This is a genomic window from Desulfosalsimonas propionicica, from assembly GCF_013761005.1.
GTDB lineage: Bacteria > Desulfobacterota > Desulfobacteria > Desulfobacterales > Desulfosalsimonadaceae > Desulfosalsimonas > Desulfosalsimonas propionicica.
Genome location: NZ_JACDUS010000001.1, coordinates 1 through 55,739, shown reverse-complemented (window position 1 = coordinate 55,739; position 55,739 = coordinate 1). Strand labels below are relative to the sequence as shown.

58 protein-coding genes and 1 pseudogene (1 of these 59 running past the window's edge) are annotated in these 55,739 nt (G+C 54.8%); 27 read left to right on the top strand and 32 right to left on the bottom strand.

The genetic code is table 11. From position 1 onward, the window contains the following. On the bottom strand, window positions 1-210 hold the beginning of the coding sequence (gene infC, locus HNR65_RS00290) for a translation initiation factor IF-3 (protein WP_332308989.1). 285 nt of this gene lie to the left of the window's left edge; the window shows 210 of its 495 coding nt (coding positions 1-210); its start codon is at window positions 208-210; the stop codon falls past the left edge of the window. Between the two features lie 251 nt (window positions 211-461). On the opposite strand from infC, the gene HNR65_RS00285 reads away from it, so the two are divergent. From HNR65_RS00285 to HNR65_RS00275, 3 genes are all read left to right on the top strand, one after another. Continuing rightward, complete coding sequence (locus HNR65_RS00285) at window positions 462-1,247, top strand: YkgJ family cysteine cluster protein (protein ID WP_181549452.1); 786 nt, start codon at window positions 462-464, stop codon at window positions 1,245-1,247. Beyond that, the gene (locus tag HNR65_RS00280; protein WP_181549451.1) at window positions 1,238-2,053 is read left to right on the top strand and encodes an SDR family NAD(P)-dependent oxidoreductase; all 816 of its coding nucleotides are present in this window, start codon (window positions 1,238-1,240) and stop codon (window positions 2,051-2,053) included. Before HNR65_RS00285 ends, HNR65_RS00280 begins: the two co-directional genes overlap by 10 nt. 79 nt (window positions 2,054-2,132) lie before the next feature. Next, window positions 2,133-2,939 carry a YkgJ family cysteine cluster protein gene (locus HNR65_RS00275; protein WP_181549450.1) on the top strand — a complete coding sequence of 269 codons (807 nt, stop codon included), beginning with the start codon at window positions 2,133-2,135 and terminating at the stop codon, window positions 2,937-2,939. A gap of 91 nt (window positions 2,940-3,030) precedes the next feature. Here HNR65_RS00275 and dapA read toward each other — a convergent pair whose 3' ends face one another. After that, window positions 3,031-4,065, bottom strand: coding sequence for a 4-hydroxy-tetrahydrodipicolinate synthase (gene dapA / locus HNR65_RS00270; protein ID WP_181549449.1), 1,035 nt, complete (start codon window positions 4,063-4,065; stop codon window positions 3,031-3,033). A gap of 357 nt (window positions 4,066-4,422) precedes the next feature. Between dapA and HNR65_RS00265 the strand changes: the two genes are divergently transcribed. The 5 genes from HNR65_RS00265 (at window position 4,423) to HNR65_RS00250 (ending at window position 9,634) form a co-directional block, all read left to right on the top strand. Further along, entirely contained in the window at window positions 4,423-5,049 is a 627-nt protein-coding gene (locus tag HNR65_RS00265; protein WP_181549448.1) for a tetratricopeptide repeat protein, read from the top strand. 174 nt (window positions 5,050-5,223) lie between these two features. After that, entirely contained in the window at window positions 5,224-6,543 is a 1,320-nt protein-coding gene (gene dsrA / locus HNR65_RS00260) for a dissimilatory-type sulfite reductase subunit alpha (protein ID WP_181549447.1), read from the top strand. Window positions 6,544-6,558: 15 nt separating this feature from the next. After that, complete coding sequence (gene dsrB, locus HNR65_RS00255) at window positions 6,559-7,704, top strand: dissimilatory-type sulfite reductase subunit beta (protein WP_220128231.1); 1,146 nt, start codon at window positions 6,559-6,561, stop codon at window positions 7,702-7,704. Between the two features lie 120 nt (window positions 7,705-7,824). Then, window positions 7,825-8,070: a dissimilatory sulfite reductase D family protein gene (locus HNR65_RS17775; RefSeq protein WP_220128229.1), complete on the top strand. Its 246-nt coding sequence runs from the start codon at window positions 7,825-7,827 to the stop codon at window positions 8,068-8,070. A gap of 100 nt (window positions 8,071-8,170) precedes the next feature. Next, window positions 8,171-9,634, top strand: a complete 1,464-nt coding sequence (locus HNR65_RS00250) for a cobyrinic acid a,c-diamide synthase CobB (RefSeq protein ID WP_181549446.1) — start codon at window positions 8,171-8,173, stop codon at window positions 9,632-9,634. 97 nt (window positions 9,635-9,731) lie between these two features. On the opposite strand, the gene HNR65_RS00245 is transcribed toward HNR65_RS00250, so the two are convergent. The 5 genes from HNR65_RS00245 to pyrR form a co-directional block, all read right to left on the bottom strand. Next, a complete protein-coding gene (locus HNR65_RS00245; protein WP_181549445.1) occupies window positions 9,732-10,184 on the bottom strand; it encodes a cytochrome c3 family protein in 453 nt (150 codons plus the stop codon). A 154-nt stretch (window positions 10,185-10,338) separates the two neighbouring features. Beyond that, window positions 10,339-11,121, bottom strand: a complete 783-nt coding sequence (gene tatC, locus HNR65_RS00240) for a twin-arginine translocase subunit TatC (RefSeq protein ID WP_181549444.1) — start codon at window positions 11,119-11,121, stop codon at window positions 10,339-10,341. Next, entirely contained in the window at window positions 11,114-11,518 is a 405-nt protein-coding gene (locus HNR65_RS18085) for a twin-arginine translocase TatA/TatE family subunit (protein ID WP_181549443.1), read from the bottom strand. The genes tatC and HNR65_RS18085 overlap by 8 nt, the downstream gene beginning before the upstream one ends. A 50-nt stretch (window positions 11,519-11,568) precedes the next feature. Then, window positions 11,569-12,072 (bottom strand): MogA/MoaB family molybdenum cofactor biosynthesis protein, encoded by a 504-nt coding sequence (locus HNR65_RS00230; RefSeq protein ID WP_181549442.1) that lies wholly within the window; start codon window positions 12,070-12,072, stop codon window positions 11,569-11,571. Window positions 12,073-12,112: 40 nt separating this feature from the next. Beyond that, entirely contained in the window at window positions 12,113-12,652 is a 540-nt protein-coding gene (gene pyrR, locus HNR65_RS00225) for a bifunctional pyr operon transcriptional regulator/uracil phosphoribosyltransferase PyrR (RefSeq protein ID WP_181549441.1), read from the bottom strand. 152 nt (window positions 12,653-12,804) lie between these two features. Between pyrR and mobA the strand changes: the two genes are divergently transcribed. The 5 genes from mobA to mltA are packed head-to-tail and all read left to right on the top strand — an operon-like array spanning window position 12,805 to window position 16,834. Next, the gene (gene mobA, locus HNR65_RS00220; protein ID WP_181549440.1) at window positions 12,805-13,419 is read left to right on the top strand and encodes a molybdenum cofactor guanylyltransferase; all 615 of its coding nucleotides are present in this window, start codon (window positions 12,805-12,807) and stop codon (window positions 13,417-13,419) included. A 4-nt stretch (window positions 13,420-13,423) separates the two neighbouring features. Further along, complete coding sequence (locus HNR65_RS00215) at window positions 13,424-13,783, top strand: molybdenum cofactor biosynthesis protein MoaE (protein WP_181549439.1); 360 nt, start codon at window positions 13,424-13,426, stop codon at window positions 13,781-13,783. A gap of 22 nt (window positions 13,784-13,805) precedes the next feature. Further along, entirely contained in the window at window positions 13,806-14,309 is a 504-nt protein-coding gene (gene moaC / locus HNR65_RS00210) for a cyclic pyranopterin monophosphate synthase MoaC (protein WP_181549438.1), read from the top strand. A gap of 19 nt (window positions 14,310-14,328) precedes the next feature. After that, the gene (locus HNR65_RS00205; protein ID WP_181549437.1) at window positions 14,329-15,627 is read left to right on the top strand and encodes a DNA recombination protein RmuC; all 1,299 of its coding nucleotides are present in this window, start codon (window positions 14,329-14,331) and stop codon (window positions 15,625-15,627) included. After that, complete coding sequence (gene mltA / locus HNR65_RS00200; protein ID WP_181549436.1) at window positions 15,611-16,834, top strand: murein transglycosylase A; 1,224 nt, start codon at window positions 15,611-15,613, stop codon at window positions 16,832-16,834. Before HNR65_RS00205 ends, mltA begins: the two co-directional genes overlap by 17 nt. 8 nt (window positions 16,835-16,842) lie before the next feature. Here the strand turns inward: mltA and HNR65_RS00195 are convergent, their stop codons facing one another. After that, window positions 16,843-18,009, bottom strand: coding sequence for an MFS transporter (locus tag HNR65_RS00195; RefSeq protein WP_232364594.1), 1,167 nt, complete (start codon window positions 18,007-18,009; stop codon window positions 16,843-16,845). After that, window positions 18,006-19,172, bottom strand: coding sequence for an AI-2E family transporter (locus HNR65_RS00190; protein WP_232364593.1), 1,167 nt, complete (start codon window positions 19,170-19,172; stop codon window positions 18,006-18,008). Before HNR65_RS00190 ends, HNR65_RS00195 begins: the two co-directional genes overlap by 4 nt. Before the next feature lie 123 nt (window positions 19,173-19,295). Between HNR65_RS00190 and HNR65_RS00185 the strand changes: the two genes are divergently transcribed. The 4 genes from HNR65_RS00185 (at window position 19,296) to polA (ending at window position 23,382) form a co-directional block, all read left to right on the top strand. Next, a complete protein-coding gene (locus tag HNR65_RS00185) occupies window positions 19,296-19,526 on the top strand; it encodes a hypothetical protein (protein WP_181549435.1) in 231 nt (76 codons plus the stop codon). Window positions 19,527-19,643: 117 nt separating this feature from the next. Further along, window positions 19,644-20,036: a hypothetical protein gene (locus HNR65_RS00180; protein ID WP_181549434.1), complete on the top strand. Its 393-nt coding sequence runs from the start codon at window positions 19,644-19,646 to the stop codon at window positions 20,034-20,036. Window positions 20,037-20,045: 9 nt separating this feature from the next. Next, complete coding sequence (locus tag HNR65_RS00175) at window positions 20,046-20,672, top strand: HAD family hydrolase (protein ID WP_181549433.1); 627 nt, start codon at window positions 20,046-20,048, stop codon at window positions 20,670-20,672. Window positions 20,673-20,700: 28 nt separating this feature from the next. After that, window positions 20,701-23,382, top strand: coding sequence for a DNA polymerase I (gene polA, locus HNR65_RS00170; RefSeq protein WP_181549432.1), 2,682 nt, complete (start codon window positions 20,701-20,703; stop codon window positions 23,380-23,382). 54 nt (window positions 23,383-23,436) lie between these two features. Here the strand turns inward: polA and HNR65_RS00165 are convergent, their stop codons facing one another. Further along, complete coding sequence (locus HNR65_RS00165) at window positions 23,437-23,613, bottom strand: hypothetical protein (protein ID WP_181549431.1); 177 nt, start codon at window positions 23,611-23,613, stop codon at window positions 23,437-23,439. Between the two features lie 221 nt (window positions 23,614-23,834). On the opposite strand from HNR65_RS00165, the gene map reads away from it, so the two are divergent. From map to HNR65_RS00150, 3 genes are all read left to right on the top strand, one after another. Beyond that, window positions 23,835-24,719 carry a type I methionyl aminopeptidase gene (map, locus tag HNR65_RS00160; protein WP_181549430.1) on the top strand — a complete coding sequence of 295 codons (885 nt, stop codon included), beginning with the start codon at window positions 23,835-23,837 and terminating at the stop codon, window positions 24,717-24,719. 74 nt (window positions 24,720-24,793) lie between these two features. Next, window positions 24,794-25,744 (top strand): amidohydrolase family protein, encoded by a 951-nt coding sequence (locus HNR65_RS00155; RefSeq protein WP_181549429.1) that lies wholly within the window; start codon window positions 24,794-24,796, stop codon window positions 25,742-25,744. After that, window positions 25,728-26,504, top strand: a complete 777-nt coding sequence (locus HNR65_RS00150) for a YkgJ family cysteine cluster protein (protein ID WP_181549428.1) — start codon at window positions 25,728-25,730, stop codon at window positions 26,502-26,504. The genes HNR65_RS00155 and HNR65_RS00150 overlap by 17 nt, the downstream gene beginning before the upstream one ends. A gap of 14 nt (window positions 26,505-26,518) precedes the next feature. Here the strand turns inward: HNR65_RS00150 and HNR65_RS00145 are convergent, their stop codons facing one another. Beyond that, window positions 26,519-28,540, bottom strand: coding sequence for an ATP-binding protein (locus HNR65_RS00145; protein ID WP_181549427.1), 2,022 nt, complete (start codon window positions 28,538-28,540; stop codon window positions 26,519-26,521). A gap of 203 nt (window positions 28,541-28,743) precedes the next feature. After that, a complete protein-coding gene (locus HNR65_RS00140; RefSeq protein ID WP_232364592.1) occupies window positions 28,744-29,508 on the bottom strand; it encodes a pseudouridine synthase in 765 nt (254 codons plus the stop codon). 60 nt (window positions 29,509-29,568) lie between these two features. On the opposite strand from HNR65_RS00140, the gene galE reads away from it, so the two are divergent. Both galE and HNR65_RS00130 read left to right on the top strand, forming a co-directional pair. Continuing rightward, window positions 29,569-30,582, top strand: a complete 1,014-nt coding sequence (galE, locus tag HNR65_RS00135) for a UDP-glucose 4-epimerase GalE (protein WP_181549426.1) — start codon at window positions 29,569-29,571, stop codon at window positions 30,580-30,582. A gap of 117 nt (window positions 30,583-30,699) precedes the next feature. Next, window positions 30,700-31,440, top strand: a complete 741-nt coding sequence (locus tag HNR65_RS00130; protein ID WP_181549425.1) for an SDR family oxidoreductase — start codon at window positions 30,700-30,702, stop codon at window positions 31,438-31,440. A gap of 672 nt (window positions 31,441-32,112) precedes the next feature. Here the strand turns inward: HNR65_RS00130 and nqrF are convergent. The 16 genes from nqrF to HNR65_RS00050 form a co-directional block, all read right to left on the bottom strand. Next, on the bottom strand, window positions 32,113-33,330 hold the full coding sequence (gene nqrF / locus HNR65_RS00125) for an NADH:ubiquinone reductase (Na(+)-transporting) subunit F (RefSeq protein ID WP_181549424.1): 1,218 nt from the start codon (window positions 33,328-33,330) through the stop codon (window positions 32,113-32,115). 12 nt (window positions 33,331-33,342) lie between these two features. Beyond that, window positions 33,343-33,951, bottom strand: coding sequence for an NADH:ubiquinone reductase (Na(+)-transporting) subunit E (nqrE, locus tag HNR65_RS00120; protein ID WP_181549423.1), 609 nt, complete (start codon window positions 33,949-33,951; stop codon window positions 33,343-33,345). 11 nt (window positions 33,952-33,962) lie between these two features. Further along, the gene (locus HNR65_RS00115; RefSeq protein WP_181549422.1) at window positions 33,963-34,586 is read right to left on the bottom strand and encodes an NADH:ubiquinone reductase (Na(+)-transporting) subunit D; all 624 of its coding nucleotides are present in this window, start codon (window positions 34,584-34,586) and stop codon (window positions 33,963-33,965) included. Continuing rightward, a complete protein-coding gene (gene nqrC, locus HNR65_RS00110; RefSeq protein ID WP_181549421.1) occupies window positions 34,583-35,326 on the bottom strand; it encodes an NADH:ubiquinone reductase (Na(+)-transporting) subunit C in 744 nt (247 codons plus the stop codon). The genes HNR65_RS00115 and nqrC overlap by 4 nt, the downstream gene beginning before the upstream one ends. After that, window positions 35,319-36,515 carry an NADH:ubiquinone reductase (Na(+)-transporting) subunit B gene (locus HNR65_RS00105; protein WP_181549420.1) on the bottom strand — a complete coding sequence of 399 codons (1,197 nt, stop codon included), beginning with the start codon at window positions 36,513-36,515 and terminating at the stop codon, window positions 35,319-35,321. The genes nqrC and HNR65_RS00105 overlap by 8 nt, the downstream gene beginning before the upstream one ends. Before the next feature lie 3 nt (window positions 36,516-36,518). After that, window positions 36,519-37,859, bottom strand: a complete 1,341-nt coding sequence (locus tag HNR65_RS00100; RefSeq protein WP_181549419.1) for a 4Fe-4S dicluster domain-containing protein — start codon at window positions 37,857-37,859, stop codon at window positions 36,519-36,521. 153 nt (window positions 37,860-38,012) lie between these two features. Continuing rightward, window positions 38,013-39,638 (bottom strand): L-aspartate oxidase, encoded by a 1,626-nt coding sequence (gene nadB, locus HNR65_RS00095; RefSeq protein ID WP_181549418.1) that lies wholly within the window; start codon window positions 39,636-39,638, stop codon window positions 38,013-38,015. A gap of 16 nt (window positions 39,639-39,654) precedes the next feature. Next, entirely contained in the window at window positions 39,655-40,314 is a 660-nt protein-coding gene (locus HNR65_RS00090) for a TIGR04211 family SH3 domain-containing protein (RefSeq protein ID WP_181549417.1), read from the bottom strand. 225 nt (window positions 40,315-40,539) lie between these two features. Further along, window positions 40,540-42,726 carry an SF1B family DNA helicase RecD2 gene (gene recD2 / locus HNR65_RS00085; RefSeq protein WP_181549416.1) on the bottom strand — a complete coding sequence of 729 codons (2,187 nt, stop codon included), beginning with the start codon at window positions 42,724-42,726 and terminating at the stop codon, window positions 40,540-40,542. Between the two features lie 9 nt (window positions 42,727-42,735). Further along, complete coding sequence (locus tag HNR65_RS00080; RefSeq protein ID WP_181549415.1) at window positions 42,736-43,491, bottom strand: septal ring lytic transglycosylase RlpA family protein; 756 nt, start codon at window positions 43,489-43,491, stop codon at window positions 42,736-42,738. 36 nt (window positions 43,492-43,527) lie between these two features. Further along, on the bottom strand, window positions 43,528-45,879 hold the full coding sequence (gene lon / locus HNR65_RS00075; protein ID WP_181549414.1) for an endopeptidase La: 2,352 nt from the start codon (window positions 45,877-45,879) through the stop codon (window positions 43,528-43,530). A 48-nt stretch (window positions 45,880-45,927) separates the two neighbouring features. Next, on the bottom strand, window positions 45,928-46,371 hold the full coding sequence (locus tag HNR65_RS00070; protein WP_181549413.1) for an Hsp20/alpha crystallin family protein: 444 nt from the start codon (window positions 46,369-46,371) through the stop codon (window positions 45,928-45,930). A 305-nt stretch (window positions 46,372-46,676) separates the two neighbouring features. Beyond that, window positions 46,677-47,549, bottom strand: coding sequence for a MipA/OmpV family protein (locus HNR65_RS00065; protein WP_181549412.1), 873 nt, complete (start codon window positions 47,547-47,549; stop codon window positions 46,677-46,679). Beyond that, a complete protein-coding gene (locus HNR65_RS00060) occupies window positions 47,546-48,883 on the bottom strand; it encodes a BPG-independent phosphoglycerate mutase family protein (protein ID WP_181549411.1) in 1,338 nt (445 codons plus the stop codon). The genes HNR65_RS00065 and HNR65_RS00060 overlap by 4 nt, the downstream gene beginning before the upstream one ends. 37 nt (window positions 48,884-48,920) lie before the next feature. Beyond that, on the bottom strand, window positions 48,921-49,766 hold the full coding sequence (locus HNR65_RS00055; protein ID WP_181549410.1) for a sugar phosphate isomerase/epimerase family protein: 846 nt from the start codon (window positions 49,764-49,766) through the stop codon (window positions 48,921-48,923). Beyond that, entirely contained in the window at window positions 49,748-50,617 is an 870-nt protein-coding gene (locus HNR65_RS00050; RefSeq protein ID WP_181549409.1) for a hypothetical protein, read from the bottom strand. The genes HNR65_RS00055 and HNR65_RS00050 overlap by 19 nt, the downstream gene beginning before the upstream one ends. 393 nt (window positions 50,618-51,010) lie before the next feature. Between HNR65_RS00050 and HNR65_RS00045 the strand changes: the two are divergent. Beyond that, window positions 51,011-51,442: pseudogene (locus HNR65_RS00045) on the top strand (thiamine pyrophosphate-dependent enzyme); the annotation flags it as partial. A gap of 96 nt (window positions 51,443-51,538) precedes the next feature. Here the strand turns inward: HNR65_RS00045 and HNR65_RS00040 are convergent. Then, entirely contained in the window at window positions 51,539-51,742 is a 204-nt protein-coding gene (locus HNR65_RS00040) for a hypothetical protein (protein WP_181549407.1), read from the bottom strand. A gap of 296 nt (window positions 51,743-52,038) precedes the next feature. Here HNR65_RS00040 and HNR65_RS00035 point away from each other — a divergent pair, with 296 nt between their 5' ends. Next, window positions 52,039-52,227, top strand: coding sequence for a hypothetical protein (locus HNR65_RS00035; protein ID WP_181549406.1), 189 nt, complete (start codon window positions 52,039-52,041; stop codon window positions 52,225-52,227). A gap of 217 nt (window positions 52,228-52,444) precedes the next feature. On the opposite strand, the gene HNR65_RS00030 is transcribed toward HNR65_RS00035, so the two are convergent. Continuing rightward, window positions 52,445-52,789: a thioredoxin family protein gene (locus HNR65_RS00030; protein WP_181549405.1), complete on the bottom strand. Its 345-nt coding sequence runs from the start codon at window positions 52,787-52,789 to the stop codon at window positions 52,445-52,447. A 113-nt stretch (window positions 52,790-52,902) separates the two neighbouring features. On the opposite strand from HNR65_RS00030, the gene HNR65_RS00025 reads away from it, so the two are divergent. Both HNR65_RS00025 and HNR65_RS00020 read left to right on the top strand, forming a co-directional pair. After that, entirely contained in the window at window positions 52,903-53,136 is a 234-nt protein-coding gene (locus tag HNR65_RS00025) for a hypothetical protein (RefSeq protein ID WP_181549404.1), read from the top strand. 140 nt (window positions 53,137-53,276) lie between these two features. Continuing rightward, on the top strand, window positions 53,277-53,507 hold the full coding sequence (locus tag HNR65_RS00020) for a hypothetical protein (protein ID WP_181549403.1): 231 nt from the start codon (window positions 53,277-53,279) through the stop codon (window positions 53,505-53,507). Window positions 53,508-53,515: 8 nt separating this feature from the next. Here the strand turns inward: HNR65_RS00020 and HNR65_RS00015 are convergent, their stop codons facing one another. Together HNR65_RS00015 and HNR65_RS00010 are read right to left on the bottom strand one after the other, a co-directional pair. Continuing rightward, entirely contained in the window at window positions 53,516-53,881 is a 366-nt protein-coding gene (locus HNR65_RS00015) for a translation initiation factor Sui1 (RefSeq protein WP_181549402.1), read from the bottom strand. 28 nt (window positions 53,882-53,909) lie between these two features. After that, window positions 53,910-54,146 carry a hypothetical protein gene (locus tag HNR65_RS00010; RefSeq protein WP_181549401.1) on the bottom strand — a complete coding sequence of 79 codons (237 nt, stop codon included), beginning with the start codon at window positions 54,144-54,146 and terminating at the stop codon, window positions 53,910-53,912. On the opposite strand from HNR65_RS00010, the gene HNR65_RS00005 reads away from it, so the two are divergent. Then, window positions 54,145-55,272 carry a sensor histidine kinase gene (locus tag HNR65_RS00005; protein ID WP_181549400.1) on the top strand — a complete coding sequence of 376 codons (1,128 nt, stop codon included), beginning with the start codon at window positions 54,145-54,147 and terminating at the stop codon, window positions 55,270-55,272. The genes HNR65_RS00010 and HNR65_RS00005 overlap by 2 nt on opposite strands. Window positions 55,273-55,739: the final 467 nt, after the last annotated feature.

The following is a 55,739-nucleotide window of genomic DNA, read 5'->3' as shown; positions in this document are numbered from 1 at the left end:
CTGCTGTTTTTTGTCCTGCTGGTACCGGAAACGCCCGTAATCCATGATTTTGCAAACCGGCGGGTTTGCATTCGGGGAAATTTCCACCAGGTCAAGCCCGGCATTTTCCGCAGTGGAAAGCGCGGTGGAGATGGGCAGCACTCCGAGCTGGTTGCCTTCTGCATCGATTAACCGCACATCTCTGGCTTTGATTTCGCTGTTGATGTTCACCCGTTTGTCGTTGGTCTTTGCCTTGGCTATTTGGCACCTCCCTGAAAAATATACCTGTTTGTCCCTTGTTTCTGCCGGCGGTCCGGAGGCCCCGGCCTGTGTATTTTGAGCAAAAATGTATAACACACTGATTTCAAGATGCAAGGAAAAATAGTTACAGGACCGGGTTTTTTATCAAAAATCCATTGATCCTGCAGGCGAAAATGCATATGGTTGGGGCGTTTATTTCAGCAAAAAGAAAGGCCGGTTTTATGGAAGAGTCAAACACGATCCGCCCCGTAGATATCGACGCAGCCTTTGATTTTATGTGCGGTCCCCATGTTGCGTGTTTCAATGCCTGCTGCCGGGATCTCAACCAGTTTTTGACGCCCTATGATGTGCTGCGCCTGGCCCGGCACCTGGAAATGTCCACGGGTGAATTTCTTCGGGCCTATACGATCTCTCACGACGGCCCGGAGACCGGGCTTCCCGTGGTGGGGCTCAAACCGGCCGCCGGTGATGAGAAAAAATGCCCTTTTGTGACAGACCAGGGCTGCCGGGTATATGAAAACCGCCCCGGCTCATGCCGGATGTACCCGCTGGCCAGAATGCTCCGGCGATCCAGGCAGACCGGGCAGCTTGCCGAAAGTTATGTGCTGATTTGCGAGCCGCACTGCCGGGGTTTTGATCAGGGCCATCCGGTTACCGTTCGGCAATGGATCCGTGATCAGGGGCTGGTGCCTTACAATCAGGGAAATGATGCCATGATCGGGGTGATTGCCGTAAAGCAGCAGCATTTTCCGGGGCCGGTGAAAGGAGAGCTGGGAGAAAAGCTTTTCATGAGTCTCTATGACCTGGATGCCTTCAGACATGCGCTTTACGGTCCGGTTGGCGCTGACTGCCGCCGTATCGGGATACCCTCAGAGGCGATAGACGGGCAGGACGATGACCAGTTGCTGGAATTTGCTCTTCAATACGCCGGGCAAATTCTGTGTCATGCCCAGGGGTATAGCGCCGGCGCCGATTCGGATTCCGGGGGTGAAATGCCATGGACTTAGATGGTAAAACCGCCCTGGTGCTCGGCGGCATCAAGGGCATTGGCAAGGCCGCGGGCCTGGCTTTGGCCCGGCACGGGGTGCGGCTGGGACTGACCTGGTATGACTGGGAGGAATCCCTGGATTCCATGCAGCGCGACTTTGCCGCCATTGGCACGCCCCATCTTATCCAACGGGTAAACCTGCTGGAGACTTCGGCCATTGCCCCGTTTGTTCACCGGGTGGCTGAACATTTCGGCGGCATTGACATTTTGATCAACAATATTGAACGCGGCGGATGGCCGGTGGTCCATGGCCCTTATACACAGCAGCAGTGGGATCTGGAGATGGCCACCACTTTGCGGGCCAAACAGTGGGTCTTTGAGGCCGCCCTGCCGCACCTGAAAAACAGCGGCAACGGCTGCGTGATCAATTTCTCCTCCATTGCCGGCCTGGTGGGCCGTAGCGGACCGGCCAGCCACCTTTTCAACGAGGGCTATTCAGCGGCCAACCGGGGCGTTTCCCTGCTCACTGAAACCTGGGCCCGGCTGGGTGCCCCCGAAGTCCGCGTCAATGAGCTGATGCTGGGCATTTTTCAAACCCGCCACGCCCAGGGGACCCGGGGGTGGGGGCTGCTTTCGGAAAAACAGCACCAGGCCATAATTGACCATACCCTGCTGGGCCGGACCGGCCGCACCGATGACGTGGTCCGTGCGGTGTTGTTTTTATTAAAGGATGCGCCGTATATGACCGGTTCGGTGATCCGGCTGGACGGCGGCTATGTTCTGGGCGGCGAGCACGTGGCCCCCATGCCCGAGGGTGTGGTATAGCAAGTCGGGTTTTGACAAGATGAAGCGTACTGCCTGTTAAAAAGTTTAAAAATATTTTATTAAAACAAGGAGTGCAATAATGGAGACCGAAGAACAAGCCGGGATTCCGCCGGTAAAACTAACCGCCAACAGCCGGTTTCACTTCCGGTGCCACCCGGAGATTTCCTGTTTTACCAAGTGCTGCCGGGGGATTAACATCATGCTGACCCCCTATGATATCGTGCGGTTGAAAAATCGCCTGGAGTTGAGCTCAGAGGACTTTCTGGCCATTTACACCACTCCGCAGCTTCTGGAAAAAACGGATTTGCCGGTTGTGACCCTGCGCATGCTCGATGATCAGCCCGGAGAACCGGTTTGCCCCTTTGTCCGGGAGGACCAGGGATGCATTGTCTACGAGGACCGGCCCACCACCTGCCGCTATTATCCTCTGGGCGTGGCTTCCCTGAGCCATAAGGATGAAGCCGACGAGGGTTTTTATTTTTTTATTAACGAGCCCCACTGCAGGGGCTTTGAAGAGGATGCGGAGTGGACTGTTGACCAGTGGCGAAGTGATCAGGGCGTGGATGTTTATGACCGCATCAATGCCCCGTGGACTGAACTCATCGTCCGGAAGCGCTCCATACCCGCCAATATCCGTCTGACCCAGAAAACCAAGAACATGTTTTTCACGGCCAGTTATGACATCGACCGGTTCCGGCGCTTTGTCTTTGAAAGCTCGTTTTTGGATGTCTACGAAGTGGATCCGCAAACCGTTGAAAAAATCCGGTCTGATGAACTGGAGCTGTTAAATTTCAGTTTCAGGTGGCTCAAATGGGTGCTGTTTCAGGAGGGTGAGGAGTTTGCCATCAATCAGCAAGCCGCCGAGGCCCGCGGAAAACGCAGCTGAATCAGACAATCAGTTTGAAACCCCAAACCCCGGACATGCAGGGGCGGATCCATGGGTCCGCCCCTGGAGAAAAAAGGGATGTACATCAAATTTAATAGGTCTCGTAGGTCAATTCCGCCAGAATGCCCGGATCATTTAGCCGCTGGTCGATGTCCACCCCGAAAAACTCGGCCGCAGGCCGGAGGATATGGGGATTTTCCGTGTGTACCCGGCGAGCTGCTGCCAGCACCCTGTCCATCCCGGCCCGGGTCATTTTTCCCAGGGGCCGGCGGCAGGGACCTGCGGGCATCCCCAGGATTTGCATCAGGGTCTTGACCGGGACCGGATTGCGTGACCGGCAGACCACCTCGCCGTGGGGCGTTTTTTCCGTGGTTTTCACCGAAACCAGGTCAAACAGGGGTTTTAAGGCATCAAACTGGATTTTCGCCGCTTCAGTGTCCCCGGCGAGAAGGGAGCTGATCATTTCCGTTACCGGGCCCGGGGCAATATTGGACATCACCGAGATCGCCCCGTCGCCGGCGATGGTTTTATCTGCCATCATGTCATGGGTGATGCCGTCATCGCCGGAGAGAATCAGATAGGTGTCCCCGCAGCACTGCCGGGTCCGGCGCATGTTCTCCAGGCTGCCGGTGGCCTCCTTGACGCAGCTGACATTGGGATGCTCCTTATAAAGGATGGCAAGGTCTTCTGCAAACATCTGGGCGCCGGTACGGCCCGGTATGATGTAGGGGATTATGGTGGTGTCCGGGTAGGCCGCGGCCACCGGCGCGACGTATTCCCGCCGGATTTCCAGCGAGCTGGGACCGTTGTAATAAGGGTCCACAAGGAGTACGGCCTCGCACCCGGATTTTACTGCGTGCTTCGTGGCTTCCAGGGTTTCGGCGGTGTTGTTGCTGCCGGTTCCGGCAATGCAGATACAGCGGTCCCGGGTTTTGGCGGCAATGCGTTCAATTACGCTGATGTGTTCATTCCAGTTCAGGGTAGGGCTCTCACCGGTGGTGCCCACTGCCAGAAGTCCGGTAATGCCGTTTGCCAGTTGAAAGGAAACCAGTTTTTCCAGCCCCGCCTCATCAATTTCATTGTTTTTAAACGGCGTGATCAGGGCGGTATAACATCCAGGCTGCATAAATCCTCCTCTTGTGGCACATCTGAACCGATTCCCATTGCCGGGCAAATCCGAGGGCGGGCTTTGTGGTGCGCCGGATTGCCGCTGCGTTCACCGGACGATGTGATATTTATAATTTATAGGTAGTTATTGTTTAACATGATTTTTATTATTATGAATTTGGCAATCCCCTGTCAAATAAAAAATCGGTATTGGAGGCCAAAGCAAAGGGCCGGGGATTTTTCTTGACAATCTGTGCCGGCTTTCTTTAAGTTTCAACAGACAACGTTTATCTAGGGTTCCAGCTGTAAGAAAGCATGTAACGCACTGAGTTGTCAGAATCAGAAGCGTTCAAATACAAATTCAGAGGGGAGTTTTATGACGACCGAAAAAACAGTGGATCAATATATCGAGGAACAGCGTTTTGCCATCATGTCGAATCCGGAATGCAGCAACAGCCACTACAATCTGGCCACTGCCCTGCTGGGGCTGCGCAAATTCGACGAGGCCGAAGAAGAATTCAAGGAGGCCATCCGGTGCAGTCCCAATTTTGCCGAAGCCTACGTGCAGTTGGGCGGTATTTGCCTGCAGCGCGGTGATATTGACGGATGTCTGGCCTACAATCAACAAAGTGTGAAAGTCCGGGCCGCGTTTGCCGAAGGGTGGGGCAATATCGGTTTTGTGCAGATGCAGAAGGGCAAAATTGACGAGGCCATTTCCGCACTGGAAAAGGCCATCAAGTATAATTCCAATTTTATCCAGGCCTATGCCACCCTGGCCAATGCCTATCTTTTTGACGGCCAGGTGGACAAAAGCATTGCCGCAGGGCAAAAAGCCATAGAAATTGATGAAACGTTTGCCGTGGCCCACAACAACCTGGCCATTGCGTATCTGGAAAAAGGAGATACGGAAAAAGCCGCCCATCATTGCCACCGGGCGCAACAGCTTGGTTATGAGGTCGCTCCGGAGATTGTCCGGGAGATTGAAACCGCACGCGCCGTGTAGAGACAAATCCAAAGCAGCGCCCTTTTTTATTGACAATGCGGGCTGAATCATTTTATAAAAGAACCTTTTGTATTCCATAGTTGTTGATACGGACGGATGATGTAAGAAAGCAGTAAAAGGGTCTTATATCTGGATAGACACGTGGCTTAATTTTAATGAAAGGGAGGTATGACAATGGCAAAACATGAAACCCCCTTGCTCGATCAGCTGGAGAGCGGACCATGGCCGAGTTTTGTATCGGACATGAAGCAGGAAGCTGAGTCAAGGGCAAAGAATGCAAACAACATTAACTATCAGATCCCTGTGGATGTCGTCGAAGACCTGCTGGGCGTGCTTGAACTTTCCTACAAGGACGGGGAAACCCATTGGAAGCACGGCGGAATCGTGGGTGTTTTCGGCTATGGCGGCGGTGTTATCGGCCGTTATTGCGACCAGCCGGAAAAGTTTCCGGGCGTGGCGCATTTCCACACCCTTCGGGTCAACCAGCCCTCGGGCAAGTTCTACACCACTGAATACCTCAAGCAGCTCTGTGATCTGTGGGAGATGAGAGGTTCCGGCATCACCAACATGCACGGTTCCACAGGCGACATCATTTTCCTGGGAACCACCACCAAGCAGCTCGAGGAAATCTTTTTTGAGCTGACCCATAATCTCAACCAGGACCTGGGCGGTTCCGGCTCCAACCTGAGAACCCCGGCAGACTGCATCGGCGCAGCCCGCTGCGAATATGCCTGCTATGACACCCAGGATCTGTGCAACCACCTGACCCAGGAATACCAGGATGAGCTGCATCGGCCGGCCTTCCCCTATAAGTTCAAGTTCAAGTTCGACGGCTGCCCCAACTGCTGCGTGGCCTCCATCGCCCGGGCGGACATGTCCTTTATCGGTACCTGGAAAGACGATATCCGCATTGACCAGGAAGCCGTTAAGGCCTATGTGGCAGGCGAGCTCAAGCCCAATGCCGGCGCTCATGCCGGCCGTGACTGGGGCAAGTTCGATATCCAGAAGGAAGTCATTGACCTGTGCCCGACCAAATGCATGTGGTATGAAAACGGCAAGCTGGAGATCGACAACAAGGAATGCACCCGGTGCATGCACTGCATCAACGTTATGCCCCGCGCCCTGCGTCCCGGCAAGCAGACCGGCTGTTCCATCCTGGTCGGCGCCAAGGCACCAATCCTTGACGGCGCCCAGATGGGTTCCCTGCTGGTGCCCTTTGTGGAAGTCAACAAGGACAACGACTACCAGGAAATCAAGGATGTCATCGAAGCCATCTGGGACTGGTGGATGGAAGAGGGCAAGAATCGCGAGCGCCTCGGCGAGCTCATGAAGCGCCAGGGCTTCCAGAAATTGCTTGAAGTCACGGGCATTGACCCGGTTCCGCAGCATGTACAGGAACCGCGGCACAATCCGTACATCTTCTGGAAGGAAGAAGAAGTCGAGGGCGGCTGGGAACGCGACATCAATGAATTCCGCAAACATCACCTGCGATAACAAAGGGGGTTGAGCATGGCTTTTATATCTTCAGGATACGATCCCGAAAATCCGATGAAGGATCGGATTACCGATATCGGTCCGCGAAATTACGAGGAGTTTTATCCGCCGGTCATCAAAAACAACAAGGGCAAGTGGCTGTACCATGAAGTTTTGCAGCCCGGTGTGCTTGTGCATGTTTCCGAAACCGGCGACGAGGTATACACGGTTCGCGTGGGCGGTGCCCGCCTTATGAGTATTTCTCTTGTCCGGGAAATCTGCGAAATTGCCGACAAGCACTGCGGCGGTTATGTGCGCTGGACCACCCGTAACAACGTTGAGTTCATGGTTGACAGCAAGGACAAGGTCCAGCCGTTGATCGATGACCTGCAGGGCAGAAAGTTTGCCGGCGGTTCCTACAAGTTTCCCGTAGGCGGCACAGGCGCAGGTATTACCAACATTATCCACACCCAGGGCTGGATTCACTGCCACACACCGGCAACAGATGCATCGGGTCCGGTCAAGTCGGTCATGGACGAGGTCTTCGAGGACTTCCAGAACATGCGGCTGCCCGCCCATCTTCGGATTTCTCTGGCCTGCTGCCTGAACATGTGCGGCGCGGTCCATTGCTCGGATATCGCCATCCTGGGCTATCACCGCAAGCCGCCCATGGTTGACCATGAATATCTGGACAAAATGTGTGAAATTCCTCTGGCAATCGCCTCGTGCCCCACTGCCGCCATTAAGCCAAAGAAGGTGGAAGTCGGCGGAAAGACTGTCAACAGTGTCGAGGTCAACCAGAGCCGCTGCATGTTCTGCGGCAACTGTTACACCATGTGCCCTTGTCTGCCCCTGGCCGACAAGGAAGGCGACGGCATCGTGCTGATGGTCGGCGGCAAGGTGTCCAACCGGATTTCCGCGCCCAAGTTCTCCAAGGTGGCTGTGGCGTTTATTCCCAATGAACCGCCCCGCTGGCCTAAAACCGCGGAAACCATCAAAAAGATCGTTGAAACCTACGCAGCAGACGCCAACAAATACGAGCGCCTGGGCGAGTGGGCCGAGCGGATCGGCTGGGAACGGTTTTTTGAGAAAACCGGGCTGGAATTCACCCATCATCTCATTGATGACTTCCGTGATCCGGCTTACTACACCTGGCGCCAGACTTCGCAGTTTAAGTTTTAATAAAAACAGGATACCCAGCTGCTGGAAAAGGCGGTGAGGCTACAAAGGTGTTGCTGCGCATCAGCCAATGCGGATGCGCAGCAACCCGGCATTTCATTCAACCAATGAGGAAACAGACCAATGGCACTGGACTACGAAGAATGCAAGCAAAAGGTCCTTGATGGCATCGAGAAAAAATCCAAATCCAAGTCCAAGTTTTATTTCAGCGACCTGGCCAAGATGATGGACGCCAAGCCCCGTGAAGCCAAAAAGATTGTCACCCAGATGGTGGAAGAAGGCATTTTGGTGTTCTGGTCAAGCGGCAGCACTTCCATGTATGGTCTCAAAGGCGCGGGCAAGCAGTCCGCCGCTGAGCATGAAGAGTAAATCCATGGCAATACGCGGCATTGGGCAGGCCGCACTTGAAATTCGCTATGATTTTTTGAGCAAGCCTGATGGTTCCTGCCGGTGGGCTGGATAGCATTTGATGGAGCCGGCACAAAAGATTTCCCGGGTTCTGATTGCCGCCCTTCGGGGCGGCTCAGGCAAGACCGTTGTTTCAATCGGTTTGATTTCGGCCCTTGCCCGGCAGGGCTACATTGTTGCCCCCTTTAAAAAGGGCCCGGATTATATTGATGCAGGCTGGCTGGCTCTGGCCGCCGGCCGGACCTGCCACAACCTGGATCCCTTCCTTTTTTCTGATGTCTGTGTCAAAGCATCCTTTTCCAGGCATTCCGCTGATGCCGATCTTTCCGTAATCGAAGGCAATCGGGGTCTTTACGACGGCCTGGATGCCCAGGGGACCACCTCTACGGCTTCTTTGGCCAAGCTTTTGAATACACCTGTGATTCTGTGTGTTGACTGCACCAAGACCACCCGCACCATGGCCGCTATTATCCTGGGCTGCCTCCATTTTGATCCCATGGTCAATATCTGTGGCGTGATTTTAAACCGCGTGGCAGGGGCCCGTCATGAACGGATTTTACGCAGCAGTATTGAATCTCGCTGCAATGTTCCCGTATTTGGGGCTATTCCCAAGCTCCCCGGCCAGGATTTTCCCGAAAGGCACATGGGGCTGATACCCACCCCGGAGCACGCCCTTGCAGCAGGGGCGGTGGAGGCGGTGGCAAATGCAGTTTCATCCAATGTGGATCTGGATCGTGTTGTTGAGACCGCCCGCAAGGCTGCGGAAAACCCTTTTGCATCCGAAAGCGGCAGCAATGCCAGGCAGCAGGCCCGCGCCCCCATTTCCCTTTCCGCAGGGGACCAAGGGGAAACAGATGCGTTGTGTGATAAGAATCATGTGCGCATCGGTGTGATCCGTGATTCGGCTTTCCAGTTTTATTATCCGGAAAACCTGGCGGCCCTTGATGCCTTGGGGGCGGAAATCGTTAATTTAAGTCCGCTTTCGGATTCGGGTCTGCACGATGTCCATGGTCTTTATATTGGCGGGGGATTTCCGGAAACCCATGCCTTTCAGCTGGCTCAAAACATTGCTTTCCGCAATGCGGTCAAGGCTGCGGCGGATTGTGGACTGCCCATCTATGCCGAATGCGGCGGACTTATGTATCTTGGACAATCTCTTGTTCTGGAGGGCGAAACCTATCCCATGACTGGTGTTTTTCCCCTTGTTTTCGGGTTTTCCTCCGGGCGACCCCAGGGACACGGTTACACCATTGCGGATGTGGACGGACCGAATTTGTATTTTCCCGAAGGCACGCGAATCCGGGGTCATGAATTTCATTACTCCCGGGTTTTGGAATTTACGGGCAGGGAATCGGACATGGTGTTTTGCATGGAAAAAGGCCGGGGGATTGTCAACAAAAGAGACGGGTTATGTTATAAAAACGTGCTTGCCACCTACACCCATATTCACTGTCTGGGCATGCCGGGCTGGGCGCCTGCTTTTATAAAGGCTGCCAGAAACTATCAGCATCAGGCGCAAAAATAAGGAAGCAAAAAGCCCCGTAAAGCAACATTCTTTGCTTTACGAGGCTTTTTTTTTACTGGCTTGTTTCAAAAAACCGCTTTTATACCGCTTGCTTTTGCTATTCCCTTGCGTGGCATTCGTTGCATGCCTTGGGGCCGCCCTGCTCTTTGTGGCAGCCCACACAGTTGACATGCATTGCGGTATAGTAGGAATTCAAGGCCTCTGCATCAGGCGGCGGGCCCATGAAATCCTTGGGGGTGCCGGCACCGGTACCATCGTGGCATTCAAAGCAGCCCTGGACCTCGTCGCCGGCCTGCAGATCCGCCAGGGGTTCGCCGTTTTCATCATGGTGGCATTCGCCGCAGCCGATACCGTATCCATCCGGATCGGCCTTGAGATGCGCGCCGTGGTCAAATTCGACAATGGGCATGCGGTGCTCGTCAAACGCTTCTTGATTTTCCATCGTGATTACATCCGGGCAGCTGTCTCCGGTGCCGGCATAAAGGCCAGCCGCCAGAAATACCGCGACCATGCATGCAGCTGCTGTCAGGATCGCAAATCGTTTTTTCATTCTGTCCTCCTCCTTGCGCCAAACTGGTTAAAAGCATATTTGTGTGGAATCGTTCACCTATAACAATCCGCTAAATTTTCTTTCTTCAGGTGTCTTTTTATAGCAGCATTTGGCAAGCCTGTCAATTATATTTGATGAAGCCTGAAACCCGGGATCAGGCATCTTTATTGCCGCCGGTTTTGTGTTTATCCTTCTGCTCTTCCGGGTCTTCTGCCTGGCGGGATCGGCCGAAAACCCGGGCGCCCATAATGCTGATTTCATAAAGCACCATCATGGGGGCGGCAAGCATAATCTGGGTGACAACATCCGGAGGTGTCAGAAGGGCGGATCCGGCAAAAAAGATGAGCAGGGCGTATTTCCGGTTTTTTTTCAGAAAGGGCACGTTTACCAGGCCCAGCCGGGCCATAAACGTGATGACAATGGGCAGTTCAAAAACAAACCCAAAGGCCAGCAAAAGTTTTGCGGAAAAGCTCAAATATTCCCGCATGGACGGCAGGGGCCGGATGGTTTCAGAGGCAAAGCCGAGCAGGAATTTAAACCCAAAGGGAAATACCAGAAAATATCCAAACAGGGCGCCGCCGATGAAAAAAAAGGCAGAGACAAACACGATGGGTATCATCAGCCGCCGCTCTTCTTTATACAGGCCCGGGGCCAAAAACATCCAGAACTGATAGATTACAACAGGGGCGGCCAGCATCAGGCCTGCCAGCAGCGACACTTTCAGGTAAGTAAAAAAAGCTTCCGGAATCCCGGTGAAAATCAGGGTGTCGCCCTGCTCCATGACACGGATCAAGGGTCGGGTCAAAATCTGAAACAGCCTTTCCTTGAAAACGTAGGCGATGACAAAACCGGCGAATATGGCGATAAAACACCGGATCAGCCGGTCTCGCAATTCCTCGAGATGCTCGGTTAAGGGCAGTTTTTCTTCTTCATCCATGGCCGTGTTCGTTTTTTGGGCTCTGGGTTTGGGCATCCGGGTCAAAAGAGGACGAAGATGCGCCGGTATCTGCGTCTTGCGGTGCCCTGTCAGACGGTTTGCTGTTTGGGTCTGCGGTTACAGGTTCCTTTTTTTCAGAATCATGCGAAAAACTGTTATTTGCCGAAGGCCTGGGTCGATTCTCTATTTGGCTGACGTCTTTGGTCGCATCCTCGAAAGGTTTTTTAACATCTTTGAATTCGCTGTCCACCGAATCCTTCAAATCCTGTGTTGCGTTTTTGAATTCATTGATCGCTTTTCCCAGGGACCGGGCAAGATCCGGCAGTTTTTTGGGGCCGAATACAATCAGCGCCACGGCTAAAATCACGATCAGTTCGGGCATGCCGATACCGAACATGGCAATGTTCTCCTTGTTAAAGTAAGATCTTCCATATGAGCCGCTTGGATCTATGTGATGAGATGGGCGGCGATATGTTTGATTTCCGGAAAAATTAATTCATTGCAGGCCAGTTTGCACGCATTGAGGCTCCCCGGAAGGCAGAATACGGCGGTTTTGCCGACAATACCGGCCGCGGCCCTGGACAGCAATGCAGCGGAATCGACTTTCTCAAAGCTGAGCTGGGTGAAAAGTGTTGCAAATGCGCTCATTTCCTTGTCAAACAAGGGGCTGACGGCTTCAATGGTGACATCGGCAAAACCCATGCCCGTACCCCCGGTCAGTATCAGGGCATGCAAGCCATGACCGGAGACGCTGTCGGCCACTGCCCGGACAATATGCTCCCGGCTGTCTGATACAATGCAATAGCGGGCAATCCTGTGGCCTTCTTTTTTTGCCTGCTTTTTTATCCACAGCCCGCTCTTGTCATCATCGGCAGTGCGTGTGGTAGAGACCGTTATCACGCCAATGTCAATGTTTTTTGGTGCGTGGTGAAGATGCTGCTGTCGTCCCATGAGAATTTTTGGCCTTATGAAATACGCCTCCGGCGTACGGTTATCCGGCAATCAGGTCCACCCGGTCAACATTGTCGTATTCAGTGAGCAAAACATTGACCGCTTCGGTTTTGCGGGTTTGGACAAGCATACCTGTATAATCGGGCTGAATCGGCAGTTCCCTGTGGCCGCGGTCAATGAGCACGGCCAGTTCTATGCGTTCGGGTCGGCCAAAGTCGATGATCGCATCCAGGGCTGCCCTTATGGTGCGGCCGGTATAAAGAACATCATCCACGAGAATGATCTGCCTGTGGTTGACATCAAAATCAATGCGCGTAGACCGCACCTCGGGCTGATGGCTGATGCCGGTCCAGTCATCCCTGTACAGATTGATGTCCATTTCCCCGGCAGGCACGTCCATGGCAGCCATGTTGGCAATCTGCCGCCGGATCCGCTTTGCCAGAAATACGCCTCTGGAGTGGATCCCCACAAGGGCTAGATTTTTTGCGTCTTTACGGGAACTGAGAATATCTGCAGCCATCCGGTCGAGCGCATCTTTGATGTCTGCTGCCTGATACAGGGTTTTGCCGGTATTGTTCATTGAAGCGTCCTTGTTTTCAGCCGCTCTTTTTCAGCAACCAGGATATGACAGATGGCCATGTACCGGGCCGTCTGTCATAAAACAATTGAAAATAAACGCAGTCTATACTATTGCTGCCCATTAGATCAAGATTTTGTTTTTCTGGAGATAAGATGGATCTTTCCTGCAGCGGGGTGATTCTGGCCGGGGGGCGGAGTTCCCGGTTCAACGGCATTAACAAGGCATTTGTGGACCTGCACGGCGGGCCCGTGATAGAGCCGGTTGCGGCCCTGCTTGGGCAAATGTTTTCCCGGGTGCTGATCATAACACATGATCCCCTGGCTTACCTGCCCTGGGATGCCGGCCTGGTGACGGATTTGTTTTCAGCGCGCAGTTCGCTTACCGGCATTCATGCCGGGCTGTTTTATTCCCCAACCCCCTATATTTTCGCAGTGGCCTGTGATACGCCCTTTATCCGGAGAGCCGTGGTGGAACTGGTTTTATCCGAACTGGAGCCGGGCGTCGATGCGGTCATGCCCCAGACACCTGCGGGCTTGGAACCCCTTTGTGCCGCGTATGCCAGCCAAAGCCTTGCCGTGGTGGAAAGCCATCTCCGGCAGGAAAAATTCAAGATCCGGCGGGTGTTTGAAAATCTCCGGGTCAAGGTGATTCCGGCGGAAAAAGTCATGGAGGCCGATCCGGAACTGGATACGTTTTTTAATATCAACACACCGGCGGACCTGGAAACAGCAAGATCCCGCCTGGAAAAACAGAAAAAAGGATCTTAGCACTATGGATCAAAACCGGCTTATAAACCAGATCAAGACATCTGCGGACTATGACCGGGTGGGCATGATCCTGACCCACCACGGCGTTGTCCGGGCCACTTCCCGCGATGGGCGCCCCGTGTCCGGGGTGCGGTTGGAAGTCAACCGGGACCGGATTGACGAGATCATTGATACAGAGAAGCAGCAGCCCGGGATTGTGGAAATTCTGGTGGAAATAACGGAAACAACCGAGCTGGCGGTGGGCGATGATATCATGCTCATTGCCGTGGCCGGCGATTTCCGGGAAAATGTTCTGGACTGCATGGCACGGATGATCGATGCGGTTAAAAAGCGCGTGACCGCCAAAACCGAGTATTATGAATAAAAACAGCAGGAGGGTGCTATAGATGGCCCAGTTTACCCACCTGGATCAGCAGGGCCGGGTGCGGATGGTGGATGTAAGCGGCAAAGATGTCACCTGCCGCCTTGCAGTGGCCCGCGCCGTGGTTTCCATGCAGGCCGCCACGTTTGAAAAAATTGTTTCCAATCAGAGCCGCAAGGGAAATGTATTGGAAACAGCCAGAATCGCCGGGGTCATGGCCGCCAAGCAGACCCATTTGCTTATTCCCATGTGCCATCCCATCTGTATCCGGCACGTGCAGGTGGATTTTTACCCGGACAAGGATGCCGGCTGTTTTGAAATCCGGGCCGCAGTCCGGGCAGACGACCGTACCGGTGTGGAAATGGAGGCAATGACGGCCGCATCTGTTGCCGCCCTGACCGTCTATGACATGTGCAAGTCCCATGACCGGGCCATGACCATTTCAAAGGTGTGTCTTGTGGAAAAATCCGGCGGAAAAAGCGGACATTTTGTCCGCAGTCCCGAAATCCCGGAGGATTCTGAGGCATGATCCGTTTGAGCAATCATTGATGCGCATTTCTTTTTCTGTTGAAATTCTGTATCTGGCCGCAGGCCTTATTGCCGGGGCATTGGCTGTTTTGATCGTTTTGGGTATCCGCATTCGGCGTCTGCGTGTCCGGCACAATCATCTGCACCAGCAATATACGGAATGCCGGATGGAGTTGAGTGCGGCCCGGGAAAAGTCAGCCATGATTGAGCAGGCCCGGGACCGGATGGCGGAAAGTTTCTCTGCACTATCAGCGCAGGCCCTGCAGGAAAATAACCAGGCGTTCATGAACCTGGCCAAAGCAACGTTTTCCCGGTACCTGGACGCGGCAAAGACAGACATGGAAGGCCGCAGCAGGGCAGTGGGCGATATGGTCCAGCCCCTGGTCAACACCCTGGAAAAATACGAGCAAAAGGTTCGGGAAATGGAACAGGCCCGCCAGCAGGCCTACGGAAGCCTCACAGAGCAGGTTTCCTCCATGGCCCGCACCCAGCAGGATCTGCAGCGGGAAACCGGACGGCTGGTGCAGGCCCTGCGCCTTCCCCAGGTCCGGGGACGCTGGGGGGAGATGACGCTGCGCCGGGTGGCCGAAATTGCGGGCATGCAGGATCATTGCGACTTTTACCAGCAGCCCACTGCTGCCAGCGAAGACGGGATGCTGCGGCCGGATATGATTGTCCGGCTGCCGGGGAACCGTCAGGTCATCATTGACGCGAAGGTGCCCTTGTCGGCTTATCTCGATTCCCTGGATAACGGTGATGAGGAAAATACGCAACAACCCCTTGAGCGCCAAGCCGGCCAGGTCAAAAGTCACATGAATCGTCTGGCCCAGAAATCTTACTGGCGCCAGTTTGAGCCCACACCCGAGTTCGTGGTGCTGTTTATGCCCGGGGAAAATTTTTTCAGCGCAGCCCTGTCCTGCCAGCCCGGATTAATTGAGGAAGGGGCGGCCAAAGGTGTGATTTTGGCCACGCCCACCACCCTGATCACATTGCTCAAAACCGTGGCCTATTCCTGGCGTCAGGAATCAGCGGTGGAAAACGCAAGGGCCGCCATTGACCTGGGAAGCGAGCTTTACGGGCGGATTTACTCCATGGTCCGGCATTTCAACCAATTGGGGCGGGACCTGGACAAAAGCATTGCCGCTTACAACAAGACCGTTGGTACCCTGGAACGCCGGGTGTTGGTATCCGCCCGCCGTTTCAGGGAAATGGGCGTGGTGGAAGATGACCGAAAGGATTTAAATCCGCCCGGGCCGGTGGACAACAAGGCCAGACAGATGGAAACGGACAACGCGGGGGAAAATGACACTGATGACTAATTGCCGGCGATCTGTCCCGGTTTTTGTGTTTCAGCGGCTGATAGCCGCAGCCTTATTTGCGGTCCTGTGGGCACTGCCGGCACTGGCAAGCGCGCAAATGGCCGAATTGTCCCCATCCAGACATCCCGTGTTTGTCGATGATCTTGGCTATGCCGGGCTATCCCGGGCCATCGGGCAAACCATTGCCTATTATGAAAAACTGCCCTCCTCCCGCAGGATGGCTTATGGCCCGGATGCTTACACGGTGGAAGATCTGATCTCCGGATTGCGGCGGTTTGATCAGTTTATGGAAAAAAAGCCTTCTGCAGAGGCGGTACAGAAATTTTTACGGGAAAATGCCCGGGTCTATGCCCACATTGAGCAAAGCGAACCGGTTTCGATATTGTTTACAGGCTATTATGAACCCGTGATCCAAGGCAGCAGAAAAAAGACCGACTTGTTCCAATATCCGGTTTACGGCCGGCCAAAGGACCTGGTTGAGCTGGATTTGTCGGCATTTGATGCCGGATGCGACAGCCGGTCCGCCGTGGGCCGTGTGGCAGACGGCCGGGTGGTTCCTTATTATGACCGGCGCACCATTGATACAACTGATCTGCTCCAATCCAGGGCGGAGGTGATTGCCTGGGCGGCGGATCCGGTAAAGCTGTTTTTCCTGCACGTACAGGGCTCCGGCCGGATTCGCCTGCGGGACGGGGACATGATTGCCGTGCACTTTGACATCACAAACGGCCGGCCCTATAAAAGCATCGGCAAATATTTGATAGACAAGGGAAAAATGGATCGGTCCAACATGTCCATGCAGGCCATTGCCGCCTATCTTGAAAAACACCCCGGGGACATCCGGGAAGTGTTGTTTTCCAATCCAAGGTACGTGTTTTTCAAAAAAAGCCGGGGCGGTCCGAAAGGTTCTCTGGGCGTGGACCTGACCCCCGGCCGTTCAGTGGCTCTGGACCGGGATGTTTCCCCTGCAGGGGCGTTTTTGTTTATTTGCGCAAAAAAGCCGACAGACAAAAATGCGGCCGGCCGTAAGCATGACTGGGTGCCTTTTTGCCGCTTTGCCTGCAGCCAGGATGCGGGAAGTGCGATTTCCGGCAAAAACCGCGCAGACCTGTTTTGGGGCTCCGGGGCCAGTGCACGCATGGCCGCAGGTCACATGCAGCACAGGGGGCGGATTTATTATCTGGTGATTCTGCCAAAATCCGGATAAAGGCCCGCCTATGGCGCCTGCTTTCGGGTGGCGGTTTCAAATACCATAAGCAGCCCGCCAAGCAATGCCAGCACGCCGCTTGCCATAAACAGGGCCGGCGCCCCGATAATCTCGAAAAAAATCCCGTTGACAAAAAAACCGATCATAATCCCAAGGCCGTAAGTGACCGCATTGTTGACCGCCTGGCCCAGGGTCTTGGCCGCCGCCGGGGTCAGTTCGTCGATGTAGAGGATGCTGGCCACATGAAAGGCGCCGTAGGAAAAGGCGTGCAGCATCTGGGTGACAATAATGAGCCAGGCCGATTGGGCGCCTGCCACCACAAACCATCGCAGGCAGGTACAGGCAAATGCGGCAATGAGCACCCGTTCATGGGAAAATCGCTGGAAAATGGGCCTGGAGTAAATCATGATCCCGATTTCGGCGATAACGGCCAGGGCCCAGGCAAAACCGATAAATGTGCTTGTAAATCCCAGGTTTTCCAGGTGGATGGAGAAAAATCCGTAATATGTGCCGTGGCTGGCCAGCATCAGAAACGCGGCCATCAGAAAAAAAACCACGCGTTTGTTCCAGAGATACCGGGCGCCTGCGGAAAAATCGAGCTTTTTCCCTTTGGTGGTTGGCGGCACCCTGAAGGCCAGGATGGATTGCAGCAAAGAACCAATCAGGATCAGGGGGATGATGATTTGCACGGAAAAAATGTCAATGGCACGGCCCACGCCCGTGACCATAAGGATAAAGCCGATCGACCCCCAGGCCCGCAGGTTGCCGTAGCGGTTTTTCTCTGTATCCAGCAGATCCATTGAAAATGATTCCAGAAAGGAAATCAAGGGCGCGTAAAACACCCCGTAAAAGGCGGTGATCACAAACATGGTGGCAAAATCGGTGAAGACCAGATAAAATGCCCATATGGCTGTGCTGATAAAATGGCAGAAAATAAATATGGGCCGGCGCATGGAAAACCGGTCTGCCAGCGCGGCCCAGATCAGGGGGAAAAGGGCGGTGGCAAGGGTGCGCATGGCCGAAATGGAGCCGATTTCAAACCCGGAAAATCCAAGCCGGTAGCAGTATAAGTTGAAATAGGGCAGATAGATGCCCAGTACCCCGAAGTAAAGAAAATACAAGGTGCTTAGGGTGTATTTCAGGGGTATGGGAGGTCTCTGGCTTGGAAACATCATTTGCTTTCAGGCAAAACCGGTGCGTTTTGATCTGGATTGGCATCCGCAGAAGCCGTGGCCTCGCTGTCGAGCATTACAGACAGCCACCTGGCTTCCGGGCTGTTTTCCAGAGCGATTTTAAAAATCATGGTCAGGGGCACTGACAGCAGCATCCCTACCGGGCCCAGCACCCAGCCCCAGAATACCAGGGAGAGAAACACCACCAGGGTGGAAAGGCCCAGGCCGCTTCCCATAAACCGGGGTTCAAGCAGGTTGCCGATAACCACGTTGACCGCTACAAAACCCAGGGCGCAAAGGGCCGCCGGCCAGACGCCCAGCTGGGCCAGAGCCAGCAGAATGGGGGGAACAGCGGCGATAATGGAGCCGATATTGGGGACATAGTTGAGCAGAAACGCCAGAAGACCCCAGAGAAAGGCAAAATCCAGGCCCAGTACAGACAGCCAGAGCCAGATGAAAATGCCGGTAGCCAGGCTGAAAAGGGTTTTTAAAGCCAGGTAGCGGTTGACGCTTTTGGTAAACCGGCTGAAGTTGGCCAAAGATTTTTCCGGGTCTTTGAATGCGGAGCGGATTTTTTCCGGAAACCGGGCGGCTTCCAGGAGGATGAAAATCACGGTCAGCAGGATTAAAAACGCGTTGGTCAGAACCCCGGAAAGGCCGGTCAGTGTCCGGGAGACCATCTGCATGGCCATGCCCGGATCCAGGTATTCCCGAAACATTTGTTCAGAAACCACAATTCCCCGGTTATTTAGCCAGGATATGAGTTTTGAGGATTCGGCCAGCAGGCGTTTCTGGTATATGGGCAGGGTGGTTGTGAACTCCCCCACAGAACCGCCCACAAACTGGATCAAAAGCGTTCCCAGGGCAATGATAATGGCCATGATCACGCCGATGGCAGCGATTTTGGGCAGTCTTTTTCTCTGAAGCCAGAACAGCAGGGGCGTGAAAATGATGGCAATGAATACCGACAGCAGAAACGGCACCAGGATTCCGGCAGCCGCGCGCATTCCCGCCACGATCACCACAAAGCAGGCGGCTGCAATCATGAAACGGATTTCCCGTGAAAGGGCGGATTGGATTTCCATGATGTCTTTTGTCTCCGGATCAGAGGTTGTCCATATCTCCAGGATATTCAGATTCGTATCAGAAAGGCGGGCATGCGGCAAGCCCTGTATCCGGTTTTGCCCGGCAGGCCTTGACATTGACATCGGGATTCCGTATTACCCATGGAAAAGGTCCGGACGCTTTCAAAGCGTTTTGCATTATCTGATGATGAAAGGAAATACAATATGCTGCAGTATCGGATACTGGGCACCGCATTGATTGCCCTTGTAGCAGCAGCCCTTTGCATGCCGGCCCCAGTGCCGGCGCAGGAAAATGCCTCCCGGCCCCGGGCAGTGGTGGAAAATGCCGTGCATGACTGGGGCGCGGTGTATGCCGGTGAAAAGATCATTCATTCCTTTGTTATCGCCAATCAGGGGGATGCGCCCCTGGAGATCGGGTCTGTGCGCACCGGGTGAGGGTGTGCCACGGTCGAAAAGCCCGGCCGCATCCTTCCCGGCGAGGAGGGAAAATTAAAAGTACAGGTCACCACAAGTTCCGGCAATGCTGGCCATGATCTGAGCAAAACCATAAAGGTGGATACCAGTGATTCGGAAAATCCGCAGCTTGAGTTAAGGATTTACGGCAAAGTAAAGGCTTATGTCACGGTTTCCCCCCGTAGGGTGATTTTAAAGGGGAGGCAGGGGGAAAGCATTGCCCAAACCGTTAAAATTTTTCCGGAAACTGATAAAGGCCTCAACATTACCGGGCTATCCGCAGCCCGGGGGGTGGATATCGACTATCGCCTGAACCAGATCCGGGAAAACGGCAAAAATGGCTATGCCCTGCACGTGGAAAACCAGCGGGACACACCCGGCCGGTTTTATGATACTGTTTTTCTGAAAACAGACAGTGATGTGGCCGGCACCATTTCCATTGTGGTTTCGGGTTTGCTCCGGCCCGCGGGACCGGGAAAAAACAGACAGTAAGGGTAAAGCATGACAGCATTGAAGGTTGCGGCCTTTGACTGCGACGGGGTCATGTTTGACACTGAAGCGGCCAACCAGGCCTATTACAACGATATCCTGGCCCATTTTTCAAAACCGCCCATGACCGGGGCGCAGTTTGCCTACTGCCAGATGCACACCGCAGATAAGGCCATAGCCCATCTTTTCCCGGATCCCGGCGAATTTGCCGCAGCCCAGGCCTTTCGCAGAAAAAGGGGCTACGGCCCTTACATCCGTTACATGAAAATGGCCCCGGACTTAAAGGACGTGCTTTGCTGGTGCAGAAAGGTTCTGAAAACCGCCGTGGCCACCAACCGCTCGGATACCATGAACCGGGTTTTGGAAGAAAACGGCCTGGAGAATTGTTTTGACCTGGTGGTAACGGCCATGGACGTCGCCAACCCAAAACCGCACCCTGAGCAGCTCTGTTCCATCATGGAGCGTTTCCGGGCCGGCCCCCGAGAGGTGCTCTACATCGGCGATTCGCAACTGGATCAATACGCGGCCGAAGCTGCGGGCGTGGTCTTTGCCGCCTGCCGCAATCCCGGGCTTTCTGCGGACTACTACATTGACCGGTTATCAGAGATCAAGTCCATCATAGTCAGCCGGCAGCAATAACCCGGCAAAAAAGATCCGGACACAGCCCATGAGCGATGAACAACGCATTTATCTGGTCGACGGCAGCACCTACATTCACCGGGCCTATCACGCCATCCGGTCCCTTTCCACCTCCAGGGGATTTCCCACCAATGCGGCCTACGGGTTTGCCCGGATGCTGATCAAGCTTATCCAGGACCGGGACCCCAAATACGTGGCCATGGTTTTTGACAGCCGGAAACCCACGTTCCGCCATGAACTCTACCCGGACTACAAGGGCCACCGGCCCGAGATGCCCGAAGATTTGGCCATGCAGATACCGGTAATCCACGAGATCACCGAAGGTTTTAACGTCCCGGTTTTCCTCATGGACGGCTATGAGGCAGATGATCTCATCGGCACCCTGGCCCGACAGGCAGAGGCGGCGGGATTTGAAGTGGTCATGGTGACCGGGGATAAGGATATGATCCAGCTGATTACCGACAAGGTCACCATGTGGGATCCCATGAAGGACCAGGTCACCGATAGGGACCGCGTACTGGCTGAAAAGGGCGTTGAGCCGCACCAGATGCTCGATCTTCAGGGTCTTGCCGGAGATTCTTCCGACAATATTCCGGGCGTGCCCGGAATCGGGCCCAAGACCGCTGCCACACTGGTGCAAACCTACGGGAGCATGGACGAACTTTATGCCCGCCTGGATGAAATCCGTGCGGGCAAGCAGCGGGAGAAACTGGAGCAATTTCAGGATCAGGCGTTTTTGAGCCGGAAGCTGGCCAAAATTGTCACGGATGCGCCCATTGCCTTCAACCCCGGGGATCTGGCCAAAAAAGCCCCGGATGCCAACCATCTGGCCCGGCTGTTTCGGGACCTGGAGTTTCGAAAGCTCCAGGAGGACTATCCCGTGGTCTCGGATTTGTCTGCCAAGGATTACCGTGTGGTGCGCGATGCCGCCGCCCTTGAGGCCTTGGCGGAAAAACTGGAAAAAAGTCCCTTTTTTGCCATTGACACGGAAACCACTTCAACCGAGGCGGTGCGCGCAGACCTGGTGGGCATTTCCGTGGCCATGGAAGCCGACTCTGCCTATTACATCCCATGCGGCCACACCGGTCCGGATGCCGCCTCCCAGCTTTCAAAAACCGAGGTTTTAAAAAGGCTTGGCCCGGTGCTGGAAAACCCGGAAATCGGAAAAATCGGCCAGAACATCAAGTATGACTGGACGGTTCTGCGCCGCAGCGGGGCAAATCTGGCTGGCGTGATCTTTGACACCATGCTGGCCTCCTACCTGATCAACCCGGAAAAGCGGGCTCATGGATTAAACCAGATTGCCATGGATTATTTGGATCATCGTATGATCACCTATGACGAGGTCATCTCAGCACAGGGAGCCAGGCTGGAAAGCTTTGCCCAGGTGCCTGTGGAAAAGGCGGTGACCTATGCGTGCGAGGATGCAGACATTACCCTGGCCGCTTATTTCAAGCTTTCTCCCACGCTTGAATCCGCGGGCCTGTCCGAACTTTTGTCCGGCATTGAACTGCCGCTGGTGCCGGTGCTGGTGAAAATGGAGGAAACCGGTATCCGGGTGGACAAAGACCGGCTGCAGGCCATGTCCGTGGATTTGGCCCGGGAGCTTGAGCGAATTGAAGCCGATATTTACACCATGGCCGGTGAGGAATTCAACATCAATTCCTCCCAGCAGCTTGGCCGTATTCTTTTTGACAAGCTCAGTCTTCCCACCCAGAAAAAAACAAAGAAAAAAACCGGTTATTCCACGGATGTGGAGGTGCTCACCGCCCTGTGCCGGCACCATGAACTGCCGGAGCTGGTGCTGCACCACCGGATGCTGGCCAAGCTCAAGTCCACATATGTGGATGCGCTTTTCGGATTGATTAACCCGGAAACCGGTCGGATTCATACCTCTTTTAACCAGACCATAACGGCCACGGGCCGGCTGAGCAGTTCCAATCCCAATCTGCAAAACATTCCCATCCGCACTGAGGCGGGCCGGGATGTGCGCCGGGCGTTTATTCCCAAACAGGGCTGGCATTTCCTGGCTGCCGATTATTCCCAGATCGAGCTTCGTCTGCTGGCCCATTACTCAGGCGATGAAATTCTGATTTCGGCATTTGCCAATGATGAAGACATCCACGCGCGAACCGCGGCAGAGGTGTTTTTCACGGATTCGCAAAACGTGAACGCGGAACTGCGCCAGCAGGCCAAGACCATCAATTTCGGTATCATCTACGGCATGGGGGCCTATTCCCTGTCCAAAGAGCTGGGCATCACCCGGAAAATGGCGCAAACCTATATTGATCATTATTTTGAGCGCTACAACGGGGTGAAAAGGTTCATTGATCAGACCATTGAAGATGCCCGCCAAACCGGGCGGGTTTCCACGCGGTTCGGACGGATCCGCCATGTCCCGGATATTAACAGCAAAAACGCCAATATGCGCGGGATTTCCGAGCGCGCGGCCATTAATACGCCTATCCAGGGCACGGCGGCGGATCTTTTGAAGCTGGCCATGATCCAAGTGGATGCGGATCTTTCACAACAGGGTCTGAAAACGGCCATGCTGCTGACCGTGCATGACGAACTGGTATTCGAAGTGCCCGAAGATGAGCTGGAAACAGTTCAGCAGCGCGTCCGGCAGATCATGGAAAATATCGCCGAACTCTCCGTGCCCTTGAAGGTCAATATGGCCGTGGGCAGCAACTGGGCGGCAGCCCACTGATCATCGCAGGCAAATATTCATCAATGCCCTCCGGTTGCGCATGCGGGAGGCGGATTATTCAGACCGGGATTGGCCGGGTTTTTCCGAATGGGTTTCATGCACCGATTTTTCCACGGTTCTGTATATATTGCGGAAATGGTCATGGAAACTCGAAGGTGAAACCGTTCCCACCTCGATGAATTTGACCACGATTTCCTTGACGGTCTTTAAGATCAGTTCGTCTTGTTTCATGATCCGGCCTTGTTTAACAGGGTTTGGAAGTGCAGATTGCAACAATCCCTTTTATACCAGAAAAGACCTTGCCGTGCAATTGCTTGACAGGCAGGGTTGCCTGGATTAATAATAAAGTCCTTGTGATTTAAGCCAATTGGATGAATGCTGGAAAAAACGGGCTGCCGGCTTTGAAAAATCCATGAAAATCAGCCCGGCCTGGCCAATGCGGATAACAGACAATGAAAAACATGACCAAAATCGGCAGAAATGACCCTTGTCCCTGCGGCAGCGGCAAAAAATACAAGAAATGCTGCATGGGCAAACAAAATGCCAATCCCGTTGATATTGGCAAATGGTACCGCCAGAAATACAACATCGAGCTCAAGCAGCCAGCAGACATCGAGGCCATCCGGGCTGCCGGCCGGCTGGTGATCCAGGGACTGGACCGGGTGGAAGCCGAACTCAAAGCCGGCATGACAACTGAGGAGATCAATACCCTGGTCCACGACCATGCCATGGCCAACAATGCCGTCCCCGCCCCGCTCAACTACCGCGGCTTCCCCAAAAGCGTTTGCACCTCGGTCAATGAGGTGATCTGCCACGGCATCCCCGGCGATTACGTGCTAAAGGACGGCGATATCATCAATGTGGATATCACCCATATTTATAACGGCTATTACGCGGATGCCAGTAAAACTTTTTTTGTGGGCACCCCGGGAACGGATGCGGAAAAAATCGTGGGCGTGGCCGCCGGCAGCCTGAAAGCGGCCATGGACATGCTGGCCCCGGATCGCACCATCGGCGATATCGGATGGGCCATCCAGCGATATGCAGAGGGCCGCGGCTGCTCCGTGGTAAGAGAGTTTGTGGGCCACGGCGTGGGTTTTGATTTCCATGAACCGCCCCAGGTGCCCCATTACGGAAAAAAAGGCCAGGGCGTGGTGCTGGTGCCGGGAATGGTCTTTACTGTTGAGCCCATGATCAACCTGGGCACGGCCAAGCTGTTTGTGGAAGATGATGGGTGGACCGCCGTGACCGCGGACCGCAAACTGTCCGCCCAGTTTGAGCAGACCTTTGTGATTACAGAAGACGGGTTTGAAAGTCTGACCCCGTATTCCCTGTGATCTGAAGTGCTACAAAAACAATGCCGCAGAAAAAAAAGCAGCCGAGCTTGGCAGAAAGAAACGGTCAGCCGCCAATGAGCACCGGATCCGGACAATCAGCGCCCAATATGGCCAACATGCCCGCGCTAAACGATGCCGAGGGCCAGCGGGTTCCACAGGAGGCGGGTTTTGTGATCGATGCCCATGTGCACGTGTTTCCCCAGGCCGTTTTTTCGGCCGTCTGGAAATGGTTTGACGCCCATGCCTGGCCCATACGCTACCGGCTCGATGCCAGGTCGGTGTTCGATTTTCTGCTGGCCCGCGGGGTGGGGCATGTGGTGGCCCTGCAGTATGCGCACAAGCCCGGCATTGCAGAGGCGCTAAACCGATTCATGGTTGATATCTGCCGGGATTATCCGGGCCGGGTCACTGGTCTGGCCTCGGTTTTTCCCGGAGAGCCGGATGCGCCCAAAATCCTGGAAAAAGCCTTTGACGCCGGCCTGGCTGGGGTCAAACTGCACGCCCATGTCCAGTGCTTTGACTTAAACAGCCCGGAAATGGACGAGATCTGCCGTGTTTGCAGCCGGGCCAAAAAGCCCCTGCTCATCCACGCCGGAAGAGAGCCCAAAAGTCCGGCCTATGCCTGTGATCCTTATGAAATCTGCGCGGTGGAAAAAATTGACCGAATGCTTGACACCCATCCGGATCTACGGCTTTGCGTGCCCCATCTCGGAGCTGACGAGTTTTCCGCCTATGCCCGGCTCATTGAATCCAGCGACCGGCTCTGGCTGGACACGGCCATGGCGGTTACCGATTACTTACCCATTGACAACCCGGTAAGGCTTTCGGAGATGCGCGCAGACAGGGTTTTGTACGGATCGGATTTTCCCAACATCCCCTATGCCTGGGATCGGGAGTTGAAAGAATTGGCCGCAGCCGGTTTTTCCCGGGATTTTCTGGCCCGGCTCATGTGGAAAAACGCCCGGGATTTTTATGGCATTTCTTTGAATTTCAACGAATCTGAGGCTTATGAAACAATCGCCTGACAAGGTTGTATACGGCAGCCGCACCGAAGTGACCGGCGGCGGGTTTTATTTTGCCTGTCACCCGGGGGTGCCCTGTTTTACCCGCTGCTGCAAAAATCCGGACATGTATCTGTATCCCTATGATATCATCCGGCTCAAATCCCGGCTGGCAATGGATTCGGAAACCTTTCTTGACACCCATACCTATACGGCCGTGCGCGACAATCCCTGGTTTCCGCACGTAATGCTTAAAATGAGCCAAAAACAGGACCGTCCGTGTTCCTTTTTAACCGGGCAGGGATGCACGGTTTATGCGGACCGGCCTTTTTCATGCCGCGCCTATCCGCTGGAACCCGCCCTTTCCAGGGACATGGACGGGCGCCGGCCGGATCGGTATTTTGTCGTGCGCCATCCTTACTGCAAGGGTCATGAGCAGGACCCGTACCAGAGCGTGGAACAGTGGATCGCAGACCAGGAGTTGGGTCCCTTTATTGAACACAATCGACGCTGGGCTGCCATTGATGCTTTGCTGCGCGCCAATCCCTGGGGAGCCAAAGGCCTGGAGAATCCGGCCGTAAAAATGGTTTTCATGGCCGCCTTTAACCCGGACCGCTTCAGGGAGTTTGTGTTTTCCAGCTCGTTTTTAAAGCGATTTGATATCCCCGCCAGCCGGAAGGCTGCAGTTGAAGCCCGGGATACGGATCTGATGGGGCTGGGATTTGACTGGATCGAGTTTCTGCTGACCGGAAAAGGTCCATTGGCGGAAGCAAAGACCGGGTAGTCGTTTTTTCAGCCCTATTGTTTCGGCGGTTTTTCGGCATCCAGCAAAGCCCGGACCTTTCTGAGCAGTTCATCGGTGGTAAAGGGCTTTTGCAGAAGCTGCATGTCCTTGTGGAGTACGAAATTGGTATGAATGGCGTTTCCGTTGTATCCGCTGGAAAAAAGTACCCGGAAATCCGGGCTGAATTCCTTGATGGCGTCATGAACCTGTCGGCCGTCTTTTATGGGCATGACCACGTCAAGAACCGCCAGATCGATTTTGTCACGGTTTTGGGTAAACAATTCAATGGCTGTCTCGCCGTCTTTTGCGCAAAAGACCTTGTATCCGGCCCGGCTTAGCACGGTCTGCATCAAGTCGCAGACCATTTTATCATCTTCTGCCACCAGGAGAGTTTCGGTACCGCCCTTTACCCGCCCCTGGAGGTTGACCTCCACATCCGTTGCCCGTCTTTGGGTTACCGGCAGATAGATTTTAAACATGGTGCCCCGGCCCGGCTCGGAGTAGACATTGATCATGCCCTGATGCTGGCAGATGATGCCGTAAGCTGTGGACAGACCCATACCGTTGTTTTTCTCCCGTGGTTTGGTGGTAAAGAACGGCTCAAAAATTCTGGCGGCTGTTTGGGAATCCATGCCGCAGCCTGCGTCTGTGACGCTGATCAGCGCAAACCGTCCCGGTTCGGCCCATTCATGGGTCCGGCAGTACTGGCCGTTGATGAGCACATTTTCGGTTTCAATGGTTACGGTGCCGCCTTCGGGCATGGCATCTTTGGCATTGAGGCATAAATTGAGCAACACCTGCTGGATATGGGCGGCATCAAGGTGTGCCCGGCCCACGTGCCGCCCCGGGATATAGTCGATTTCGATTTTTTCTCCGATCAGACCCCGCAGCATGGATATGGTTTTCTCAATGAGCCCGTTGATTTCTACCTCTTTCATCTGCATGATTTGCTTTCTGCTGAATGCCAGCAGGTGGCGGACCATGTCCGCTGCCCGGCTGCCGGCGGCGCTGATTTCATTTAAACACGCCCGGCTCGGGTGGTGCTGTTCCAGTTCATCGGCCATAAGATCTGCATAACCGTTGATGATCTGGAGCAGATTATTGAATTCATGAGCAATTCCGCCTGAAAGCTTGCCCACGGCTTCCAGTTTCTGGCTATGCCGCAGCCGTTCTTCGAGCTTTTTGCGCTCTTTTTCGGCCTGTTTCTGATCCGTGATGTCCATGCCGGTAAAACTCAGGCCAAGGGACAGGTTCCGGGGATCAATGGGGGCGGATCTCAGGGAAATTTCCAAACTTTGGCCGTTTTTGGTCTGCCATCTGGTTTCCATCGTGCCCAGGCCCTTTTGTGCAATCTGCTCCTGTATCTCCAGAGCTACCCGGTCGTAATCCCTTTTTTCCGGGTACAGAATCCGGGCGCTTTTTCCCACCAGCTGATCCCGCCGGTATCCCGTCATCTCGCAGAGCCGTTCATTGACGTCCCGGATGATCCGGTCCCGGACAATCTCGTTTTCCATCATGGGCTCCACGAAGCCCAGAGCGATGGGAGATGTGTGAAACAGGCTGCTCAGCTGCGCTTTTTGTTCAGCAATCTCGGTCATGGCCTGTTTCAGTTGCTGGGTTTCCTCCACGCACATGAGTATGCGGGGATCGGCCTGGTTTTCTCCATTATCAATGCACATGGTGGAGACAAAAACCGTGCAGCTAAACCGGGTCTCTTCGGATTGCTTGTTAAGGCGGGCTTTGCGGCGGTAGCAGGCGGCGCGGCGCTCCATGGCTTCTCTGATGGCCTGGTTGATTTCGCATTGCCCGCAGGCAGGGGTTTTTCCGCACCCCTCTGGATAATCTTCGGCATTACAGCAGCACAAAACCTCGCCCGGCGGCTTTCCGCCCATGTCGTCCAAAGGCTCGCGAGAATCCGGGTTTTCAGGCATGATCAGATTCTGTACCCGCCGCTGGCTGTCGATGAGCAGTATAAGCAGATTGGTGTTTTCGGAAATGTCTGGAAAGGGCGGTTTGGGATCACGGTTCAGCTTCATGGATCTCCTCTGGCAGTGCCATGTTGGCTGCCTGTGGGATGCAGGTGACAGAAAGGCGCATTTATCTGCTGAGGTTTATTTTTAGAAATATGCATTAAAAAATAAATTTATCTTAAAAACGCAGCAAAGGTCAAAATCTTTTTATTGGATTTTAAATCCCTTATCCCTTGTTGCCCTGGGACAATAAATGGCGTATAAACAGATCAGGTCAGCAAGGGAAAAAAGGGCGGCACCATGTGTCTGGAGGCGGCCGCGCGCCAGCCAAAGCTGTTTAAAACATGGCAGAAACGACCGTCAAGGGGAGCGTCGATGGTAATTGCCGCTTCGGTGAAGGGGTGATCAAACACCACCCGTACCGCTGCCAGCAAAAGCCGGGAGCAGCCGAAGGTTCTGGCAAAAAAGCGGTTGTGACGACCGTCTCCGTGGGGCTGGTCCCCGATGACCGGATGGGAGATATGATGCAGGTGCCGCCGGATCTGGTGGAGTCGGCCGGTTTCCGGACGGGCCAGGATAAGCGAATACCGGCTGGTGGGATAGCGGTTCACCGGGTAGGGCAGTTCAATGGTGCCCAGGCGCAAAAACCGGGTCAGCGCGGGCTGGATAATGTTGGTGCGTTTTTTTTTGTCCCGGTATCTGGCCAGGGGCTTGTCAATGATGCCCGATTCTGGCGCCCATCCCCGGACCACGGCCAGATAGAGCTTGGTGACCTGGCGGTCTGAAAAGCATTGGGCCAGGCGCCCGGCGGCTTTCGGGTAAAGCCCGAAAATCAGGACCCCGGAGGTGGGCTTGTCCAGGCGGTGGACCGGGTAGACATGGCAGCCCACCTGGTCGCGCACCATCTGGAGGGCAAACCGGGTGTTTCGGGGCACCAGGCGGCTTCTGTGCACCATGAGACCGGCCGGCTTGTTGACAGCCACAAAATGCGTGTCCATGTAAAGGATTTCCATGGACCGGTTTTTATCAGCCAAATTCTGATTTTGCCAGATCCAAATGCAAAATCAGACAAAATTGTCAAAAAGGGATGTTTCATGAAGATCCTGCTTACCGGCGGGGCCGGATACATCGGCACCCACACATGCGTTTCACTCATTGCGGCCGGCCACAGGCCAGTTGTGGCCGACAATCTGGTCAATGCCAGGGCTGAATCAGTCCTTCGGGTGGAAAAAATCGCCGGCACCTGTGTGCCGTTTTATCAAACAGATCTGCGCAACAAGACGGAACTGCGACAGATATTTGACAATGAGCAGATCGAATGCGTGATTCATTTCGCTGGGTTAAAAAGCGTTGCCGAATCCGTGCAAAAGCCTTTGTCCTATTATGACAACAACCTGGGGGCGACTCTTGCCCTCTGCGAGGTCATGGCGGATCTCGGGGTCAGGGACTTGGTTTTCAGCTCTTCTGCCACGGTCTATGGCAGCCCGGAGCAGGTGCCCATTAAAGAGGACGCCCCGGTTGCGCCCTTTAACCCGTACGGCCGCACCAAGCTGATGATCGAGCAGATTCTCAAGGATCTGAGCGCTGCAGACCCGCGCTGGAACGTGGCCCTGCTGCGGTATTTCAACCCGGTTGGCGCCCATGTCAGCGGGCTGATCGGAGAGGACCCGGCTGATATTCCCAACAACCTGATGCCCTATATCAGTGCTGTGGCTGTGGGCCGGCTGGCTGAAGTGCAGGTGTTTGGCAATGACTATCCCACCGCCGACGGCACAGGCGTGCGCGATTACATCCATGTCATGGACCTGGCAGAGGGACATGTGCGGGCTCTGGAAAAGCTTTGGCAAAACTGCGGCTGTGTTACCTACAATCTGGGCACGGGACGGGGCTATTCCGTGCTGGAAATGATTGTGGCATTTGAAAACGCCTGCAACAAAAAAATCCCCTATCGCATCACCGGACGCCGGCCCGGCGATATCGCCGAATGCTATGCAGACCCCGGCCTTGCGCAAAAGGAGCTAAACTGGCAGGCCCAACACGGCATTGACAGAATGTGCGTTGATACATGGCGCTGGCAGTCCATGAACCCGAAGGGGTATAGGGAATAAAGCCAAATTGTTGCCGCAACAGGTTGTCCTTTCTGCCAGGCTCATTTTTCCGCCGGGTCCTGCGGGTCAGTACTTTGTGGCTTTGCAAGTGCTGAAATATTTTCACAGGAGGTTTGCATGACAAAAAAAATTTTTATCACCGGTGCGTCCTCGGGCATCGGGCGGGCTGTGGCCCTGGAGATGGCGGCACGCGGATATGGCTTGGCTCTGGCGGCCCGGCGGGTGGAAAACCTGGAACAACTGCGTGATGAAATCAAGCAAAAGGGCATTGATGTGCCAATGGCTGTCCGGGCTCTGGATGTGGCTGATACTGACCGGGTGGCGCCGGTTTTTGCTGAGCTGGCAGAAGAGATCGGGGGCGTGGATATTGTTTTTGCCAATGCCGGCGTGGGTCTGGGCGAGCGCATCGGCAGAAACGAGTTTGACAAGGCCCGCAAAACCGTTGCGGTTAACCTGACCGGCGCCATGGCCACGGTGGATGCGGCTGTTGCCTATTTTCTGGCAAAAGGCGGCGGGCACGTGGTGGGCATCTCCTCTGTGGCCGCCCTGCGGGGAATGCCCAAAAGTTCGGCCTATTCGGCCTCCAAGGCCGGCATTGCGGTTTATCTTGAAGCTTTGCGTGCCGAGACCCTTGGCAAAAACATTGATGTTACGGTGCTGTATCCCGGCTACATTGACACGCCCTTAAACAACATGCTCAAAAACCGGCCCTTTTTGATTTCCCTTGAAAAAGGTGCCCGGATCATTGCCGACCGGATCGAAAAAAAGACCCGGTCCGCGTTTGTGCCCGCCTGGCCCTGGGCCGTGGTGGCAAGGCTGCTAAAGATCCTGCCTACCGGCGTGATCGCGCGGATGTAGGTTTATTGCGGCTGTGCCGGAATGATTTCAAATCGGTGTTTTTAAGCCCGGCAGCCTTCAAAGCCGGAAGCTCAGACGGTTTTCGCATGTGTCGGGTCGGGTGTGATTTGTTTGTCTGCGGATCGCTTTGGCCGATTGTCCCGGGGCGCTGGCTGGAATTTCAAAAACTCGGGCTTTGCCCTCAGACAGTTTGAAATTCCGGACGCCATCGCCCCGGGACAATCTTTTGGCCAAACCGCTCCAATGCAGTCAAACAAACCACCCCCGCCCCGCCCCATGGCCAGCGCACTGGAAATGTCCGGCAGCAAATATCTTCGGATACCGGTCTGAGGTGGGTAGATTTGAAAGGGTATTTTCAATGTTTTTTGCAGAGCTGTTGAATTCGGAATAAGGTCCCCAGGGAAGCCCGAAGGACGGGGGGCGGGTTTTTGAAGCGACATTGAGCGTTTTTGCGGGAAAATTCAGTCAATGCCGGAGCCGGAAAATTTCAAACTGTTTGAGGGCGCTTGCGCCCGAGTTTGTAAATTTTGGCGAAGGCATTGGCTGAATCCGCAAAAACGATCCGGAGCGAAAAAACCCGGCCCCGGCCGCAGGGCTTTCCTCCTTCGGGCTTTCAAGATTGGCTTGCAGCAGCGTGGGAAAAGGATTCTTCTTTAGGGGGAGCCGGCAGGATCAGAATTCGTCATAGGCGATCATTTCAGGTTCCACACCGTAGTTGTCCAGGGTTTCCAGGCACGCTCTGAGCATCATGGGCGGGCCGCAGAGATAATATTCCACCTCCGAGGGATCCGGGTGGGACTGGAGAAAATGCGCTTCCAGGCTCTGGTGGATAAACCCGGTCATCCCGTCCCACTCGTCTTCGGGCAGGGGGTCGGATAAGGCCACGTGATAGGCGAAATGGTCAAATTCTTTGTCGAGTTTTTTGAACTCCTCGTCATAGAGCATTTCCTGGCGGTTTCTGGCACCGTACCAGAAAGTCATGGGCCGGTGGGTTTTCACGGACAAAAGCTGCTGGCGGATCTGGCCGCGCAGGGGAGCCATGCCCGCACCCCCGCCAATAAAACACATCTCCCGCCGGCTGTCGGCCACCCGAAAATCGCCGAACGGACCGCTTAAGCTTACCCGGTCGCCGGGCTTGAGGCTGAAAATATAAGACGAGCCCACACCCGGGGGTGCGCCGGGCTGGTCCGGCGGCGGGGTGGCGATGCGGATGGTAAACATCAGGGGATTGGCTTCAAACGGGGGATTGGCAAGGCTGTAGGCCCGGTATACGGGCTCTTCGTTTACAGCCTCAAGGCTCCACAGGTCATATTCGTCCCAGGCCTGTTTAAAGGGCTGCTCAATCTCAAAGTCTGAAAAAGACACCCTGTAGGGCGGAATATCGATCTGCATGTACTGGCCGGCCTCAAATTCAATGGCCCGGTCCTGGTCGATATTGACCGCCAGTTCCTTGATAAAGGTGCCGATGCTTTTATTGGAGGTCACGGTGCCTTCGTATTTTTCAATGGCAAAGATTTCCGGCGGAATTTCGATTTCCATGTCCTGTCGGATTTTCAACTGGCAGGACAGCCGAACATTGTCCTGCTTTTCCGCCCGGGACAGGTGGGGCAGTTCCGTTGGGAGGATATCGCCGCCCCCGGCCACCACCCGGCACTTGCACTGGCCGCAGGAACCGCTGCCGCCGCAGGCCGAGGGCAGGTAGATCTGGTTTTGGTTTAAGGCCGCCAAAAGCGATGTGCCGGCTTTGGCTGAAATCGGATTCTGCTTGTCCTCGTTGATGACGATCTGCTGCTGACCCTTGCGCGCCACCCGGGATTCCACAAGCAGCAGCAAAGTCACCAGTACCAGGATGATCCCGGAAAATGTGCCGATGCTGATCAGGTAAATCAAGTTTCCCCCGTGTTACATGGTAATGCCGGAAAACAGCATAAACGCCATGGCCATCAGTCCGGTAACAATCATGGTAATGGCAAATCCCTCCAGTCCGCTTGGCAGGTCCGCGTAGCGCAGCTTGATGCGCGCTGCGGCCATGGCCACAATGGCCAGCATCCAGCCCACACCCGCGCCAAAGCCAAAGACCACCGATTCAATAAAGGTCAGGTTGCGCTCCACCATAAACAGCGAGCCGCCCAGAATGGCGCAGTTTACTGCAATCAGGGGCAGAAAAATGCCCAGACCCGCATACAGGGAAGCGGAAAACCGGTCGATGATGATCTCAATGGCCTGGACCATGGCGGCAATCACCGAAATAAAAATGATGAGTTTTAAAAAGCTCAGGTCCACATCCGGCAGCCCGGCCCAGGCCAGGGCGCCAGGGGACAGCAGCCCGTGGAATATCAGCCAGTTGACGGGTGTGGTCACGGTGAGCACAAAAATCACCGCAAAGCCAAGGCCCACAGCGGTTTCGATGTTTTTTGACACCGCCACAAACGAGCACATCCCCAGAAAATAGGCCAGCAGAATGTTGCCGGCAAAAACGGAATTCAAAAACAGGCTGAGCAGTTCGACCATAACCTTTTCCGCTATTTTCTTGAATTAACTAGGTATTTCTGCAGCCAGGCCATCAGCCCGATGATGATAAAGGCCGCAGGCGCCAGCAGCATCAGGCCCATGTCCTCGTAGCCCGCCGCATAGAGGCGTTCGGGTACCACGGTGTATCCAAAAATGCTTCCCGAGCCAAACAATTCCCGGATCAGGGCCACGCTCATCAGCACCGAGCCGTAGCCCACCCCGTTTCCCAGTCCGTCAACAAACGCCAGGTGCGGCGGGTTGGAAAGGGCAAAGCCTTCGGCCCGGCCCAGGATGATGCAGTTGGTGATGATCAGGCCCACAAATACAGACAAAAGCTTGCTGATTTCAAAATAATAGGCCCGCAGAAACTCGTCTGCCAGGATTACCAGGGAAGCAATCACCGCCAGCTCCACGATGATGCGGATATTGCCGGGAATCACGTTTCGCAGCAGGGAAATGATCAGATTCGACAGGGAGACCACAAATGTCATGGCAAGGGTCATGACAAAGGCGGTCTTTAACTGCACGGTCACGGCCAGTGCCGAGCAGATGCCCAGCATCTGCATGTTAATAGGGTTTTCATACCAGGCCGGTCCGGCAAATGTCTTAAATGCTTTGGTGCGGGTCAGTTTCATTTCTCCCCCGGGTCAGTTGGTTCCTGAAGACGACAGCTCAGGCGCTGTTTGCGAAAGCACAGGGATACGGGTTCATATCTGGACAGGGTTTTTTCAAGCCCTTTGGAAAGATACCGGCCCGTGAGGGTGGCCCCGCTGATGCCGTCGACGTAATGGGACTCTTTTTCCTCCGGGACACGTTTGTCCACATCCCCCTTGGCAATCTGTACGGCCACAAACCGGCCGGTGCGATCAACGATTTTTTTGCCTTCAAAATTTTCCTGAAACCACTGCTTTTCAATTTCCCCGCCCAGGCCCGGGGTTTCGGAGTGCTCGTAGACCGTAAAGCCGGCTACTGTGGAACCGTCGTTTTCCAGTGCCATGTAACCGTAAATCTTGCCCCACAGGCCCTGGCTTTCAATGGGGATGATATAGTTTTGGATCTCCCCGTTTTTTGTATACAGGTAAATGGTAAGAACCTGTCCGTCCCCGGCCTTGTCCTCTGCGGGCTCTGCGATTTCGCCGGCAGCAGACACCCGGATTTTATCAATGTTTTTTTCGTATATATCCCGGATCTGCTCCGGGGTGTAAGCCTTGTCCCGGGATGCCAGATCCACGGTATAAAGGACGTTTTTCTGCCGGTCACTGAGCCGGTTTTTTTCCTGCATCGGCTGCAGTCCCGTGGCTGCGGCAGTCAGCAAAACCCCGCAGACCAGGCACATGCCCAGGGCAAAACCGATGGATTTGAGGGTCTCAGACATGGGGAATCCTTTTTTTTACCCGCAGCCGGATTTCCGTGTACTCCAGAAGGGGTGCAAACATGTTCATAAACAAAATGGCCAGCATCACGCCCTCCGGAAACGCCGGGTTGACCACCCGGATCAGCACGGTCAATGCCCCGATGAGAAAGCCGTAGATCCATTTGGCCCGGTCCGTGCCCGGCGCGGTAACCGGGTCTGTGGCCATGTAAGCCGCTCCAAAGGCAAAGCCGCCGGCCACCAGATGATAGAACGGGTTGACCGAAAACCAGGGCAGTGTGTCCGGGGATGCCGCCAGGTTGAGCAGAAATCCGGTGGCCAGCAGACCGGCCACCGCCCCCAATATGGTGCGGTAGCTGGCAATGCCGAGCAATATGAGAAGTCCGGCCCCCAGAAGAGAGCACAAGGCCGATGTGCCGCCGATGGTGCCCGGGTACTGGCCCCAAAACAGCGTTGCAAACGTGTAGCCCTGGTCAGTGAGTATTTCCTGGATGCTGTTAAACGGGGCCTGAAGTTCGGTCACGGCCAGGGGGGTGGGGCCGGTGACCGCATCCACGGCTCCGGCGGCCTTTTGCTTTGCCGCCACCCAAACGGCATTTCCCGACAGCTGGGCCGGGTAAGCGAAAAAAACAAACGCCCTGGCTGTCAGCGCCGGGTTAAACAGGTTTCTGCCGGTTCCGCCGAATACTTCTTTGCCGATAACCACCCCGAAGGTGATGCCCACGGCTACCTGCCACAGGGGAATGGTGGGCGGCAGGGTCAGGGGAAACAGCAGACCCGTGACCAGAAATCCCTCGCTGATGGGATGTTTTCGGATGGCGGCAAACAAAAGTTCCCAGAAAAGCCCCACTGCGTAGGATACCAGGATGATGGGCAGAACAGTGCCCAGACCCGTTGTAAATGAAGGTATAAACGCCGTGGACATCTCAGATGCCAGGCGGCTGTGGTATCCGGTGTTGTAAATGCCGAAAAGCAGGGGCGGGATAAGGGCCACGAGCACAGAGCTCATAAACCGTTTCAGATCCAGGCTGTCGCGCACCAGGGGGCGGTTTTTCGTGGCTTCTGCGGGAAAGAAAAACACGTCTTCAATGGCTTCAAATAATGGGCCCAGTTTTTCCAGCCGGCCCCCGGATTCAAAATGTTTGCGGGGCACATCAAATATTTTGCGCAAATTTTTCTCAATCCATCCCATGGGCTAAATCCGCTGCCTGAAATAAGCCTGTTTGGTTTCCTGAAAGGTCTGGCACAGTTCGATTTTCGACGGGCACACATAGGAGCAAAGCCCGCATTCCACACAGTCGAGCATGCCGTGGGAAAGGGCCTCCTCGATTTCCCCGGCCCGGATGCATTTATAGGTGAACTGGGGCAGAATATCGACCGGGCAGGCCCGGGTGCAGTTGCCGCAGTTCACGCACGCCCGCACGGATCCGTGCATGTCCGCATCAAGGGGCAAAGGCCGGGGATTGAAAACAGACAGAAACGTGCGCGAGCATGTGGGCTTGTTCCACCCCGGGCGCATGAACCCAAGCATCTCCCGCTTTGCCGATTCCGTGATAATGCCCACGGCGGTTTCATACAAGCCGAGATGAAAATCCGGACCGCTGGAATAGCCCCGAAACAAACCACCGGCAATCCATCTGGAGCCGGAGCTTTCCCCGGGATCGGCCAGAATGCCCAAAGGCGCCCCGATGCGGGTTTGCCGGTAACAGCCCCGGACGGATTTTCCGGACACGGCCACCGTGCGCCGGACCGGAAATTTTCCGGTTTCCAGAAATTCGCCGATCAATCGTACATCCTGGCCGCTTACAAACCAGGCATGATTGTCCTCAGGGCGGATCTTGGCATGATAATGGACCACGGACGGATCATCAAAGGGATAGCCCCCTGAAACCCGGTGGGTGACCCGGCTTTCAATTTGTTGGTCACCAAGGGCGGTATCCGCAGCGCAGCAGACAAACAAGCTGCCGCATAAAATTTCCAGGGCGTTGATGCCGGTCTGGAAAAAACGGTTGTCTTGAGGGCTTTGCAACCAGGTGTCCGGCGGCGGGTGAAACGGGTCCTGGTTGGTGGCTGCAATCCAGATAGCTGCAGGGCTTTGGCCCGGATTTGCCACCCCCCGGTAGACAATGTCCCGAATAACCGGCCATACCCCGCCTTTTAGCAAAATTTCCGTCAGGGCGCCGGGGGTTATCCCGTCGAGTTTGTCTGCCGGATACGGGGTGAAATCTTCAGTGGTTTGCTCTTTGTCAAGTCGGATGACAACCTCGCGGATCACCCGCCTGGGCCCGTATACAACATCCGCGATTTTTCCGGCCCCGGGAGCAGCAAATACAATATCGGTGTTTTGTTTGTCCTCGTAAAGCGGTGTGCCGAGGTTCACCCGGTCGCCCTTGGATTTCAGCAGCCGGGCCTTTAGCAGGGGGATGCGTTCAGGTGCGGATGCCACGGTTTCGGGTTCCGGGGCCCTGTCCACAAAATGCTCCGGACGGCCGGCAATCTTGAGTCCGCAGGATATCTGGGCGCTTGCGCGTTTCATGGATGATTTCAATCTCCGGGTTTCCGTATATTGCCGGCCGCGCCGGCAACTACAATGGCCATGGTGTTTTTCAGTCCTGCCTATTATAACTGCAATCCGGGTTTCCTGCAAAAAATTCCCGGCAGACATGCTTTGCGCGATGGATCGGCCGGGTCATCCCACAAAGGGGCGGCGCAGCACCGTGTCTTTTCTCCAGCGCTGGTCGTTTTTATACGGGTATGCGATGTTATAGTGCAGGCCGCGGCTTTCCTTGCGGTGCATGGCGCACCGGATGATGAGTTCGGCTACGATGGCGATGTTGCGCAGTTCAATGAGGTTGGGGGTGACCTTGAAGTTCCAGTAGTATTCCTGGATTTCGTCGCTGATGATCTCAATTCTGCGCCGGGCCCGGGCCAGGCGCTTATCCGAGCGGACGATACCCACGTAATTCCACATGAGCCTGCGGATTTCATTCCAGGTGTGGGTGATGACAATGGCTTCGTCGCTGTCCATGGTTCCCATATCATCCCACACAGGAATATCGGCGATATCGGAAAAATCCGTATCCCGGATTTCCTCTGCAGCCGTGAGGGCCGCCTGGTGGGCGTAAACCAGCCCTTCGAGAAGGGAGTTGCTGGCCAGGCGGTTGGCTCCGTGCAGACCCGTACAGGCGGTTTCGCCGATGGCGTAGAGACGCTGGATGCTGGTTCTGCCGTGGATGTCCGTGGATACTCCTCCGCACATGTAATGGGCCGCCGGCACAACGGGCAGGGCCTGGCGGGTCATGTCAAAACCGAATTCCAGACATTTTGCATACAAATGGGGAAAGCGCGAGCGCACAAATTCCGGATCCCGGTGGGAGATGTCGAGAAACACGGCCTCATCGCCGCGTTTTTTGAGTTCCGAGTCAATGGCCCGGGCCACCACGTCCCGGCAGGCCAGTTCCCGCTGGGGGGTGTAGTCGGCCATAAAGGCGGTGCCGTCGGAGTTGCGCAAAATCCCGCCCTCTCCCCGGATGGTTTCGGAAATCAGGAAATTCTTTGCCTGCGGATGAAACAGACAGGTGGGGTGAAACTGGACAAATTCCAGGTTTGCCACCGCCGCCCCGGCCCGGTAGGCCATGGCAATGCCGTCGCCTGTGGCGATATCCGGGTTGCTGGTATAGGCATAGACCTTGCCGGAACCGCCCGTGGCCAGCACAACGATGCCGGCCAGAAATGTGTGGATTTCACCGGTATCGCGTTTGAGCACGTATGTGCCAAAACATTGATCCTCGTGGCCGGTGATGGTCTGCCCGCGCTTTAGCCGGGTGGAGCGGGTGATCAGGTCAATGGCGATATGATTTTCAAATATGTCAATGCGCTCATGATGCCTTGCCCGGTTGACCAGGGCTTCTTCCACGGCCCGGCCCGTGAGGTCGTCGACGTGAACGATCCGGTTAAATCCGTGGCCGCCTTCCCGGCACAGGTCCAGTTCCAGCCGGCCGTCATTGCTTTGGTTAAAGCCCACGCCGATTTCGGCCAACTCCCGGATTCGGTCCGGGGCCGAGCAAACCACCATTTCCACAACGTTTTGGTTGCACAGCCCGTCGCCCGAGGCCAGGGTGTCGGCAACATGGGATTCAAATGTGTCATCCGGATCCAGCACCGCGGCAATGCCGCCCTGGGCGTAAACCGTGTTGCTGTCCGTGAGGCCTTTTTTGGTGACAATGGCCACCCGGCTGTGCTCGGCGGTTTTCAGGGCGAACAAAAGCCCGGCAACCCCGCTTCCGATGACCAAAAAGTCAAATCGGTGTTCCATAGATGGGCTCTTTTTTTTATCTCAGGCCAGGGCGCTTTTTCCTGGATGCGATGCGGTTTCCGATGATCATTCCCAGCAGCAAAACCCCGGCCCCGGCAAGGAACCATTTCAGGCCCGCCGAGAAAAACGCGTCCGATACCTGCTTTTCCAGGGTCTGGATCCGCTGATCTTTTTCTTCCAGGGTTTTTGTGAGGCTGGCGTGCTCATCTTTGAGCTTTAGGTAATCTCCGGATTCCTCCTGAAGGGTGGCATATTCATTTTCCAGGGATTGGAGTTCCTCCCGGGTGCTTGTCAGCTCATCGGCCAACTCCTGGTTGCGTTTGATCAGGCGCTGGTTTTCCTCGGTTAAAGACTTTACCTTTGTGCGCAACGGCCCGATTTCCTCCTGCAGGGAGTCGGCCACCAGGCTTTTGGGCTTTCCCCTGGTGACATAACGGGAAAACACCCAACCGGTGGTGTTATCTGAGAGGCGAATCCGGGTCCAGTTATCCTCCGTTTCCAGGGTTTCCACGGTCTGGCCGGATTTGAGCATCTTAATGATCCGGTAATTCAGGCCGGGACCGGTCCGAAGGGTGATTTCCATCAGATCGCCGATATAGCGGGTCTCGGCATGGGACGGGGCTGCCATGCATATGGACAAAAATCCGAGAATAAAAACAATCGCCGTTTTTTTCATATTATTACCGGTTCCTTTAAGGTTGATAAGCCTGTAAAAAGACTTTTCACAGGCAGTGTTCAGTTTTAAGTGATGAAGTGTTAAGTAAACTCAAAAAGTTATTTTTTTATTGTTTGGCGATTATACCAGTTTTAGGATTTTTTACGGTGCCCTCAAGGTTTGATGTAAAAACAAAACATACCCAATCTGCCTGCGCGGTGCAAGACAAAATCCCCGGCCCGTTTGCTACGGACCGCAGGTCTGCAGATGCGCTGCAAGGTTTGAAAGCCGCCTGGCGGGCTTGTTGTTTTTCAGGGCAACACCGATGGCCTTGGCATTGCCCACCAGTACAACCAGGTGCCTGGCCCGGGTGATGGCCGTATAGAGCAGATTGCGCTGTAGCATGACATAGTGCCGGGTGACCATGGGCAAAATCACGGCCGGATATTCCGATCCCTGGGATTTGTGCACGGTAATGGCGTATCCAAGGGTCAGTTCGTCGAATTCGTCGGCTTCATAAGAGATCTGCCGGCCGTCATAGTCCACCCGCAAAACCGGATCTGCGGGTTCCGTGCCGGTGATAATGCCGATATCCCCGTTAAAGACCTCCTTGGCATAATTGTTTTTCAGGTGCATGACCCGGTCGTTGACGCAGAACTCGTGATCCAGGGACTTGATCCCTTTTTTGCCGGGATTTAGGGCCTTTTGCAGCCTTTGATTCAAACTGATGGTGCCCGCCGGGCCCTTGTGCACGGGTGAGAGCACCTGGATGTCCCGGCCGGGCGCAAGACCGTAAATATCCGGAAGGGTTCGGGTGGCAAGATCCACGATGGCTTCTGCCGCCTCCTCGGGCGTGTGGGCCTCAAGCAGGCAAAATTCCTGCCTGCTGCTGTTTGCATCCATGTTTTCGGGCTCAGGCGTGCGGCCGCGCCGGATATTGTGGGCGTTGCGGACAATGGCGCTTCGGGCGGCCTGCCGGAAGATTTCAGTTAAAAAATGCACCGGAATGCGGCCGGACGCAATAATGTCGGCCAGCACATTTCCCGGCCCCACCGGCGGCAGCTGAAATACGTCGCCCACAAGGATGAGCCGGGCATTGAATCGCGTGGCGCCCACAAGGTGGTACATCAGCTCCGCATCGATCATGGAGGCTTCGTCAACAATGATCACATCAGCCTCAACCGGGTTGTCCCGGGACTTGTCAAAACAGCCGGTTTCAAAATGATAGCCCAGCAGCTTGTGGATGGTGTGGGCGGTTTTTCCGGTGATTTCCGTCAGGCGCCGGGCAGCCCGGCCTGTGGGTGCTGCCAGACAGACCCGGAAGCCTGCGCTTTTGAAAACCGCGGCAATGCACTGGACCAGGGTGGTTTTGCCGGTGCCCGGCCCGCCGGTGATCACTGAAACCGGGGAGGCCAGCACCCCTTCCAGTGCCTGTTTCTGCTCATCTGAAAGCCGGACGGCGAATCGGTCCTCCATTTGTTCTGCCGGATCAATATTGTTTAAAAGAGCCGGTTCCGGACAAGAAGACATCATGGCCGAAAGGCGCATTGCAATGCCGGTTTCAGCCTCGTGGAGCAGGGGGAGATAGATATGCCGGCATTTGTCATTTGACTGACCGTCGCCGTTGCCGGCTTCCATGTACATCTTGCCGGCAGCAAGCAATTGTGCCAGGCCCAGGCCGGCGGATTGGTTGTCGACTCCGAATTTTTGTTCAAGCTTGCGAAACAGTTCGTCTTCCGGATAAAACATGTGACCGGAAGATGCGCTCTGATAAAGCAGATGCTCGATGCCGGCCGCAGCCCGCACTTCCGGATCGGGCTGCAGGTCCGCGTGTCTGGCAATGGCATCAGCGATCACAAAGCCCTGGCCCGGAATGTCTTCTGCCAGCCGGAAAGGATCACGGGTGAGCACTTCCATGGCCTCAACGCCGTATTGTCTGAATATCTTTCCCGCATATGCGGCTTCAATGCCGTGCTGCTGCAGAAACTCCATGATATCGGCAATACTTCTGTGATGCTCCCACTGCCGGGCGATATCCGCAGCCCGGGCTTCACCGATACCCGGTATTTCCCGGAGCCGCTCAGGCTGGTTGTCCAGGATATCCAGGGCTTTTGTGCCAAAAGCTTCGATAATGCTTTCGGCAAGGCCCGGACCGATGCCCTTGATCAGGCCGGAGCCCAGGTACTGCCGGATTCCGTCCACCTCCGAGGGGCGGGTGACTTGGGCCTGCTGAAACGCGAACTGCTCCCCGTAGCGCGGATGGGTCACCCATTTGCCAAGAATTTTTATTGCCTGGCCCGGGGCGGCTCCGGGCAGGTGTCCCACAATGGTGACCCCGGCCCTGTCCGGCCCGGCTTCCATCTGCGCAACCGTGTAATGGGTATCTGTGCTGTGAAATGTGATCCGTCGGATCCGGCCCTGGATTTCCATCATGGCGTCGGGCTACCGGCCATCGTTTGCAACGGCAAACGCGTCATGATAACCCGCCCGGATCAAATGCAGTTCCGTGTCCCGGGCTTTTGCCAGGGAGTCAAACCGGCCAACCCGGACACGGTAAAATGTGGCATCAGCACGGTTGACCTCGGTGACGGTCACCGGGTTGTAATCCGCCGCCGCAAGAGTGGCGTGCATGGCTTCTGCCAGATCCTTTTCCGAGAACGCTCCGATCTGGATGGTGAAATCCCCGGTGTGATAATCGCCGTGGCTGCCGGAGGCCTTTTGGCGCTGCGGATGGTCTTTTTCCAGCACTGCGATTTCCACCGGTGCCGTGCCCGGCCCGATCATATCGATTTGCCGGGCGGCATGGCGGGACAGGTCAATGATCCGGCCCTTGACAAAGGGGCCCCGGTCGTTGATTCGCACCACAGTCTGCTTGTAGTTGCGCTTGTTTTTCACCAGTACGTACGTGCCCATGGGAAGGGTCTTATGGGCGGCCGTGCGCGCGTCCATGTTGTAGGTTTCCCCGCTGGCGGTTTTGCGGCCGTGAAAAGGGTGGCCGTACCACGAAGCGTATCCGGATTCGCGAAACCCGCGGGAATCCGGTATGGGATGATACCACTGACCGTTTATCTGATAGCTTTTGGATGTTTTTTCCGCCGGCGGCGGGGTTGTTTGGCACCCGGCAAGCCAGAGGCCGGCGGCTGCCGCAAAAGCCAGAATCAGGGCAAACCGCCGGCCCGTACCCGGAGACAGGGTCATAACAGAAAATCCTTTGGTCCTTTTGAAGCCAGCCTGCTATTTGCCAAGGGCGATGCGCAGCACCTGGCGCATTTTCTCCACAAAATGAAACTCGATTTCTTCTTTGACATTGGCCGGAATGTCTTCCATGTCCTTTTCATTGAACTTGGGAAGGATGATGCTTCTGATTCCGGCCCGGTGTGCGGCCAGCACTTTTTCCTTGATTCCGCCAACCGGCATGACCTGACCCCGGAGGGTGATCTCACCGGTCATGGCCAGGTCCTTGGATGTGGGCGTGTTGGTCAGAAGCGATGCAATGGCGGTCAGCAGTGTGACGCCTGCAGAGGGCCCGTCTTTGGGAACCGCTCCGGCCGGAACGTGGACGTGCAGGTCGTGTTTGTCAAAAAAGTCTTCGGGTATCTTGAGTACGCCGGCATTGGCCCGGATATAGCTTAAAGCCGCATTGGCCGATTCCTTCATCACTTCCCCGAGCTGGCCGGTGAGGGTGAGCTTGCCGCTGCCCTTCATGGCCGTGGCCTCGATAAAAAGAAGATCCCCGCCGGCCTCGGTCCATGCCAGTCCCATCACCACCCCGGGGGTGGCAACCCGCTTTTTGATTTCGTCGAAGGAATAGCGCACCGGGCCGAGATAATCGCGCACATCTTTGCGGCCCACCTTTACGAATTCGGCTTCCTCTTTGGCGATCTTTGTGGCCGCGCCCCGGCAGACGTTGGCCAGTTCCCGTTCCAGATTGCGCAGGCCCGCCTCCCGGGTATAGCCGGAAATAATGTGCTTGACAGCCCCCGGAGTGATGTTGATCTGGTCGGCTTTCAGGCCGTGGGCGGTTCTTTGGCGGGGAATCAAAAAGCGCGTGGCGATTTTTAGTTTGTCTTCCATGGTATAGCCAGACAGCCGCAGGACCTCCATACGGTCGAGCAGGGCCGGAGGGATGGTATCCAGGATATTGGCCGTGGTGACAAACATGACCTTTGAAAGGTCAAATGCCACGTCCAGGTAATGATCCGTAAACGAATAGTTCTGCTCGGGATCCAGCACTTCCAGAAGCGCAGATGACGGATCTCCCCGGAAGTCTGCGCCCACTTTGTCGATTTCATCGAGCATGAATACCGGGTTTTTGGATTCGGATCTGCGGATGCCCTGGATGATGCGTCCCGGCATGGCCCCGACGTAGGTGCGCCGGTGGCCGCGGATTTCCGCCTCATCCCGGATGCCGCCCAGGGCCACGCGGACAAACTTGCGTCCCAGTGCCCGGGCAATGGAGTTGCCCAGCGATGTTTTGCCCACTCCGGGCGGGCCCACCAGGCACAGAATCGGTCCTTTGATCTCCGGGTTGAGCTTGAGCACGGCCAAATATTCCAGTATCCGGCGTTTTGCCTTTTCCAGGCCGTAGTGATCGTTTTCCAGGACTTTCTCCGCGCTTTCCAGGTCCAGGTTGTCGTCTGTGGTTTCATTCCAGGGAAGGGCGGTCATCCAGTCCAGATAGGTCAGGGCCACGGAATATTCGGCTGAGGACGGATGCATGCGGCTCAGCCGGTTTAATTCCCGCTCGGCCTCTTTTCTGGCTTCTTCGGGCAGGTTTTTTTCATGGATCTTTGTGCGGTATTCCTCCACTTCGCTGCCGGATTCATCTATTTCCCCGAGTTCCTGCTGAATCGCCTTGAGCTGCTGGCGCAAGTAGTATTCCCGCTGCTGCTTTTCCATGTCGCCCTTGACCTGGGACTGGATCTTGTTGCCGATTTCCAGGATTTCAAACTGGTAGCTCACCAGCTGGGTGACCTTGCGCAGCCGGGCCTTGATGTCATAGAGTTCGAGCACTTCCTGCTTTTCCTGAACCCCGGAGTCTATGGTGGAGGTGACCATGTCGGCCAGCGTGCCGGGTTCCTCCAGGGATTTGGCCATGGAGCCCATCTCGTCGGGCAGGGCAGAGGACAGTTGTACCACCTGCTGGTACTGGGAGACCAGGTTGGACATCATGGCCTCGGTTTCCTTGTCCCGGGCTTCCTCGATGCGCACATGTTCCACCTGCGCCTTGAGATAGGGCTGAGTTTCCAGATACTCCCGGACATTAAACCGCCCGATGCCCTGGAGCAGAATCTGGGCCCGGTTGTCCTCTGCCTTGGCCATTTTCAGAATCATCGCGCTGCAGCCTACTTCGTAGAGATCCGCTGCGCTATATTCGTTTTTGGGGTCCGTATGCCGTGAGGCCACCACGCCCACCAGCCGGTCCCTGGACATGGCCTCGTCAATGAGCTGGATGGATTCCTGCTGCATGACAATTAAGGGCAGGACCATCTTGGGAAACAGCACCACGTTAAACAGCGGGAGAATCGGCAGTTGCTCGGGTATATTGTCAAGGTTCGGAGTTTGTTGCTGCGGGCTTTGTGCCATTTATTTGCCTCCGGATCTGTCCGTTTGAAATGGATACAAGGATCGGGTCTAGTCCGAGCTGATCGGAATGGTTTGCCGTTTCTGGGACGGCAGTTTGGCGACCTCAATGTAGAGAAATCCGTTTTTATGCCTGGCGGTAATGTTTTCCGTATCCACAGGGGCCTTCAGGTAAAGGATCCGCTCAAAAGGGCCGTACTGGATTTCGGCCAGGCGGTATCTGCCATTTGGCGCCGGCGGGGCCCCCTGCCGCCGGCCGGAGATCCGTATGGCCCTGGGGTTGACTTCCAGTTCCAGGTCCTCCTTGTCCACGCCGGGCACCTCGGCTGTGATGTAGATCTTTTCCGCTGTCTCATAAATATCGAGCTGAGGTTTCCAGGTGGCCTGGGAGGAAAAGGAAAACATCGGGCTCATGGATTGAAACAGGTCTGAAATGTTTTTCTGGAAATTGGATTCGTCAAAATCATTGGTGAATCGAATCTTGATGTATTCCATCAGCCGAACTCCCCGGATTGGCGATTGAAAGTTTCAAGGTTGACGGCTTTGTAAAAATCCCATTATCTGTGTTACGCGCGATTTTTCAGAATTTCACGTACAGCTAAGTACGCTGCATTCTTCAAAATCGCGCAAGCCTTGATCTTGAACTTTTTACGAAGCCGTCTAAAAACCGACTTTTTACGAGTGCATCAAGGTTGCCCGGCCTGCTGCAGGCCCGTGCACTTCTCTTTTATTAAATTAACACTGGTTTGCGGATTTGTAAAGTTTTCAGGGGGCCGCGTTTGACCAGCGGCCGGCGGCTTTTATTGTTCTGCCGAAACACTGCGCTCCGAGCGGCCCAGCACCCATGCCACGCCACAGCCCGCCATGAAGCTGTGGCGGGTTTCCACCAGGGGACTGTCTTCAAACACGGCTCCGGCCAGGTTGTCGTATCGGACAAACATGCCGACCCAGGTGTTTTCAAACCGGCGGCTGGCAGAAAACAGCAGGGAAGAGCCGCTGTAGCCGCCTTCGGCTTCCCAGGCCGGCCGGTTTTTTGTGACGTATTCGGGTTTGACTTCATAATAATAGGCGTGATAGCGCCGATCGGCAAAAATCGGGCCCAGGGTGACCCCAAAATTCCAGCCACCGGCCATGTCCATGAGATCCAGGTTGATCTGGGGATGGGCCTTCCAGCCCTCATGATCAATGAAAGTGAAATCCGAGGCAAACACCGCCCGAATGGGCAGGCGGAAGCGGAGCCGGGCGCGGTTGTTTTCGTAAAGCAGGTAATTGATCGACGGGCCGATTTCCCCCACCGGATCCAGGTCCGGCATGTTTTCCCGGGCATCGCCCTTGTCGCTGGAAGCCGGTATGGCCCCGTCTGCACTTATATCCACCCGGAGTTTCGGCGTATCATACAAAAGTCCCCGGATGCCCTCCCGGTCCACTTTCAGGAAATCGCCCCGGAAGATCACGTAGGGCATGGGCACCAGATAGAATTCCTGGTTTTCCGAGCCCCGGTAGGCGGGCATGGTCAACGGGGCAACGCCGATGCCAAGTTCCCACAGGGGTTTTTGCTCAAGGGTTTCAGCGTGTACAGGGGCGGCAAAGGCCGTTATGAATACCAGTATGGCAAAAAAAAGCCGCTTGCAGGACTTTGCCCGTAGCAGAAAAAATATGTTGACCGTGTTCATGAAAGTTGCCTGCTTCCTTTCTGTTTTTTCATGGTAAATGCCGGGTAGTTCTCAGGCCGGTAGGCGCGCTTGTGCGCTCCCAGGCAAAGGCCCTGGAGCATGGCCCGGTCGGTGCTGTTTAAAATCATGTGCATAAGATCCGCACCGCGCAACTGGCCCAGACTGCCGGCTGTTGCGGCGATTTCGTCAAACCGGTGCACCGGGTCTTTTCGGATGGCGCCGCCGGCCATGGCCAGAGGTACGGTTTCGCCTGAATGAATCAGTTTGGCGTCGCTGGGTGTGCTGTGATCTGCTGTGACCACGGCAAGGATGTCTTTTTCTTTTGTTTCCAGCATATTCAAAAGGCCGGCAAACCCGGTGTCCAATGCGGAGATGACGTCTGCCTTGCGCTCCGGGCTTTCCCTGTGCGAGACCTGATCCGGGGCCTTGGTGTGCACGTGGATAAAATCATGATCCGGATCGTCAATGGCGGTTTGAATTCTTTCGGCCATGTCCTTTCCGGGATTTGCCGAATTCCGCACCCGGGTAAAATCAAATCCCAGTTCCGTGGCAAGACCCTGGTATACCCCCCCGGATGCGATCATGGCCGGTGAAAACCCCCATTTATCCCCAAACCCGGCAATTGGCTTTTTTCGGCCTGAGCGCTGGGTCACAAGGAAATTGGGGTTCAAGGCCGGTCCCGGGGCGCCGGGGGCTGCGTCCAAGTCCTTTAACCGATCCGCGCACCAGGCAAGGTAATGGTTTAGGGTGTCGGCGGTTTTTGCCGCCCGGTCCGGCTCTTTGGTACGGGCAAGGGGCATGATCCTGGCAATGGGGCTTTTTCTCAAAACGGGATCCGAATCTGAAATATCCGGGCTCACATGGCCGGAGATGGCCAGGATTGCGTCATTGCGCCCGGTCTGGTGGAGCCGGAAGCCGATGTTTTTGTATTCATATGCGCTGATCTGTTTGTAAAACCGGCTTAAAAAATCCCGGTCCCCAACGATATCATCCCTGCCCTGTTCCAGAAACGCCCTCTGGTTTGAATCAATTCCGACCCGGCAGAGATGGGCCAGCACCAGTACCTCGGAATCGGCAAACGGGACTTTTTCACCCGCAGCCTCCAGCAGACCCCGGCCGGGAAAATCGGCAAGGGTGTAGCCAAACATCAGAAAATGGGCCATTTCGCTTGGCAAACAGCGCCCCGGGGACAGGGCGTGATAGGTCCCGTTGGCCCCTATGGCGGCAATTCTGTCCAGGCTGGGGGTGCGGGCTGCGGCCAGGGGGGTTTTGTGCCCCAGCCGGGCATAAGTGCGGTCGCCCAAACCGTCTAACAAAACCAGGATCACCTTCATGCTTTGATTCTCCATTAGGGGGCGCGGGCAATCGGGTTTAAAGTGCGATGGTACTCGTTTGATTTTTTGCCCCCGGGCCGGCCAGGTATTGGTCAACGATCTTTCGGGTTTGCATCAATCCTTCGTGTTCTCTGATTTCAAGGGTCCACCAGGTGCATCCCGTGTCCATGAGAAGATCCAGACGCTGTGCAATGTCGGCAATATCTGATGGCGGAATATGTCCCTTCCCCTCAATTTCTTCGTGATAGACATGGGCGCTGCAAATGCGGTTTTTGTGCGGGGACAAAAAGTCCTCCGGGCTGTACTGCTGGGTCTGCACGGCCTGACAGACCCGGGCATGGCCGATGTCAAAGGTGATGCCCGCGCCAGAGTACCGGATGAGTTTTTCGAACAAATTGGGCTTTGCTGTCCACCCCCACGCAAGGTTCTCCAGGCAGAGACGCACGTTTAAGCCTGCGGCATAATTGACAAGATTCCGGAGGCTTTCAATGGTGGTGTTCCATGACAGAATCCGGGTGGTATCCCGGCCCAGACCCACATGCAGGGTTAGGTAACCGCCCCCTGTTTTGGCGACCAGCCGGATGATTTTTCGAAAAAGGGCAGTGGCACGCCGCTGCTGCGCAGGATCTTCATGACCGATATCCACCCGGTCAAACGGGCAGTGATAACGGATTTCCAGGGGGGCCAGAGCTTTGATTTGCTTTGCCCACAGGCTTTCTTCACGGGGGCTTTGTGGTATGCCGGCGATATCAAATGACCAGTCAATTCCGTCAAATCCGTGTCTCCGGGCAAAAGCGTAAAGGTCCCGGGGATTTTTCATAAAATTGCACATGGCGATTTTTACCGCCGGCTTTTTGAATTTCTTTATTTCTGATTCATCCATTGGCTCATGACCTTGCTTGCGATTCTCTGATGCTCTGGTATCTGGCCTTGCATATAGGCGGTTACAATCTCCCGGACAACCGGGCCGGCAAATTCATGAAAATAGCGCATAACCGGTTCGATGTCCACGCCTGTTGCCCCCGTGCATTTTTTGTAATTTCCCGAAAGGCTGCAGCAAAGCTGTTCTTTGCCCTGCTGCCATGGCATTTCCAGGATTTTTTCAATTTCAGTGCCGTCAGCAATTTCAGCCAGTGGCATGTTTAAGCGGATGCCAAAAAAACCGAGAGCCTCTGAGTAAAAATCCAGGGCATTTTTGACCTGGTTGATTTTGACGGCTCCGTTGTGAGAGGTCCGTTCGCCTGCGACAATATCGGCATTGCCCAGTTTTCCGGCCAGGGGAACGCGCACGCTGTGCAGGTACAGGTGACAGCCCGGGCACGGCGAATATTTGCCGAAGCGCTCCACACAGTCGCTTATAAAACGGCCGTTTAGCGTATGCCAGAATTCAGGCGAGCCCACTATGAGCAGCGGGTGCACCCGGACTTGCGGCAGGCGCCGGGCAAGGCGGCCCACGGCCTCCGGCACGCTTTGCCATTGACCGTACTCGGTTCCGGTATAGGCATAGACCGGCAAAAGGTTGTTGTATCCGTTTTGTTCGGCCGCACATACCGCGGCGGCCACACTGTCCCGGCCGGCGATTTCAACAATGGCCAGATCCTGCATCTGCTGATAGGCCTCTATGTGTTTTTGCGGCAGCATCCATTCGGGCAGAGCAGTGACCAGTTCCGGCTTGTCCCGGAAAACCGCTGCCAGTTTTTTGTTCCGGTGGTTTGTTGTGCCAAAAGTGCCCATCCTGGCTCCTGTGGTTTGATTCGGATCGGTTTGGAGTGTGGATCTGCTGCAAATAAATATATACCTTCAGCCGCAATAGTGAAAGGCACAATCCTGCAGCCGTTGAAAAAAGCAGCAGGTGCAGGATTGATCTTCTGACAAATGGAGTGGAACATATTTTTTGGTGATTTTTATGATGGCACAAAGATTGCTAAGGTAAGAGCAGTTGACCAGTTAAGTTGTCCTCCTTAATTGTCAACCTTCCTGATTCAGCAGCGCACCGGGAATTGCCGGCCTGGTGCGCTGCTGATTTTTTTGCGCTCCCGGCGGGGTGCAAAACAGTGGTTTCCATGTGTTGCTGTTACACGTGTTACCCGGACGTTGGGGTAACGTTTATGGTGGCCGCTTTGCTGGTTTGATTCCGGCCCCTACGACACCCTTGGCGTGGGAGCCGGGTTTGCTCTGGCAGCCGCTCTTGCCCGGCCGGATAGCGCTGTTTGGATCCTGTGCGGTGACGGGGCTGCGGGCTGCAGCGTAATCGAGTTTGACACTTTTGTGCGCCATGGGCTCCCGGTTATCGCCCTTGTGGGAAATGATGCCGGCTGGAGCCAGATTGCCAGGGAGCAGAAGAAGATTTTCGGAGATGACGTGGGCACTGTGCTCAGGCACAATAAATACGATGAAATCGCGGAAGGCCTGGGTGTAAAGGGTTTTTTTGTCTCAGATTCCGAGGCAATCGATTCTGTGATCGATGCGGCAAAAACAGCGGCTGAAAACGGGCATCCGGTACTGGTCAATGCCGTAATCGGCGGCACGGATTTTCGTAAGGGATCGATTTCCATGTAGTGGCCTGATAAAAAAAGGGAGCCCAAAGGCTCCCTTTTGTATTTCAGTCGATGGGCTGCTGCCCATCGAATTTGTTTACTTTATTGTTTTCAAAAGTTATCCGTGACCGCCGAAGACGCCGGGCTGCATGTCTCTGGATTGGGCCCATTTCACGCTGGGATAATCCTCGGGTGAGTCGATGGGTTCTCTGTTGATTGCAGTTTGACGGTCCTGCTCGCCTTCTCTGGCGCGATCCCTGCATTCGCCCTTACAGTGGCCTGTTGCGTCTCGTTCAAGTTCATTCAGAGATGTATCAAACATAATCATCCCTCCTTTTCAAACCCGATGCCGGCTGCAAAAAACTGCTTGTTTTTTCATCAGCCGGCCTTTCGGCTACAAAATACGTATCCCCAGGCCGATGTCAAGGCCTGCTGCGTCAATCAATGATTGCACCGTAAAAAGCTTTTTACCGCACCCGATATTTGTCAGGAAGGAAGCCCTGGGACCGGCGCCGGTTTTTTCGCTCCTGACCGTTTCCGGGTTTCTTCCATCCAGCCCCGGGCAATTTGAAATTTTACTCGCTCCGGCATTGGCTGAATTTATCCCGGAAACGCTCAATGTCGCTTCACAAACCGACCCCGCCCCCGGGCTCCCTTGGAAGGGTTCTTGCCGGGCCAGCCCACGGGACCGGGCATGAAAACAACGCTTTTTACGATTTGGATATGTTGTTCCGGACCCCCTCGGGTGAAATTTTGCGCACAGTTGCCCATGATGCCGGCCCGGTGGCGGTTTGCGAGTCGCATTGAGCGCACAAGCGGTCAGCAGGGAGCAAATCGCCACCGGGTCGGCATCATGCGAAAATTATAGAACCAAGCACTAACAGCAATTTTTTTGAAATTACTTAGAAGTCCGGAGTCTTATATAACCGACAACCAATAAAAGAGTAACTTCTTGATTTTACTTAACACTTAACCACTTAAAACTTAACACTGCTTGCAAAAAGACTTTTTGCAGGCTTATCAATCAATAGTAGGGGGTAAGTTTTTTGAGTATATCGGTTTCCGGGACTGCGCCCGCCATGCTGTCTTTTTCCGCGCCGTTATCGAAAATGATCATAAAGGGTACGTTCATGACCTGGAAGCGGGATGCAAGGGCCGGGTTCTGTTCCATATGAATTTTTGCCACCTTGATTCTGCCGGTCAGGTTCGAGGCAATTCTGTCCACAGCCGGCAAAACCGCCCGGCAGGCCGTGCACCAAGGGGCCCAGAAAACAGCGAGCACCGGTACAGGGGAGTTGACGATTTGGCTTTCAAAAGTGTTTTCGGTCACCTCGACCGGCCGGTTGTTAAAGGCGTCCTGAATTTTCAAGGGTTTTTTGCATTTGCCGCAAACAGATCTGTTGTTGATTTTTTCCCTCGGAATTCCCGAAAGGGCAAATATGCATTGACGAAACCAGACCGTGGCTATAATCTGCTTTGCCCATGAACACCGCCCCTGACAAATCGTCTGCCGGCCGGCCCGCCCGGGGCCGCAACCGGGCGAGAAACCGCGCATGCCAATGCTGCGGCAAAACCGTGATGTTCTGCTGGACCTGCCGGTGCGGCTTTGCCATCTGCCAGAAGTGCATGCTTGAAAATCTCTGGGGGATGTCTTGTAACTCCATCACCTGGTATTGCCCGGACTGCGGCGGGCTAAACGGTTTCGGCAACCAGTAGGCGGGGGAAAAACACGGGGTGGAAGCGGGGCTCAAAAAAGGGGGGGGGGATGCCTTGCTGTTGGTGGATTGTGTGCTTAAATTAAATGGCAAATGACAGTTCAGCGGAACAGGACCGCAAGGAAAAAGGAGCAGGGAACCATGGATAAACGCAAAGCTCAGAGTATCTTAATGGATCGCGAAAAGCTAAGCACCACGCCAAGATGCCCGGCCTGCGGCAAGTATTTCAGCCTGGGCGAAAGGGTTGTGCCGGCCTGCGGCGATTGGGGAAACACACCGCAGCTGGTGCATCAGGAAGATGCTGTATTTGAGGAGGCTTCAGGCCGTTATATCGCGCGAAGATGCGTGGATGTAAACAAGAATCAATCTTAAAGCCGGATTCAGCCGCCTGCGCGTTTTACGGCAAAACCCTCTTTTTTGAGTTCTTCGGCCAGCATTTCCCGATGATCGCCCTGGATTTCGATTTGCCCGTTTTTTACTGTCCCGCCGCTGCCGCACCTGGCTTTCAGCTGTTTGGCCAGTTGCTTCAGCGCTTCCGGGTCAAGGCCGGTTCCGGTAATCAAGGTGACGCCCTTGCCCTTGCGGCCCTTGGTTTCCCGCTTTATGCGCACAATGCCGTCGCCCGGCGATGCCGCTGTTTTTTTCCGGCATTGGCAGGCATCCTGCGGTTTGCCGCATTTCTGGCATATGCGGCCTTTTTCAGTGGAATAGACAAGGCGGCTGTTGTTGTCGCTGGAATGCGTCATTTGGCCTTTTTCCCATCTTTTCATGGTGTTAAAAAAACAGGGAGCAAATGCATTTCTCAATTTTTTCCAATGCCCGGAAAAATGAATGGTTCCGTGGAAAATTAAGCGGCATGAAATATTTTTTCAACCGTTTTTTACAAGTTGGTGCAAAGCCGATTGCCGTTTTTGCCGCAGATAAGTCATTGTTGCTTGTTTGCTGGATTTCTGTTAAATCAAACGGGCAAAAATAAATTAAATCCTGTTTTTCATATTCCCGGGCGGCCATGACACAAAATCCTGTTACCGAATATGCCCCTGCCAGCCGAAGCGACAAAGATGCCATTGATCGCCAGCGAAAACTGCTGGCCGAGTATCAGGGTTCGCTCCGGCAGTTGTATGAAGCCGTGTGCGAAATCGTTCTAATCGTGAACGCCAACAGGCAGATCGTGTTTTTCAATTCCTTTTTTCCTTCCATGCTCAATGTGGATGACCCTGAAACCCTGTACGGGCTCAGACCGGGCGAAGCCATGGGATGCATGTATGCCTGCAGCAATCCCGGCGGCTGCGGGACCAGCCGGTTTTGTACCCAGTGCGGGGGTGTCAACAGCATTCTTTCTGCCCTGAATCAAAGGGATGATCTTCAGGAGTGCCGCCTGTTGAAAGACGAGTCCATGGAGGCCCTTGAACTGCTGGTGCGGACCACTCCCCTTGAAGTACAGGGCCAGTTGTTCAGTATCGTGGCCATTACCGATATCAGTCATGAAAAACGCAGACGGGTGCTGGAGCGTGTTTTTTTTCACGATACCCTGAATACCGCGGCCAGTATCAGGGTGTTTGCGCAGATGCTAAACGACTCCCCGGACCATGAAAACGCGCAAAGCTTTCGGCAGAACCTGCTTTCGGGCATAGAGCAGCTTGCCGATGAGATCAGTTCTCAAAAGGAATTGCTGGCGGCTGAAAGCAATGAACTGGAGGTTAAAAAGCAGGCGGTAGACCCGGCTGCGCTGGCAAGGCAGACGGCTGAAACATATCAGCTTCGATTTCCCGATCATCGTATCGTCGTCCGCAAACCCGGTCACACAGTGACACTGAACACCGATTCCCGACTACTGCAGCGCGTACTTGGCAACATGCTGCTAAATGCCCTTGAAGCAAGCAGTCCGGAGCAGACCGTTACCCTTTCAACCCGGATCATAAAAGACCAAGTGGAATTCCAGGTGCACAATCCAACTCCCTTGTCCAGAGAAAATCAACTCCAGCTTTTCCAGCGCTCCTTTTCCACTAAGGGTCCGGGCCGGGGGATTGGCACCTACAGCATGAAACTGCTGACTGAGCGGTATCTAAACGGCTGGATTTCCGTTGTCAGCTCCCCTGAAAACGGCACCATCTTCAGTGCCACCTATCCGTTATAGCTCCGGCCGTTAAAAAAGTACGACCTTGATGGCACGTTAAAAGTCTAACTTCAGATGTCGGGGCCATCAACCTTGACAGCTTTGTAAATACCACGTTTCCCGCCGGCAGGACCTTGCCTTCAACTTCTTTTACTTATACATCCAAACATCATGCCTGTATTGACCCCTGGTGCAGAATCGATCTGCATGGTTCTTTCGTGCCGTTCTTTATTGGACAAGCTTTATGCGTTTTTTGCGCAATCAAAAGACAAAAAACGTCAGAAACTGAAAAATATCGTCACTTCATGGACGAAAAGCACGCTGCGATTCTATCTTGAGCAATTCAAATTCTTAAAAGATTTTGGCAATTCTTCAGTTAAAAGAACAATACGGTTTAACTCAACTTTCTGAGGAGCTAAATTCAGTTTAAACTTCTGAAATTAAGCTCGATTTGTCACTTGAAAAGCCGAAAAATATGATTGCAGCCC

Coding starts and splice junctions, on each gene's coding strand:
- HNR65_RS00175 (WP_181549433.1), top strand. CDS start 20,046: ATGACAGCATTGAAGGTTGCGGCCTTTGACTGCGACGGGGTCATGTTT.
- map (WP_181549430.1), top strand. CDS start 23,835: ATGAAAAACATGACCAAAATCGGCAGAAATGACCCTTGTCCCTGCGGC.
- HNR65_RS17775 (WP_220128229.1), top strand. CDS start 7,825: ATGGCACTGGACTACGAAGAATGCAAGCAAAAGGTCCTTGATGGCATC.
- HNR65_RS00155 (WP_181549429.1), top strand. CDS start 24,794: ATGAGCACCGGATCCGGACAATCAGCGCCCAATATGGCCAACATGCCC.
- HNR65_RS00105 (WP_181549420.1), bottom strand. CDS start 36,515: ATGGGATGGATTGAGAAAAATTTGCGCAAAATATTTGATGTGCCCCGC.
- dsrA (WP_181549447.1), top strand. CDS start 5,224: ATGGCAAAACATGAAACCCCCTTGCTCGATCAGCTGGAGAGCGGACCA.
- HNR65_RS00150 (WP_181549428.1), top strand. CDS start 25,728: ATGAAACAATCGCCTGACAAGGTTGTATACGGCAGCCGCACCGAAGTG.
- HNR65_RS00265 (WP_181549448.1), top strand. CDS start 4,423: ATGACGACCGAAAAAACAGTGGATCAATATATCGAGGAACAGCGTTTT.
- galE (WP_181549426.1), top strand. CDS start 29,569: ATGAAGATCCTGCTTACCGGCGGGGCCGGATACATCGGCACCCACACA.
- HNR65_RS00165 (WP_181549431.1), bottom strand. CDS start 23,613: ATGAAACAAGACGAACTGATCTTAAAGACCGTCAAGGAAATCGTGGTC.
- polA (WP_181549432.1), top strand. CDS start 20,701: ATGAGCGATGAACAACGCATTTATCTGGTCGACGGCAGCACCTACATT.
- nqrE (WP_181549423.1), bottom strand. CDS start 33,951: ATGGTCGAACTGCTCAGCCTGTTTTTGAATTCCGTTTTTGCCGGCAAC.
- HNR65_RS00015 (WP_181549402.1), bottom strand. CDS start 53,881: ATGACGCATTCCAGCGACAACAACAGCCGCCTTGTCTATTCCACTGAA.
- HNR65_RS00115 (WP_181549422.1), bottom strand. CDS start 34,586: ATGAAACTGACCCGCACCAAAGCATTTAAGACATTTGCCGGACCGGCC.
- mobA (WP_181549440.1), top strand. CDS start 12,805: ATGGATCTTTCCTGCAGCGGGGTGATTCTGGCCGGGGGGCGGAGTTCC.
- recD2 (WP_181549416.1), bottom strand. CDS start 42,726: ATGATGGAAATCCAGGGCCGGATCCGACGGATCACATTTCACAGCACA.
- HNR65_RS00040 (WP_181549407.1), bottom strand. CDS start 51,742: ATGTTTGATACATCTCTGAATGAACTTGAACGAGACGCAACAGGCCAC.
- HNR65_RS00280 (WP_181549451.1), top strand. CDS start 1,238: ATGGACTTAGATGGTAAAACCGCCCTGGTGCTCGGCGGCATCAAGGGC.
- HNR65_RS00230 (WP_181549442.1), bottom strand. CDS start 12,072: ATGGGACGACAGCAGCATCTTCACCACGCACCAAAAAACATTGACATT.
- HNR65_RS18085 (WP_181549443.1), bottom strand. CDS start 11,518: ATGTTCGGTATCGGCATGCCCGAACTGATCGTGATTTTAGCCGTGGCG.
- HNR65_RS00245 (WP_181549445.1), bottom strand. CDS start 10,184: ATGAAAAAACGATTTGCGATCCTGACAGCAGCTGCATGCATGGTCGCG.
- nadB (WP_181549418.1), bottom strand. CDS start 39,638: ATGGAACACCGATTTGACTTTTTGGTCATCGGAAGCGGGGTTGCCGGG.
- HNR65_RS00100 (WP_181549419.1), bottom strand. CDS start 37,859: ATGAAACGCGCAAGCGCCCAGATATCCTGCGGACTCAAGATTGCCGGC.
- HNR65_RS00205 (WP_181549437.1), top strand. CDS start 14,329: ATGCGCATTTCTTTTTCTGTTGAAATTCTGTATCTGGCCGCAGGCCTT.
- HNR65_RS00080 (WP_181549415.1), bottom strand. CDS start 43,491: ATGACCCTGTCTCCGGGTACGGGCCGGCGGTTTGCCCTGATTCTGGCT.
- HNR65_RS00250 (WP_181549446.1), top strand. CDS start 8,171: ATGGAGCCGGCACAAAAGATTTCCCGGGTTCTGATTGCCGCCCTTCGG.
- HNR65_RS00055 (WP_181549410.1), bottom strand. CDS start 49,766: ATGGATGAATCAGAAATAAAGAAATTCAAAAAGCCGGCGGTAAAAATC.
- HNR65_RS00275 (WP_181549450.1), top strand. CDS start 2,133: ATGGAGACCGAAGAACAAGCCGGGATTCCGCCGGTAAAACTAACCGCC.
- pyrR (WP_181549441.1), bottom strand. CDS start 12,652: ATGAACAATACCGGCAAAACCCTGTATCAGGCAGCAGACATCAAAGAT.
- tatC (WP_181549444.1), bottom strand. CDS start 11,121: ATGGATGAAGAAGAAAAACTGCCCTTAACCGAGCATCTCGAGGAATTG.
- HNR65_RS00070 (WP_181549413.1), bottom strand. CDS start 46,371: ATGGAATACATCAAGATTCGATTCACCAATGATTTTGACGAATCCAAT.
- HNR65_RS00090 (WP_181549417.1), bottom strand. CDS start 40,314: ATGAAAAAAACGGCGATTGTTTTTATTCTCGGATTTTTGTCCATATGC.
- HNR65_RS00145 (WP_181549427.1), bottom strand. CDS start 28,540: ATGAAGCTGAACCGTGATCCCAAACCGCCCTTTCCAGACATTTCCGAA.
- dapA (WP_181549449.1), bottom strand. CDS start 4,065: ATGCAGCCTGGATGTTATACCGCCCTGATCACGCCGTTTAAAAACAAT.
- HNR65_RS00025 (WP_181549404.1), top strand. CDS start 52,903: ATGAACACCGCCCCTGACAAATCGTCTGCCGGCCGGCCCGCCCGGGGC.
- HNR65_RS00010 (WP_181549401.1), bottom strand. CDS start 54,146: ATGGCCGCCCGGGAATATGAAAAACAGGATTTAATTTATTTTTGCCCG.
- HNR65_RS00215 (WP_181549439.1), top strand. CDS start 13,424: ATGGATCAAAACCGGCTTATAAACCAGATCAAGACATCTGCGGACTAT.
- HNR65_RS00020 (WP_181549403.1), top strand. CDS start 53,277: ATGGATAAACGCAAAGCTCAGAGTATCTTAATGGATCGCGAAAAGCTA.
- HNR65_RS00065 (WP_181549412.1), bottom strand. CDS start 47,549: ATGAACACGGTCAACATATTTTTTCTGCTACGGGCAAAGTCCTGCAAG.
- lon (WP_181549414.1), bottom strand. CDS start 45,879: ATGGCACAAAGCCCGCAGCAACAAACTCCGAACCTTGACAATATACCC.
- HNR65_RS00035 (WP_181549406.1), top strand. CDS start 52,039: ATGTCGCTTCACAAACCGACCCCGCCCCCGGGCTCCCTTGGAAGGGTT.
- HNR65_RS00130 (WP_181549425.1), top strand. CDS start 30,700: ATGACAAAAAAAATTTTTATCACCGGTGCGTCCTCGGGCATCGGGCGG.
- HNR65_RS00195 (WP_232364594.1), bottom strand. CDS start 18,009: ATGATGTTTCCAAGCCAGAGACCTCCCATACCCCTGAAATACACCCTA.
- mltA (WP_181549436.1), top strand. CDS start 15,611: ATGACACTGATGACTAATTGCCGGCGATCTGTCCCGGTTTTTGTGTTT.
- HNR65_RS00060 (WP_181549411.1), bottom strand. CDS start 48,883: ATGAAGGTGATCCTGGTTTTGTTAGACGGTTTGGGCGACCGCACTTAT.
- HNR65_RS00285 (WP_181549452.1), top strand. CDS start 462: ATGGAAGAGTCAAACACGATCCGCCCCGTAGATATCGACGCAGCCTTT.
- dsrB (WP_220128231.1), top strand. CDS start 6,559: ATGGCTTTTATATCTTCAGGATACGATCCCGAAAATCCGATGAAGGAT.
- HNR65_RS00005 (WP_181549400.1), top strand. CDS start 54,145: ATGACACAAAATCCTGTTACCGAATATGCCCCTGCCAGCCGAAGCGAC.
- nqrC (WP_181549421.1), bottom strand. CDS start 35,326: ATGTCTGAGACCCTCAAATCCATCGGTTTTGCCCTGGGCATGTGCCTG.
- HNR65_RS00185 (WP_181549435.1), top strand. CDS start 19,296: ATGCTGCAGTATCGGATACTGGGCACCGCATTGATTGCCCTTGTAGCA.
- moaC (WP_181549438.1), top strand. CDS start 13,806: ATGGCCCAGTTTACCCACCTGGATCAGCAGGGCCGGGTGCGGATGGTG.
- HNR65_RS00050 (WP_181549409.1), bottom strand. CDS start 50,617: ATGGGCACTTTTGGCACAACAAACCACCGGAACAAAAAACTGGCAGCG.